The organism is Aeromonas sp. R2-3, from assembly GCF_040908375.1.
In the GTDB taxonomy this organism is placed as follows: Bacteria; Pseudomonadota; Gammaproteobacteria; order Enterobacterales; family Aeromonadaceae; genus Aeromonas; species Aeromonas veronii.
Genome location: NZ_JBFODP010000014.1, coordinates 1 through 56,913 on the forward strand (window position 1 = coordinate 1; position 56,913 = coordinate 56,913).

At 59.7% G+C, this 56,913-nt stretch carries 50 protein-coding genes, 1 tRNA gene and 1 riboswitch (1 of these 52 only partly in view); of the genes, 26 read left to right on the top strand and 25 right to left on the bottom strand.

Features of this window, described 5'->3' with window-relative positions:
* Positions 1 to 133 precede the first annotated feature (133 nt).
* From AB5Z02_RS03955 to hemB, 12 genes are all read left to right on the top strand, one after another.
* Positions 134 to 209: transfer RNA gene (locus AB5Z02_RS03955), tRNA-Thr, on the top strand.
* Between the two features lie 252 nt (positions 210 to 461).
* Positions 462 to 1,706, top strand: a complete 1,245-nt coding sequence (gene codB, locus AB5Z02_RS03960) for a cytosine permease (protein WP_139410868.1) — start codon at positions 462 to 464, stop codon at positions 1,704 to 1,706.
* Entirely contained in the window at positions 1,700 to 2,965 is a 1,266-nt protein-coding gene (locus AB5Z02_RS03965) for a cytosine deaminase (protein ID WP_005355869.1), read from the top strand. The genes codB and AB5Z02_RS03965 overlap by 7 nt, the downstream gene beginning before the upstream one ends.
* A 95-nt stretch (positions 2,966 to 3,060) precedes the next feature.
* Positions 3,061 to 3,438 carry a fluoride efflux transporter CrcB gene (gene crcB, locus AB5Z02_RS03970; protein WP_368215335.1) on the top strand — a complete coding sequence of 126 codons (378 nt, stop codon included), beginning with the start codon at positions 3,061 to 3,063 and terminating at the stop codon, positions 3,436 to 3,438.
* Positions 3,439 to 3,503: 65 nt separating this feature from the next.
* Positions 3,504 to 4,256: a bifunctional demethylmenaquinone methyltransferase/2-methoxy-6-polyprenyl-1,4-benzoquinol methylase UbiE gene (ubiE, locus tag AB5Z02_RS03975; RefSeq protein WP_368215337.1), complete on the top strand. Its 753-nt coding sequence runs from the start codon at positions 3,504 to 3,506 to the stop codon at positions 4,254 to 4,256.
* 8 nt (positions 4,257 to 4,264) lie between these two features.
* A complete protein-coding gene (locus AB5Z02_RS03980) occupies positions 4,265 to 4,873 on the top strand; it encodes an SCP2 domain-containing protein (RefSeq protein ID WP_005339380.1) in 609 nt (202 codons plus the stop codon).
* Positions 4,873 to 6,513 (top strand): ubiquinone biosynthesis regulatory protein kinase UbiB, encoded by a 1,641-nt coding sequence (gene ubiB / locus AB5Z02_RS03985; protein ID WP_005339383.1) that lies wholly within the window; start codon positions 4,873 to 4,875, stop codon positions 6,511 to 6,513. The genes AB5Z02_RS03980 and ubiB overlap by 1 nt, the downstream gene beginning before the upstream one ends.
* A 42-nt stretch (positions 6,514 to 6,555) precedes the next feature.
* A complete protein-coding gene (tatA, locus tag AB5Z02_RS03990; RefSeq protein ID WP_005339385.1) occupies positions 6,556 to 6,807 on the top strand; it encodes a Sec-independent protein translocase subunit TatA in 252 nt (83 codons plus the stop codon).
* A gap of 3 nt (positions 6,808 to 6,810) precedes the next feature.
* A complete protein-coding gene (tatB, locus tag AB5Z02_RS03995; protein ID WP_005342398.1) occupies positions 6,811 to 7,275 on the top strand; it encodes a Sec-independent protein translocase protein TatB in 465 nt (154 codons plus the stop codon).
* Positions 7,272 to 8,027, top strand: a complete 756-nt coding sequence (gene tatC, locus AB5Z02_RS04000; RefSeq protein ID WP_005342401.1) for a twin-arginine translocase subunit TatC — start codon at positions 7,272 to 7,274, stop codon at positions 8,025 to 8,027. Before tatB ends, tatC begins: the two co-directional genes overlap by 4 nt.
* Positions 8,028 to 8,215: 188 nt before the next feature.
* Complete coding sequence (locus AB5Z02_RS04005) at positions 8,216 to 9,001, top strand: TatD family hydrolase (protein ID WP_368215339.1); 786 nt, start codon at positions 8,216 to 8,218, stop codon at positions 8,999 to 9,001.
* Positions 9,002 to 9,004: 3 nt separating this feature from the next.
* A complete protein-coding gene (gene hemB, locus AB5Z02_RS04010) occupies positions 9,005 to 10,021 on the top strand; it encodes a porphobilinogen synthase (RefSeq protein ID WP_005357271.1) in 1,017 nt (338 codons plus the stop codon).
* Between the two features lie 83 nt (positions 10,022 to 10,104).
* On the opposite strand, the gene AB5Z02_RS04015 is transcribed toward hemB, so the two are convergent.
* Positions 10,105 to 13,611, bottom strand: coding sequence for a hypothetical protein (locus tag AB5Z02_RS04015; RefSeq protein ID WP_368215340.1), 3,507 nt, complete (start codon positions 13,609 to 13,611; stop codon positions 10,105 to 10,107).
* Positions 13,612 to 13,779: 168 nt separating this feature from the next.
* Positions 13,780 to 15,969, bottom strand: a complete 2,190-nt coding sequence (locus AB5Z02_RS04020) for an immunoglobulin-like domain-containing protein (protein ID WP_368215342.1) — start codon at positions 15,967 to 15,969, stop codon at positions 13,780 to 13,782.
* A gap of 54 nt (positions 15,970 to 16,023) precedes the next feature.
* A riboswitch (cyclic di-GMP riboswitch) is annotated at positions 16,024 to 16,109 on the bottom strand.
* Between the two features lie 424 nt (positions 16,110 to 16,533).
* Here AB5Z02_RS04020 and prlC point away from each other — a divergent pair.
* From prlC to AB5Z02_RS04035, 3 genes are all read left to right on the top strand, one after another.
* On the top strand, positions 16,534 to 18,576 hold the full coding sequence (gene prlC / locus AB5Z02_RS04025; protein WP_368215344.1) for an oligopeptidase A: 2,043 nt from the start codon (positions 16,534 to 16,536) through the stop codon (positions 18,574 to 18,576).
* A gap of 207 nt (positions 18,577 to 18,783) precedes the next feature.
* Entirely contained in the window at positions 18,784 to 21,333 is a 2,550-nt protein-coding gene (locus tag AB5Z02_RS04030; protein WP_368215346.1) for a putative bifunctional diguanylate cyclase/phosphodiesterase, read from the top strand.
* A gap of 63 nt (positions 21,334 to 21,396) precedes the next feature.
* Positions 21,397 to 22,149 (top strand): class I SAM-dependent methyltransferase, encoded by a 753-nt coding sequence (locus tag AB5Z02_RS04035; protein WP_368215368.1) that lies wholly within the window; start codon positions 21,397 to 21,399, stop codon positions 22,147 to 22,149.
* 70 nt (positions 22,150 to 22,219) lie between these two features.
* Here the strand turns inward: AB5Z02_RS04035 and AB5Z02_RS04040 are convergent, their stop codons facing one another.
* From AB5Z02_RS04040 to rhlB, 3 genes are read right to left on the bottom strand one after another with little or no spacing between them, the layout of a single operon-like run.
* Positions 22,220 to 22,474, bottom strand: coding sequence for a Rho-binding antiterminator (locus tag AB5Z02_RS04040; protein WP_236323264.1), 255 nt, complete (start codon positions 22,472 to 22,474; stop codon positions 22,220 to 22,222).
* Positions 22,475 to 22,504: 30 nt separating this feature from the next.
* Positions 22,505 to 23,995: a guanosine-5'-triphosphate,3'-diphosphate diphosphatase gene (gene gppA / locus AB5Z02_RS04045; RefSeq protein ID WP_005355894.1), complete on the bottom strand. Its 1,491-nt coding sequence runs from the start codon at positions 23,993 to 23,995 to the stop codon at positions 22,505 to 22,507.
* 11 nt (positions 23,996 to 24,006) lie between these two features.
* On the bottom strand, positions 24,007 to 25,296 hold the full coding sequence (gene rhlB, locus AB5Z02_RS04050) for an ATP-dependent RNA helicase RhlB (protein WP_005339414.1): 1,290 nt from the start codon (positions 25,294 to 25,296) through the stop codon (positions 24,007 to 24,009).
* A 113-nt stretch (positions 25,297 to 25,409) separates the two neighbouring features.
* On the opposite strand from rhlB, the gene trxA reads away from it, so the two are divergent.
* The 6 genes from trxA to AB5Z02_RS04080 all read left to right on the top strand — a co-directional run bounded on the left by trxA (position 25,410) and on the right by AB5Z02_RS04080 (position 31,888).
* Positions 25,410 to 25,736: a thioredoxin TrxA gene (gene trxA, locus AB5Z02_RS04055; RefSeq protein ID WP_005339416.1), complete on the top strand. Its 327-nt coding sequence runs from the start codon at positions 25,410 to 25,412 to the stop codon at positions 25,734 to 25,736.
* Between the two features lie 204 nt (positions 25,737 to 25,940).
* Positions 25,941 to 27,206, top strand: a complete 1,266-nt coding sequence (gene rho, locus AB5Z02_RS04060) for a transcription termination factor Rho (RefSeq protein ID WP_005339417.1) — start codon at positions 25,941 to 25,943, stop codon at positions 27,204 to 27,206.
* Positions 27,207 to 27,314: 108 nt separating this feature from the next.
* Positions 27,315 to 28,307 (top strand): hypothetical protein, encoded by a 993-nt coding sequence (locus tag AB5Z02_RS04065; protein ID WP_040069856.1) that lies wholly within the window; start codon positions 27,315 to 27,317, stop codon positions 28,305 to 28,307.
* A gap of 33 nt (positions 28,308 to 28,340) precedes the next feature.
* Positions 28,341 to 29,810 carry a 4-hydroxy-3-polyprenylbenzoate decarboxylase gene (gene ubiD, locus AB5Z02_RS04070; protein WP_005339421.1) on the top strand — a complete coding sequence of 490 codons (1,470 nt, stop codon included), beginning with the start codon at positions 28,341 to 28,343 and terminating at the stop codon, positions 29,808 to 29,810.
* A gap of 146 nt (positions 29,811 to 29,956) precedes the next feature.
* Positions 29,957 to 30,655, top strand: coding sequence for an NAD(P)H-flavin reductase (fre, locus tag AB5Z02_RS04075; RefSeq protein WP_040069858.1), 699 nt, complete (start codon positions 29,957 to 29,959; stop codon positions 30,653 to 30,655).
* Positions 30,656 to 30,874: 219 nt separating this feature from the next.
* Positions 30,875 to 31,888 carry a GGDEF domain-containing protein gene (locus tag AB5Z02_RS04080; RefSeq protein WP_368215349.1) on the top strand — a complete coding sequence of 338 codons (1,014 nt, stop codon included), beginning with the start codon at positions 30,875 to 30,877 and terminating at the stop codon, positions 31,886 to 31,888.
* A 54-nt stretch (positions 31,889 to 31,942) separates the two neighbouring features.
* Here AB5Z02_RS04080 and AB5Z02_RS04085 read toward each other — a convergent pair whose 3' ends face one another.
* From AB5Z02_RS04085 to AB5Z02_RS04120, 8 genes are all read right to left on the bottom strand, one after another.
* Complete coding sequence (locus AB5Z02_RS04085; protein ID WP_005339429.1) at positions 31,943 to 32,200, bottom strand: accessory factor UbiK family protein; 258 nt, start codon at positions 32,198 to 32,200, stop codon at positions 31,943 to 31,945.
* Between the two features lie 141 nt (positions 32,201 to 32,341).
* Complete coding sequence (glpG, locus tag AB5Z02_RS04090) at positions 32,342 to 33,175, bottom strand: rhomboid family intramembrane serine protease GlpG (protein ID WP_160881403.1); 834 nt, start codon at positions 33,173 to 33,175, stop codon at positions 32,342 to 32,344.
* Entirely contained in the window at positions 33,172 to 33,495 is a 324-nt protein-coding gene (gene glpE / locus AB5Z02_RS04095; RefSeq protein WP_005355913.1) for a thiosulfate sulfurtransferase GlpE, read from the bottom strand. Before glpE ends, glpG begins: the two co-directional genes overlap by 4 nt.
* Positions 33,496 to 33,617: 122 nt before the next feature.
* Positions 33,618 to 34,319, bottom strand: a complete 702-nt coding sequence (locus tag AB5Z02_RS04100; RefSeq protein ID WP_368215351.1) for an ABC transporter ATP-binding protein — start codon at positions 34,317 to 34,319, stop codon at positions 33,618 to 33,620.
* Positions 34,320 to 34,329: 10 nt separating this feature from the next.
* On the bottom strand, positions 34,330 to 35,103 hold the full coding sequence (livG, locus tag AB5Z02_RS04105) for a high-affinity branched-chain amino acid ABC transporter ATP-binding protein LivG (protein WP_216952428.1): 774 nt from the start codon (positions 35,101 to 35,103) through the stop codon (positions 34,330 to 34,332).
* A gap of 100 nt (positions 35,104 to 35,203) precedes the next feature.
* On the bottom strand, positions 35,204 to 36,472 hold the full coding sequence (locus AB5Z02_RS04110) for a high-affinity branched-chain amino acid ABC transporter permease LivM (RefSeq protein ID WP_216979827.1): 1,269 nt from the start codon (positions 36,470 to 36,472) through the stop codon (positions 35,204 to 35,206).
* Positions 36,472 to 37,398 carry a high-affinity branched-chain amino acid ABC transporter permease LivH gene (livH, locus tag AB5Z02_RS04115; RefSeq protein WP_005339439.1) on the bottom strand — a complete coding sequence of 309 codons (927 nt, stop codon included), beginning with the start codon at positions 37,396 to 37,398 and terminating at the stop codon, positions 36,472 to 36,474. The genes AB5Z02_RS04110 and livH overlap by 1 nt, the downstream gene beginning before the upstream one ends.
* 66 nt (positions 37,399 to 37,464) lie before the next feature.
* Complete coding sequence (locus AB5Z02_RS04120; protein WP_368215353.1) at positions 37,465 to 38,586, bottom strand: branched-chain amino acid ABC transporter substrate-binding protein; 1,122 nt, start codon at positions 38,584 to 38,586, stop codon at positions 37,465 to 37,467.
* Positions 38,587 to 39,020: 434 nt separating this feature from the next.
* Between AB5Z02_RS04120 and AB5Z02_RS04125 the strand changes: the two genes are divergently transcribed.
* Together AB5Z02_RS04125 and AB5Z02_RS04130 are read left to right on the top strand one after the other, a co-directional pair.
* Positions 39,021 to 40,025, top strand: a complete 1,005-nt coding sequence (locus AB5Z02_RS04125) for a substrate-binding domain-containing protein (protein ID WP_005355925.1) — start codon at positions 39,021 to 39,023, stop codon at positions 40,023 to 40,025.
* 251 nt (positions 40,026 to 40,276) lie between these two features.
* Positions 40,277 to 42,541 (top strand): methyl-accepting chemotaxis protein, encoded by a 2,265-nt coding sequence (locus AB5Z02_RS04130; protein ID WP_368215355.1) that lies wholly within the window; start codon positions 40,277 to 40,279, stop codon positions 42,539 to 42,541.
* A gap of 74 nt (positions 42,542 to 42,615) precedes the next feature.
* Here the strand turns inward: AB5Z02_RS04130 and AB5Z02_RS04135 are convergent, their stop codons facing one another.
* From AB5Z02_RS04135 to glyQ, 5 genes are all read right to left on the bottom strand, one after another.
* Entirely contained in the window at positions 42,616 to 43,110 is a 495-nt protein-coding gene (locus tag AB5Z02_RS04135; protein WP_040069868.1) for a DM13 domain-containing protein, read from the bottom strand.
* 113 nt (positions 43,111 to 43,223) lie between these two features.
* Positions 43,224 to 43,988 carry an EAL domain-containing protein gene (locus AB5Z02_RS04140; RefSeq protein ID WP_279489948.1) on the bottom strand — a complete coding sequence of 255 codons (765 nt, stop codon included), beginning with the start codon at positions 43,986 to 43,988 and terminating at the stop codon, positions 43,224 to 43,226.
* Between the two features lie 228 nt (positions 43,989 to 44,216).
* A complete protein-coding gene (locus AB5Z02_RS04145) occupies positions 44,217 to 44,918 on the bottom strand; it encodes a hypothetical protein (protein WP_216987794.1) in 702 nt (233 codons plus the stop codon).
* Between the two features lie 304 nt (positions 44,919 to 45,222).
* Positions 45,223 to 47,292 carry a glycine--tRNA ligase subunit beta gene (glyS, locus tag AB5Z02_RS04150; protein WP_368215357.1) on the bottom strand — a complete coding sequence of 690 codons (2,070 nt, stop codon included), beginning with the start codon at positions 47,290 to 47,292 and terminating at the stop codon, positions 45,223 to 45,225.
* A 9-nt stretch (positions 47,293 to 47,301) separates the two neighbouring features.
* Positions 47,302 to 48,231 (bottom strand): glycine--tRNA ligase subunit alpha, encoded by a 930-nt coding sequence (glyQ, locus tag AB5Z02_RS04155; RefSeq protein ID WP_010672400.1) that lies wholly within the window; start codon positions 48,229 to 48,231, stop codon positions 47,302 to 47,304.
* Positions 48,232 to 48,453: 222 nt separating this feature from the next.
* Here glyQ and AB5Z02_RS04160 point away from each other — a divergent pair, with 222 nt between their 5' ends.
* Both AB5Z02_RS04160 and AB5Z02_RS04165 read left to right on the top strand, forming a co-directional pair.
* On the top strand, positions 48,454 to 49,026 hold the full coding sequence (locus AB5Z02_RS04160) for a DNA-3-methyladenine glycosylase I (RefSeq protein WP_368215359.1): 573 nt from the start codon (positions 48,454 to 48,456) through the stop codon (positions 49,024 to 49,026).
* 129 nt (positions 49,027 to 49,155) lie between these two features.
* Positions 49,156 to 49,812 (top strand): OmpA family lipoprotein, encoded by a 657-nt coding sequence (locus AB5Z02_RS04165; protein ID WP_005339468.1) that lies wholly within the window; start codon positions 49,156 to 49,158, stop codon positions 49,810 to 49,812.
* 136 nt (positions 49,813 to 49,948) lie between these two features.
* On the opposite strand, the gene AB5Z02_RS04170 is transcribed toward AB5Z02_RS04165, so the two are convergent.
* Positions 49,949 to 50,296, bottom strand: coding sequence for a RidA family protein (locus AB5Z02_RS04170; RefSeq protein WP_021229265.1), 348 nt, complete (start codon positions 50,294 to 50,296; stop codon positions 49,949 to 49,951).
* Positions 50,297 to 50,317: 21 nt separating this feature from the next.
* Positions 50,318 to 50,563: a sulfurtransferase TusA gene (tusA, locus tag AB5Z02_RS04175; RefSeq protein WP_005339470.1), complete on the bottom strand. Its 246-nt coding sequence runs from the start codon at positions 50,561 to 50,563 to the stop codon at positions 50,318 to 50,320.
* A 169-nt stretch (positions 50,564 to 50,732) separates the two neighbouring features.
* On the opposite strand from tusA, the gene AB5Z02_RS04180 reads away from it, so the two are divergent.
* Positions 50,733 to 50,924, top strand: coding sequence for a hypothetical protein (locus tag AB5Z02_RS04180; RefSeq protein WP_368215361.1), 192 nt, complete (start codon positions 50,733 to 50,735; stop codon positions 50,922 to 50,924).
* Positions 50,925 to 50,999: 75 nt separating this feature from the next.
* Here the strand turns inward: AB5Z02_RS04180 and AB5Z02_RS04185 are convergent, their stop codons facing one another.
* The 5 genes from AB5Z02_RS04185 to fadB all read right to left on the bottom strand — a co-directional run.
* Positions 51,000 to 52,238 (bottom strand): ABC transporter substrate-binding protein, encoded by a 1,239-nt coding sequence (locus AB5Z02_RS04185; RefSeq protein WP_139405533.1) that lies wholly within the window; start codon positions 52,236 to 52,238, stop codon positions 51,000 to 51,002.
* A 4-nt stretch (positions 52,239 to 52,242) separates the two neighbouring features.
* The gene (locus AB5Z02_RS04190) at positions 52,243 to 53,688 is read right to left on the bottom strand and encodes an ATP-binding protein (RefSeq protein WP_201988112.1); all 1,446 of its coding nucleotides are present in this window, start codon (positions 53,686 to 53,688) and stop codon (positions 52,243 to 52,245) included.
* The gene (locus AB5Z02_RS04195; RefSeq protein WP_005339475.1) at positions 53,685 to 54,407 is read right to left on the bottom strand and encodes a response regulator; all 723 of its coding nucleotides are present in this window, start codon (positions 54,405 to 54,407) and stop codon (positions 53,685 to 53,687) included. Before AB5Z02_RS04195 ends, AB5Z02_RS04190 begins: the two co-directional genes overlap by 4 nt.
* 278 nt (positions 54,408 to 54,685) lie before the next feature.
* A complete protein-coding gene (gene fadA / locus AB5Z02_RS04200; protein WP_198868326.1) occupies positions 54,686 to 55,870 on the bottom strand; it encodes an acetyl-CoA C-acyltransferase FadA in 1,185 nt (394 codons plus the stop codon).
* Positions 55,871 to 56,913, bottom strand: the 3' end of a protein-coding gene (gene fadB / locus AB5Z02_RS04205; RefSeq protein WP_368215363.1) for a fatty acid oxidation complex subunit alpha FadB. Its footprint extends 1,105 nt past the window's final position; the window shows 1,043 of its 2,148 coding nt (coding positions 1,106-2,148); its start codon lies off the right edge, out of view; its stop codon occupies positions 55,871 to 55,873.

The window sequence follows — 56,913 nt, forward strand, 5'->3', positions numbered from 1 at the left end:
CTGATCCCATGCCGAACTCAGAAGTGAAACGCGGTAGCGCCGATGGTAGTGTGGCATTCGCCATGCGAGAGTAGGACACTGCCAGGCACCCAATTTCAAGATTACGCCCAGCGTGGTCTTTACCGGTTAGTGTGCTGATATGGCTCAGTCGGTAGAGCGCATCCTTGGTAAGGATGAGGTCCCCAGTTCGATTCTGGGTATCAGCACCATTAAATAGAAAGCCTCCCTGAAAAGGGAGGCTTTTTTGCATCTGTCATTTTTGTGATATCCCCTTACATTCCCTATTTCCGCAACCCCCTCTGCTTGCAGTCGACAAAGTTTATCTGCTGATTTGAGTCCTAATGTGTTACTCATTTGACTGCTATTGATGGTTTTATCCAGGTATTTAACCATGATTGATTGACGTAAAACGTTTTACATGTAAAATCCGGCGCGTTTTGCCTATTACGTGGAGAGAGAGCATGGCGCAGGATAACGAATACTGTTTGGGGGCGGTACCCGCCAAAGGGCGCAAAGGTGTGCTTTCGCTGATGCTGGTGATGCTCGGCCTGACCTTCTTCTCTGCCAGCATGTGGACCGGTGGTGCGCTGGGCACCGGGCTGGTGTTCGATGACTTCATCAAGGCGGTACTTATCGGCAACTTGTTGCTGGGGATCTATACCGCCTGTCTCGGTTATATCGGTGCCTCAACCGGCCTCTCTACCCATCTGCTGGCTCGTTACTCCTTTGGGGTGAAAGGTTCCTGGCTGCCATCCCTGCTGCTCGGCGGTACTCAGGTCGGCTGGTTTGGCGTTGGCGTGGCGATGTTTGCCCTGCCGGTGCAGAAGGCGACCGGCATAGATGTGAACTGGCTGATCGCCATTTCGGGCATGTTGATGACGGTGACCGTCTACTTCGGCATCTCCGCCCTGATGGTGCTGAGCTTTGTGGCCGTACCGGCCATTGCACTGCTTGGCGGCTACTCGGTCTGGCTGGCGGTGACCTCGACCGGTGGCATGGCTGCACTGCAGCAGGTACAACCAAGCAATCCCATCGAGTTCACCACGGCGTTGACCATGGTGGTTGGTTCCTTTATCAGTGCAGGAACCCTGACCGCCGACTTTGTTCGCTTTGGTCGCAAACCCTGGGGCGCCGTCATGATTACCATGGTGGCGTTTTTTTTGGGCAACACTCTGATGTTCGTCTTCGGCGCAGCCGGTGCGGCCGTGACCGGTCAGGCCGATATCTCGGAAGTGATGCTGATGCAGGGACTGCTGATCCCCGCCATTCTGGTGCTGGGCCTCAATATCTGGACCACCAACGACAACGCGCTCTATGCCTCCGGCCTCGGTTTTGCCAACATTACCGGCCTCAAGAGCAAGCCGCTCAGCGTGATCAACGGCCTCATCGGTACGGCTTGCGCCCTCTGGCTTTACAACAACTTTGTCGGCTGGCTGGCCTTTTTGAGTACGGCAATTCCGCCGATCGGTGGCATTATCATCATGGATTTCCTGCTCAATCGTGAGCGTTACCGTCAGTTTGCCGATCAGCAGTTCGAGACGGTGCGCTGGCAGGCACTGGTAGCAACGGCAGTCGGGGTAGCTGTCGGCAAGTGGCTGCCTGGCATAGTGCCACTCAACGCGGTATTGGGCGCCGCCTTCACCTATTTCATTCTGGTTCGCCTCACCCAGCGGCCGGTTCTGGTACAGGAAGCTAGCAAATGCTGATTCAACATATTCGTTTGGCCGATCGGGAAGGGTTGTGGCAGATCCGCTGTCAGGATGGGGTCATCACCGCAATCGAACCCCATGACGAGCATGCCGTCGCCGGTCGGGTGCTGGACGGGGAGGGCGGTCTGGCGATCGCCCCCTTTATCGAACCCCATATTCACCTCGATACCACCCAGACGGCTGGCGAGCCTAGCTGGAACCTCTCCGGCACCCTGTTCGAGGGGATCGAGCGCTGGGCCGAGCGCAAGGCGCTGCTGACCCATGAGGATGTGAAACAGCGTGCTATCCAGACGCTGAAGTGGCAGATCGCCAACGGCATCCAGTTTGTGCGTACTCACGTCGATGTCTCCGATCCCAATCTGGTCGCGCTCAAGGCGATGCTGGAAGTGCGGGAAGAGATGAAGGAGTGGGTGGAGCTGCAGATCGTCGCCTTCCCGCAGGAGGGGATCCTCTCCTACCCGAATGGCAAGGCATTGCTGGAGGAGGCGCTCAAGCTGGGGGCCGATGTGATCGGTGCTATTCCCCATTTCGAGTTTACCCGAGAATATGGGGTCGAAAGTCTGCACTACATCTTCGATCTTGCCGAGAAGTATCAGGTTCTGGTCGATGTGCACTGTGACGAAATCGATGACGAGCAGTCCCGTTTCATCGAGACGCTGGCGACCTTGGCCTACGAGCGGGGTATCGGTCATAGAGTCACCGCCAGCCACACCACCGCCATGCACTCCTACAACGGCGCTTATGCTTCCCGCCTGTTCCGGCTGCTGAAGATGGCGGACATCAACTTTGTGGCCAATCCGCTGGTGAATATTCACCTGCAGGGGCGGTTCGATACCTATCCCAAACGCCGCGGCATTACCCGGGTGAAGGAGATGCTGGAGGCGAACATCAATGTCTGCTTCGGTCACGACGACGTGTTCGATCCCTGGTATCCCATGGGCACCGCCAACATGTTGCAGGTGCTGCACATGGGGCTGCATGTCTGCCAGATCATGGGCTACGAGCAGATCAACGACGGTCTGAAGCTGATCAGCAGCCACAGCGCCCGCACCCTGAACGTGCAGGATCGTTATGGCATAGAGGTGGGCAAACCGGCCAACCTGTTGATCCTGCCTGCCGACAACGGCTTCGATGCGGTGCGCCGTCAAGTGCCGGTGCGTTACTCGATCCGCCACGGCAAGGTGATTGCCCAGACCCGCCCGGCCCAGACCGAAATCGTGCTGGGTCAGCCCGAGCCCATCGATTTTCGCCGCTGAGATTTCAATCAGGCTGGATGTCGATTAGTTCCGCCTCTGGGCACAAGGGCCGCCATTGCGACATAATGGCGGCCTGACCCTGAGGGAGTGACACCATGCAAACCTGGTTCTATGTTGCTGCAGGGGGTGCCATCGGCGCCTGCCTTCGTTTTGGGATTGCCGAACTGATGACCTTGCTGCTTGGGCGCCACTTTCCTTACGGGACTCTGGTGGTCAACGTGGTGGGCTCTTTCATCATGGGGGTGGCGTTCGCCCTCATCAGCCACGGTCATGTGGTAGAACACCCGATGAAGCCGCTGCTGATGGTGGGGATCCTCGGAGCCCTGACTACTTTCTCTTCCTTTGCCCTCGATACGGTAGTGCTGGCTCAACATGGGGCCTATCTGAAAGCGCTGCTCAATATCGGTCTCAATCTCTTCCTCTGTCTGGCCATGGTGGTGCTGGGCATGCAGTTGGTTGCGAGCCGGGTTTAAGGTGTCCGGACGCCAGTGGCTCTGGTAAACTGGCGGCCATTCTTTGCTCTATGGGTGTTTAAGGGATGTCAGAACAAGCAACGACAACGCATTTTGGCTTTAAAACCGTGGCCGCGACCGAGAAGGAAACTCTGGTAGCAGGTGTCTTCCATTCGGTGGCAGCCAAGTATGATCTGATGAACGATCTGATGTCGTTCGGCATCCACCGCCTGTGGAAGCGCTTCACCATCGACTGTTCCGGTGTGCGCAAGGGCCAGAAGGTGCTGGATCTGGCCGGTGGTACCGGTGACTTGACCGCCAAGTTCTCCCGCATCGTCGGCGAGACCGGTCAGGTGGTACTGGCGGATATCAACGACTCCATGCTGAAAGTGGGCCGCGACAAGCTGCGCAATCTGGGGGTCGCCAACAACGTCTCCTACGTGCAGGCCAATGCCGAGGCGCTCCCCTTCCCGGATAACCACTTCGACGTCATCACCATCGGTTTCGGCCTGCGCAACGTCACCGACAAGGACAAGGCGCTCGCCTCCATGTTCCGGGTGCTCAAGCCGGGTGGCCGTCTGCTGGTGCTGGAGTTCTCCAAGCCGGTCAGCGAAGTGATCGCCAAGTTCTATGATCTCTACTCCTTCAAATTGCTGCCGAAAATGGGCGAAATCGTCGCGAACGACAGTGAAAGCTACAAATATCTGGCAGAGTCCATCCGCATGCACCCGGATCAGCAAACCTTGGCTGGCATGATGGAAAATGTCGGGTTCGAGCAGGTGGAATACTTCAATCTGACTCAGGGTGTGGTCGCCCTGCACCGCGGTTACAAGTTTTAAGGTTGCCTATGCCGATGGATGCCATGGTCACCGCGGTGATCGAAACCAGCCTCAACCAGTTGCTGGCGCTGGACAAACAGAGCCCGGAGCGGCTGCGCAAACTGGTGGGCAAGGTGCTCAAGCTGGAGCTGCGTGAACTCAAGCCGCTCTGGTTCGTCTTCTCCGAGCGTCGGCTGGATGTGCTGGCCCAGCATGAAGGGGAGGCCGATGCGGTGCTCAGCCTGTCGCTGACCGCCCTCGGTCTGCTTAAAGACCCGTCCGCTCTGACCCGCTATATCCGCGAGGAGAAGCTGGATCTGAGCGGTGATCCCCAGCTGGTGCAGGCATTCAGCGTGCTGCTGGGTGAGCTGGATATCGACTGGGAGGAGGAGCTGTCGCGCTATACCGGCGACGTGCTGGCTCACACCCTGTTCAGCGGTGCCCGTCAGGCGCGTCGTCTGGTCGGCCGCGAGCTGTGCCGCACCCGCAGCCAGCTGGCGGAATATCTGACCGAAGAGGCCCGCCTCGCCCCCGGCCCGCTGGAAGTGGCGAGTTTCAACGATGACGTCGAGGTGCTGGCCCAGCAGCTCAAGGCCGTCGAACTGCGGCTGGCCCGCTTCGAACAGCAGGTGACCTGATGACCCCGAAGGAGTTCAAACGCCTCTATCGCATCATCACCATCCTGCTGGAGCAGGGCATCGACGAACTGGTGCCCGCCCGCTATCAACCCTGGCCGGGTCGTCTGGCCCGTCGCTCCCTGTTCTGGCTCAAGAACAAGCAACCGGATCTCAGCCGCGGTGCTCGCATTCGCCTCGCCTTCGAGGCTCTTGGCCCCATATTCATCAAGTTTGGCCAGATGCTCTCGACCCGCCGCGACCTGCTGCCGCCGGATATCGCCGAAGAGCTGGCCTTGCTGCAGGACAGGGTGCCTCCCTTCTGTGGTCAGGCGGCGCGCCAGCAGATCGAGCTGAGCCTGGGTTGTCCCATCGAAACCCTGTTTGACGACTTTGACGAGACGCCGCTGGCGTCGGCCTCCATCGCGCAGGTGCACACCGCCCGCCTGAAGGAGAGTGGCCGCGAGATCGTCATCAAGGTGATCCGCCCCGATATCGAGCCTGTCATCGAGGCCGATCTGCGGTTGATGCAGGCGCTGGCCCGTCTGGTTGCCCGTTTTGTGCCCCAGAGCGCGCGACTGCGCCCCATCGAGGTGGTGGAGGAGTATCGCAAGACCATCCTCGACGAGCTGAATTTGATGCGCGAAGCGGCCAACGCCATCCAGCTACGCCGCAACTTCACCGGCTCCGAAGCGCTCTATGTGCCTGAAATTATCACGGATCTCTGCCGCGAGCAGGTGCTGGTGATGGAGCGCATCTACGGTATTCCGGTCTCCGACATTCCAGCGCTGGAAGCCAACGGCACCAACATGAAGCTGCTGGCCGAGCGCGGGGTCGAGGTGTTCTTCACTCAGGTGTTCCGCGACAGCTTCTTCCATGCCGACATGCACCCGGGCAACATCTTTGTCTCTTACGAACATCCGGAAAACCCGCTCTGGATCGGCATCGACTGCGGCATCGTCGGTACCCTCAACCGGGAAGACAAGCGCTATCTGGCGGAGAACTTCCTCGCCTTCTTCAACCGTGACTATCGCCGCGTGGCGGAGCTGCACGTGGAGTCGGGTTGGGTACCGGCAGACACCAAGGTAGACGAGTTCGAGTTCGCCATTCGCACCGTGCTGGAGCCCATCTTCGAGAAGCCGCTTTCCGAGATTTCGTTCGGTCACGTGCTGCTCAACCTGTTCAACACCGCGCGTCGCTTCCATATGACGGTGCAGCCGCAGCTGGTGCTGCTGCAAAAGACCCTGCTCTATGTGGAAGGGTTGGGGCGTCAGCTCTACCCGCAGCTCGATTTGTGGCAGACCGCCAAGCCGTTCCTCGAGAACTGGATGCACGAACAGGTCGGGCCCAAGTCGGTATTGAACGCCATCAAGGAGAAGGCGCCATTCTGGGCGGAGAAGCTGCCGGAGCTGCCGGAGCTGGTCTATGAGACTCTGCGCCAGACCCGTCATCAGCAGCGTCATTTCGACCAGATGTTTGCCGAGTTCCGCCGTCACAGCCGTCGGCAGGGGCAGGCCCGCTACCTCTTAGGGGTTGGAGCCAGCCTGCTATTGGCGGGTGTATTCTTGCTGACCCAAAAACAACACATTGAGTGGGGACAAGCCAGTCTCGCCGGTGCAGCACTCTGCTGGCTGGTCGGCTGGTTGCGAACCCGTTCCCATTAATCAACAACCGCGCCGTCAGGCGCCTGTTCTGGAGAGAAAATCATGGGTGGTATCAGTATTTGGCAATTGTTGATCATTGCAGTCATCGTCGTGCTGCTGTTCGGTACCAAGAAACTGCGCGGCATTGGCGGTGATCTGGGCGCGGCGGTCAAAGGGTTCAAGAAAGCCCTCTCCGACGAGCCGGCTGATGCCAAGGCCGAGCAGAAAGATGCCGAGTTTCCCCCGAAACAGCTGAACGAAGCGGCCACTCAGAGCAGTGAGACCGCCAAGCAGAAAGACAAAGACCAGGCCTAAGCCATGTTCGATATCGGTTTTTGGGAGCTGGTCGTTATCGGTGTGGTAGCACTGGTGGTACTGGGGCCCGAGCGGCTGCCGGTTGCCATCCGCACGGCTACCCACTGGATCCGCCTCATTCGTTCGACCGCGAACTCGGTCAAGTCCGAGCTGGAGCAGGAGCTCAAGTTGCAAGAGCTGCATAACGACCTCAAGAAGGCCGAACAGTTGCAGATGAGCAATCTGAGCCCCGAGCTGCAGGAGTCCATCGAACAGCTCAAAGCGGCGGCCCAGTCGGTCAATCGCCCCTATCAGGTGGAGAACGAGATCCGTCCGCCGCGCCCCGAGCCGGTCGCCCAGGCTGAGCCTGCCACGCCGGTTGAGCCTGCGGTGCAGCTGAGCCACGACGTGCCGCCGGTCAACAGCCAGCGGGAGAGTGAGCCGGTGCCGGTCAGCGACTCCGCAGTAAAAGGGGAGGTGAAGCCATGAGTCAGGCCGAACAACCCCTGATCAGCCATCTGGTTGAGCTGAGAACCCGTTTGCTGCGCTCCATTACCGCCATCCTCGTGGTGTTTCTGGCGCTGATCTACTTCTCCAACAACATCTACGACTTCGTGGCCCAGCCGCTGCTCAGCCAGTTGCCGGAAGGGACCAGCATGATCGCGACGGATGTGGCGACCCCCTTCCTGACGCCGATCAAGCTGACGCTGGTGGTCTCCTTCTTCGTGGCGATCCCCTATCTGCTCTATCAGGCCTGGGCCTTTATCGCCCCCGGTCTGTACCAGCATGAACGGCGGCTGATCATGCCGTTGGTGGTCTCCAGCGCCCTACTGTTCTATGCGGGGATGGCGTTCGCCTACTACGTGGTGTTCCCGCTGGTGTTCGGTTTCTTCACCAGCACAGCACCCGCCGGGGTGACGGTGGCGACCGATATCGCCAGCTATCTGGACTTCGTACTGACCCTGTTCTTCGCGTTCGGGGTGGCGTTCGAAATTCCGGTGGCCACCATACTGCTCTGCTGGACTGGCGTGACCACACCGCAAAACCTGAAGGAGAAACGTCCCTACGTTGTCGTCGGGGTGTTTGTGGTCGGCATGCTGCTGACGCCGCCTGATGTCTTCTCCCAGACCCTGCTCGCCATTCCGATGTGGGCGCTGTGGGAGATAGGTCTGTTCTTCGCCCGCTTCTACGTGAAGAAAGAGGATGAAGAGCAACAGGAACAACCGGATGTGGAGAGTTGAGGCTCTGTTCGTCACCTGTTTGCCGGACGGCGAGAGGATGACGAAGTCCGCAGGAATAGCAGAACGAGGGGAGCTGAGGCTCCCTTCCTCTTTTCATGCTCCCGTTCGAGGCGTATGGTAAGACCCCATTCGGTAGATGGTTTTCAAATACCTGATATGTATTCCTTTTGTTCGGAACGTCTCATTCCATGATCGATATCGGTTTAAACCTGACCAGCAGCCAGTTCGTCGGTGAACAGCCTGAGCTGGTGGCCCGTGCCCGTGCCGCCGGAGTGGAGGCGCTGATCCTCACCGGTACCGCTCTGGACGGCAGCCGCGAGAGCGCAGAGTTGGCCGCCCGCTGGCCGGGCTACTGCTTCTCCACCGCCGGGGTGCATCCTCACGATGCCAAGAGTGTCGATGAGGCGACCCTGCCCGCCTTGCGTGAGCTGGCGGCGCTGCCGCAGGTGGTGGCTATTGGCGAGTGCGGCCTCGACTACAACCGCGACTTCTCCCCCCGCCCGGTGCAGGATGCGGTATTCGACGCCCAGCTGGCACTGGCTGCCGAACTCGGGATGCCAGTGTTTCTCCACTGCCGCGATGCCCACGCCCGTTTTATCGAGATCCTCCGTCCCTGGTTGCCGAAGCTGCCGGGAGCCGTGCTGCACTGCTTTACCGGCTCCGATGGGGAGCTGGACGAGTGTCTGGCGCTGGGGCTGCATATCGGGGTGACCGGCTGGCTCTGCGATGAGCGCCGTGGTCAGCTGCTGCGCGAACAGGTAGCGCGTATTCCGGCCGGTCGGCTGATGATCGAGACCGATGCCCCCTATCTGGTGCCGCGGGATCTGAAACCGCGCCCGAAACGCAACGAACCTGCTTTTTTGCCGCACATCGCCCAGGTGGTGGCGGTCTGTCGTGGTGAAGCGCCCGAGGCCTTGCTGGCCCACACCCGGGCCACCTCCGCCGCGTTCTTCCAACTTCCTCTCCAGGAGTGATTCATGGCTACAACTCTTCCGGGCGCCTTTCCGGGCCGCCGCCTGCGCCGTCTGCGCAAACATGATTTCAGCCGTCGTCTGGTGCGCGAGAACGTACTGACCGTCAACGATCTCATCTATCCGGTGTTTGTGCTGGAGGGGGAGAATCGCCGTGAAGCCGTTCCCTCCATGCCGGGGGTGGAGCGTCTCTCCATCGATCTGCTGCTGGAGGAAGCCGCCGAGCTGGTGGAGCTGGGCGTGCCTGCCATTGCCCTGTTCCCGGTGACTCCGCTGGAGAGCAAGAGCCTGATGGCGGAAGAGGCCTACAACCCGAACGGGCTGGCCCAGCGCACCGTGCGTGCCCTCAAGGCCCGCTTCCCGGAGCTCGGGGTCATCACCGATGTGGCACTCGATCCGTTCACCACCCACGGTCAGGACGGCATCATAGATGACGAAGGCTATGTGCTGAACGACATCACCACCGAGATCCTGATCAAGCAGGCGCTCTCCCATGCCGAAGCCGGGGTCGATATCGTCGCGCCGTCCGACATGATGGATGGTCGCATCGGCGCCATCCGCGCTGCGCTGGAAGAGAACGGCTTCATCAACACCCAGATCATGGCCTACTCCGCTAAGTACGCCTCCTGCTACTACGGCCCGTTCCGCGATGCGGTCGGCTCTGCCGGCAACCTCGGCAAGAGCAACAAGGCCACCTATCAGATGGACCCGGCCAACAGCAACGAAGCCCTGCACGAAGTGGCGCTGGATATTCAGGAAGGGGCCGACAGCGTGATGGTCAAGCCGGGTATGCCCTATCTGGACGTGGTTCGTCAGGTGAAGGATCAGTTCGGCGTGCCGACCTTCGCCTATCAGGTCAGCGGCGAGTACGCCATGCACATGGCGGCGATCCAGAACGGCTGGCTGAAAGAGAAGGAGACCATCATGGAGTCTCTACTCTGCTTCAAGCGGGCCGGGGCCGATGGCATCCTCACCTACTTCGCCAAGCGCGTAGCGCAGTGGCTGAAGGAAGATGCCCGTTAAGCCGGGTTGAAGAGATAAACGAGAGGGGGAGCCGATGGTTCCCCCTCTATCGTTATGGCTCTCTTTTGGTCACGAGCGGATGATTACAGCTTGGTCCAGGCATCGCTCCAGTGGCTGCCGGTACCCGGTTCATAGTGGCTGGTCGAGCCGCCACACCAGCCACTATAGGGCCAGGGTTTGCACTCGTAGTCGCCACCGGCATTGCTGACCCGTTCGCCACTCTGATAAGCGGTGCCCGCAACATAGGCCGGGTAGCTGCCGTTACCATCGTTACTGTCACCACCCGGAGCCTGTTCCACCAATGCCAGGGTGAAGCGGCGCTCGAAGCCCTGCTTGCTCCCCTCAGCCATGCCCGCCAGCAGCAGCTCGTAACTGCCGGCCGCTAGGCCCGACTGCGTCAGCTGCAGGGAACCCTGACCATCGATCAGAGCGCTGCCGGTGGCGACCGGATTGCCATCCTGCAACAGGGTCGCGGTGACGGTCACCGGGTTGGCGGTGGTCAGCGTCAGGCTGAAGTCGAGCGCGCCGTTAACGATGGAATATTCAGACGCCAGGTCGGTGACGGTGAAGTCACTGTTGCTACCGGTCGTGGGCAGGATGAAGTCCCCGCTCAGGTAGGTCAGACCGGTCCAGCCAGAGCTGGTCAGCCAGTGTTTGCCATTGGTCTGATAGACGTTGGGCAGCTGGGTGCACTGGTTGTTGTCATTGACGAAGCCGATACCGTAAAAGCCTGCCACATTCTTGTAGCAGAGCTGGCGACCATTCTGGTGCAGCACCGGCTGAGCCAGCTTGCCCTTGTGGTGGAGTGACAGCCAGTCAAACTGGTTGATGGCCGAGACCAGCGGCACAAACTGGCCATCTGGCTGACGATAACGGATCAGGGAGCCGGCATCACAGAGCAGACCCTCAGCCTGCTGTTCGACGTAGCCGTAGTACTGCTCGCCATCCTGGAAGGTGAACCGGCAGAGATTGCCTTTCTCCGACGCCTTGGGGATCCAGCCCATCAGCAGTCGCTCCTGATTGGTCAGGGCCGCCAGCTGCCCGGCACTGAAGTCGCTGCCGTTGGCTACCCAGCCTTGCGGCATGGTAGAGAATTGCATGAAGTAGTGGTCGGTATAGTACATGTGGCTGTCAGCGCGATGCTTGCGAGCCCCCTGGCTGACCGAGTTGTAGCGATAGATGTCGTTTTCCGGCTTGTGGAAGCCGTTGAGATCATCGTCCAGATAGGGCAGGTCGCCCTTGCGGATATGGTAGTTGGCCATGCCCGTCATCAGGGGATGCCAGCCGTGGCTGCCACGGGCAAACGCGCTCTCATGGCTGTAGGACTTCCCATCGAAGCCGTGGCCAAATTCGTGGGCAATGATGCCCCAGCTGCCGTAGTAGTGGCTGACAAAGTTAAAGGTATCGACCCCGGTGATGCCACCACTCCCCAGCCCGCCCCCCATGGCGGTGATCCCCAGGTTGAGATAGGGGCGCTTCATCAGGCTGTGGTAGTAGTAGTCATAATCGGCGGCCGTAAAGATCCCGTTCGGCACATAGCTGTTGCCGCCATTGCCGAACATCTCGTAGCCGTTCACCGCCTTGAAGTTGTACCAGACGTGTTTGAACTCCTCGGTCGAGACCATGTAGGCCAGGTTGGTGGCGATGATCAGCCACTCGCGGGCGTAGAGGGCATTGATGGGGCGCCAGGAGCCGCTGGTGTTGGTGGCGAAGCGCACGTTCCAGCTTGGCTTGAGGCGTGCCAGCTTCTGGGCAAACGGATCCGAGTTGGAGCTGAACCTGTGCTCGAACTGGGCAGGCAGATTGATGCTGTTGTCGAGCAGGTTGTTGAGATCAAACACTCCGTCGCGGCTGGCGCTGTTGAAGCGTCCCTGCTCGCCAAAGGCGCTCAGTGGCAGGGTGATTTGGGCATAGGCGGGCAGGCGATCGAGCTGGCCCAGGATCAGCCACTTGTTGATACCGTTCAGGCGTGACTCGATATTGATGTCATGCAGCTCTCTGGCGGCATAGTTGGTAATGCGCACTGTGTCGTTATCAAGCAGCTCGGTCTTGACCAGCGAATTGATGTTGACCGAACGCTGGGCGCGATCGATCAGCACCTCGTAGGGTTCGTCATTGCGCAGTATGTAGCTGACGGCGGCCGGCATCAGCTGATCGAAGATCAGCGGGCGAGCCGGCAACTGCTCGTCGGCCGTGAAGCTGATCTCCTTGCTCAGCAGCTGGTTGAAACCCAGGCCGCGCTCGTTGGCGGTGACAAGCGCCGAGCCCGCCAGCTGGAGATCTTTCAGCGCCGCCACGGGCTGCTGGTTGATCTCCCGAACAGTAAAGGTCGGGTTCTTGAACTGAAAGTCGTTGGCGATCAGGGTATCGGCATCATGCCACTCGATGCGGTCCTTGAAGTTCACCACCAGCCGATCGCCATCCATGTCGATTTTTTGCAGATTGCTGTCTGCGATTACCTGCTCAGGCGCCAGCGGGGTGTTGCTGGCGATGGCATCAGCCAGTTTGCGCAGGTCATAGATGTAGTAGTTTTTGCCGGCGGTGTGGGCCAGGAGATAGTCACCCACCTGATGGAGTTGCACCAGACGGTGGCTGTATTTTCCTTCAAAGGCGAGCCGACCGGCGATGGGGGTCTTGAAGCTGTTCTCCGGCGTCACATCCTGCTGGCGGTAGACCTTGATCTCGCTCAGCGCATCGGCCACCAGCACGTAATCCTGATTGGCAAAGACGGCCTGGGCGCGGTGCAGGCTGTTGCTGCCGGAATCCCGACCGGTTCCCAGGGTGGTGACATGGCGATGTTCATCGGCCAGATCGAAGATATCGACCCGGTGCGAGTAGCGCGAGACCACGTAGAGCAGGTTGTTGCGGACAAACAGTTCGCTGACCTGATTGTAGGCCGTGGCACTGCCGGTTTCGGTACCGCGGATCTCGCCAATCTGCTGGCGGCTCGGGATATCGATAATGGCCACATGGCCCGGATTGCCGTTCTGGCTGACATAGAGCCGATCCTGATAGCGCTCGACCGCCGTAATCAGGCTGGCGTCCAGCCCCAGCTGGTCGGCCGTCAGCTCCTCGCCTTTGTCCAGATATTGCAGCGAGGTGGCAAACGAGTTGACGCTGCAGGAGCTGGTCTCCATCACCACCCGGGTGCGTTCGCCATTCTGGATCTGGCCGTGGGGGAAGTACTCCAGCAGACAGCCGTTGCCGTAGTCATAGTTGCCAAAGCGCTTGTTGACCGCTACGACCCCACCGTCGTACCAGGTCAGCTCCCACTCCTCATCGAAGAAATCAAAGACGTTACGAATGGCTGTTTCGTCGAAAAAGTGGGGTTTGGGCAGATCGAACAGGATGTGGTTATCCGCTGTCAGCGGGTAGAGCAGGCCGTTGATGGCAAGGTGGCGCTTGCCATCCTTGATGATCACGTTCTGCTCGTCAGCCGCACTCTGATGCAGCGCGGCGAGACGCGCCGTCATCTGCTCGTAGTGCTCCTGATAGGTTTGTTTGAAATAGGCTTGTTCGCGCTCATCGGCCACGACATGGGCCGACAGCAGCAGTCCGAGCAGGGTGGCAAGCTTGGTGGTTCTTGGCATGGTGATTTCCTTATCTTGGTTGTTGTTGGACGTTTTTTGGTGCTTGGCAAGCATGTAAAAGAGAGGGGCTAACCCGTCCGGGTCAGTGCATCCTGCCCATCGGCAGCGTGGCCGACGGGCAGGATATGGGCGGGGGCCTGTCGGCCTCCGTTAGTGGTTGGGGCAAGGTCAGAGTTTGATCCAGGCATCGCTCCAGGCAGAGCCGGTACCCGGTGCATAGTGGCTGGTCGAGCCGCCACACCAGCCGCTGTAGGGCCAGGGTTTGCACTCGTAGTTGCCACCGGCATTGCTGACCCGATCACCGGCCTGATAGCCGGTGTTGGGGGCGTAGGCCGGGTAGTCACCTTCGCTACCGCCGTTGCTCTCTTCGGTCAGCGCAACCGGGAAGCGCTGTACCACCGGCTGCTTGCCATCTGCCAGACCGGTGATGACTACTTCGTAGCTGCCATCGGTCACATTGCTGCCCTGCAGTACCAGGGTGCTGGTGCCGTTCACCTGGCTGCTGGTGGTACCGTGGCTGTGGCTGCTCTGCTCCAGAGTCGCGGTGATCTGTACCGGGTTGGCGGTGGTCAGGTTGAAGCGGATGCTGACCTGACCGTTGACTATGGTGTACTCGCTCGCCATGGCGCTGACGGTGAAGTCGCTGCTGCCTTCGACGGGTGGCGTTGTGCCGCCGCAGTCGCTGTCGCCCTGTACGCGCCAGACGCCCCAGTCACCCGTGGTGCCCGGCTCTTCGTTCTGGGTCCACCAGCCGGCCAGCCAATTCTTGCCGTTGTGGCTGACGATGTCGCCGCCCACATAGACCTTCTTGGCATCCCAACTGTTTTCACAGACGGCGCCCTGCTCCCTGACGGTCACGTTGCGCTGCTGGGTTACCTGCTGACCGGCGCTGTCGCTCACCTGATAGGTGAGGGGGTAGCGGCCGACCTTGCTGCTGTCGACGTTGCCGCTGACCTTGATTTGGGCGGTCAGGTCGCCATCTTCTTCATCATGGGCGCTGACGCCGGTCATCGGATCGAAAGCGGTACCCAGTTCCAGCGTGGTGTCGGTGACACCGCTGAACACCGGCTTCATGCTGTAGACCTCGATGGTACGTACCTGCTCGGTGACGTTGTTGTCGCGATCGCTCACCTTGTAGGTGAGGGGGTAGAGGCCGATGCGCTGGCTATCTACCGAGCCTTCCACCTGGATCTGGCCAGTCAGGTCGCCATCTTCCTTGTCGTTGGCGCTGACACTGGCCAGCGGATCAAAGGCGGTACCCTGCTTGATGCGGGTATCACTCAGGCCGCTGAACACCGGCTTGCCGTTGTCGACTGGGGGCGTGATCTCCTGATCGTGGATGAAGGGGCCGTAGCTCTTGATGAAGGATTCGTTGTAGGACTGACCGGCGGCGTTGCGGCCCATGTCCCAGTTGATGGACCAGGTCATCACGCCGCGCAGTGGTTGCCCCTCGCTCTTCAGGCGGTTGAAGGCGTTGTAGAGCTTCTGCGGATCCTGCACATAGCCGGTGGCGGCGGCGTCGATGTTGGTCGGAATGCCGAACACCAGCTTGTCATGGGGGATCTTGTAGAAGCCGCGGGTACCGTTGCTCAGCGAATCCGCCATGTAGTAGATGAACTCTTCTTTCAGGGCATCGTTGTTCTGGGCAATCCAGCCGATACCATCGATGTAGATACCGTCGCCACCCTGGTTGTAGAACTGGGGGTTGATCCAGTCGTAGTAGCCTTCCAGATTGCGGATATAGGGGATGTAGGCGCCAGTCTGGGTCAGATACGGGAACTCCGGCGCCATGGTGATGAGGAAGTTTTTCCCCTGGGCGCGGTAGTGATCCTTGACCAGACGCAGGGCCGCCGGGATCACGGTCTGGTTGTCGGCGGCGGTGATGGCGGCCTGCTCCAGATCGATATCCAGCCCGTCGAAGCCATAGGTCTCCACCAGACGGATGATCTCGTCGGCAAAGGCCTGCTCCTGACCCTTGCGCAGCTCGATGTGCGCATCGGCACCGCCCAGCGCCAGCAGCACGGAACGGCCCTGACGGTTCAGCTCGGCAATCTGCTCGATAAACTGGCTTTCGCTCATGCCGATAGCCGGGTCGAGTTTGAAGGTGGGGATGGGATCGCTGCCATAGACCTTCATGAAGGAGACATCGACCACGTTGTATTGCGGGTTGACCTGATCGAGCTTGACGCAGGGGGCGATACCGCCCTTGTAGCCCGAGCCGTCACACCAGTTGTGCCAGTAGCCGACCACTACGCCGGACTGGGGGTTAACCATCGCCTGACCGGCACTGGCGGCATATGCCATGGGGGCGCCCATGCCGAGCAGACAGCCCAGCAGGGATAACTTCAATTTGTTCATCTTGATATCTCCATACAGTACAAACGGAGCGTCCAGCTATGGCCGAACGCTCCCGGGGGCAGCCCCGCTGTCATAGGTGTTTTCCCTTAGACCGGTGGCTTTGCGTCGCGCCCTTTCGGGTCACTTTGCCTTTTTCACCCGATTTCTGTGCAGCACAGAGAATCAAGTGACCTGAGTAACAGGCTGCTTATGATATGCACTTAAAAATAAATTAATCAACGTATGTGTATGATTTGTTTTGGTTATTAACTTGTTGATTGGTTATTTTCCAAGCATGGAAAGGGCCGGTGATAGGCCGCTGTAACCTACTCTTTTGTCGATTGGATTTGGTCTGCTCCCTTGTGGTTCGAGAGTTGAAAAAGCCGCAAAAAGAGCAAAAAAGTACCGATTATTCATGCTGTTGCCGTCCAGTATCTGGCAGAGAGGTGTTTGAGCTCACAAAGAGGGGAAAACAGTGCCGAGAGGTGGATTCCCGCTTGATTATTGCGTGGCTTGGCCACATGTTAGAAAGCCATACAGAGCTGCTAAAGCGGTCTGTTCAAGACCAAACAAGAGGTAACCGGGATGAATAACCCTTTGCTGACAATGGATTCTCTGCCCCCTTTCAGCCAGATCAAGCCGGAGCAGGTTCAGCCTGCCGTGATTCAGGCGATTGCTGACTGTAAGCAGAAGATCAGCGATGTGCTGGCCCAGCGTGATCCCCATACCTGGGATAGCCTGATTGCCCCGCTGGAAGAGGTAAATGACCGCCTGTCACGGATCTGGTCACCGGTCAGCCACCTCAACTCCGTACTCAATAGCGAAGCGCTGCGCGAGGCCCATGACGCCTGCTTGCCGCTGCTCTCCGAATTCCAGACCTATGTCGGTCAGCATGAAGGGCTCTATCAGGCCTATCTTTCCCTCTCCCAGAGCGATGATTTCCCGCTGCTGAGCGGTGCCCAGCGCAAGGAGATCCAGAATACCCTGCGTGACTTCCGCCTCTCCGGTATCGGTCTGCCTGCCGAGGCGCAGCAGCGTTACGGCGAGATTCAGGCCCGCCTCTCCGAGCTGGCCTCCCGTTTCAGCAACAACGTGCTGGATGCGACCCATGGCTGGCACAAGCTGGTGGCCGATGAAGCCGAATTGGCCGGTCTGCCCGACAGTGTGCGTGCCGCTGCCCGTCAGATGGCTGAACTTAAAGGCAAAGAGGGGTGGCTGTTCACGCTGGATATCCCCTCTTATCTGCCGGTGATGATGTATGCCGACAACCGCGAGCTGCGGGCCGAGATGTATGAGGCCTTCACCACCCGCGCCTCCGATCAGGGCCCCAATGCGGGCAAGTGGGACAACTCCGCCATCATGAGCGAGCTGCTCACCCTGCGCCGCGAACTGGCCCAGCTGCTGGGCTTTGCCAACTATGCCGAGCTCTCCTTGGCCACCAAGATGGCGGACAAGACCGAACAGGTGGTGAGCTTCCTCACCGATCTGGCGGCCAAATCCCTGCCACAAGGTAAGGCTGAGCTGGAGGAGATCCGCGCCTTCGCCGCCGAGCAGCATGGTCAGAGCGAGCTGGCAGCCTGGGATCTCGCTTACTACGCCGAGAAGCTCAAGCAGCACAAGTTCTCCATCTCCGATGAGCAGCTGCGCCCCTACTTCCCCGCCAGCAAGGTGGTGAAGGGGCTGTTCGAGGTGGTGAAGCGGGTGTTCGGCATGAAGGTGCGCGAGCGCCTCGGCATCGACACCTGGCACCCGGACGTGCGCTTCTACGATATCTTTGATGCCGACGACGAGCTGCGCGGCAGCTTCTACCTCGACCTCTACGCCCGCGAGCACAAGCAGGGCGGGGCCTGGATGGATGTCTGTCTGGGTCGTCGCTACCGTCAGGATGGCTCGCTGCAAAAGCCGGTGGCCTACCTGACTTGCAACTTCAACGGCCCGGTGGATGGCAAGCCTGCGCTGTTTACCCACAACGAAGTGGTCACCCTGTTCCATGAGTTTGGCCACGGCATTCACCACATGCTGACCCGCATCGACGTGGCCGGTGTCGCCGGTATCAACGGCGTGGCCTGGGATGCGGTGGAGCTGCCGAGCCAGTTCCTCGAGAACTGGTGCTGGGAGTCCGAGGCGCTGGCCTTTATCTCCGGCCACTACGAGACCGGCGAGCCGCTGCCTGCCGATCTGCTGGAGAAGATGCTGACCGCCCGCAACTTCCAGGCGGCGATGCAGATGCTGCGCCAGTTGGAGTTCGCCCTGTTCGACTTCCGCCTGCATCAGGAGTTTGACCCGGCCAACCCGGCGCAGCTCCCGGCGCTGCTGGATGAGGTGCGCAGTCAGGTAGCAGTGATGACGCCACCGGAGTTCAATCGCTTCCAGCACTGCTTCTCCCACATCTTCGCGGGCGGCTATGCGGCGGGCTACTACAGCTACAAGTGGGCCGAGGTGCTCTCTGCCGATGCCTTCTCCCGCTTCGAGGAGGAGGGGATCTTCAACCCGGCCACCGGCCAATCCTTCCTGAAGAATATTCTGGAGAAGGGAGGCTCGAAGGAGCCGATGGAGCTGTTCCGAGCCTTCCGTGGTCGTGAGCCCAAGGTGGATGCACTGTTGCGACACAGCGGGATCGCTGCCTGAGATTCCTGACCCGCCGCCTGTGTGAGCTTCAAGCAGGTACACTATTTTGCGGCATAGTGGGATCGAGTCGTGATTTCTGCGACAAAAAGGGACCTTTTGGTCCCTTTTTTCAAGGCTTTTTAATATCTTGCTGATTGCATATTTGCACTGCTCACAGCTCTTCAGTAGAGTCGTGTTCTAACCTTCAAGGAGAGAAAGCCACTTGCCATGAGGCGAGCACTCGATTCCGTCTATCAAATCATCTCAAGTCTGGCTCATTCGAGCGGCCAGGGATATTTCGATACCTTTGTGAGTGAAATCGCCGCTGCTGTGATGGCTGATGTCGTCCTGATCGCCAGCAGGGAATCAAATGCTACCTACCTGACGGTTCAGGCTGCCTACCCCTCCTCTCTTGACCCCGATACCCTGACACTGCCAATCACTGACTCTCCCGATGCCATTACCTGGCAGGAGGGGGAAGCCTGGTTCAGCGATCGTCTGTTGCAGCTGTTCCCCGCGATGCCGCTTGCCGATGCGTGGCAAGCCCAGGCCTACGCCGGGATCGCCCTCAAGGATGCGGATGGCGAGACCATAGGTATCTGCTGCCTGCTCTATCGTCAGCCGCAGGTCAATATGACCAAGGTGATGGGGCTGCTCCGGTTGCTGGGGCCGCTGGCCGGTCGTGAACTGGCGCTGATGCTGCAACGCCAGCTGCCGCAACTCTTGCCTGATACCCCCCATGTGCTGCAGAGCATGCTGTTTCAGGCCCCGGTGGGGATCGGCAAACTCGATCTCGCCGGCCACATTCTCTGGGCCAATCCGGCCATCGAGAAGATGCTGGGTTATCCCCTCGATGAGCTGCTTCATCGCTCCATCTCCGACATCAATCACCCGGAGGATTGGCAGCGCAGCCTTGAGTGCTACGAAGAGATCCGGCGCGGCGATCGCAGCAGTTTCACCCAGGAGAAGCGCTACTTCTGCAAGGGGGGCGAGATCCTGTGGGGGCGGGTAACTGTCACCCTGATCCGCGACGAGCAGCAGCAGCCGGATTACCTGATGGTGCTGCTGGAGAATATCGATCCCCTCAAGCGCCATGCGGAGCAGCTCAAGCTCTCCCACCGGGTCTACGACAACCTCTCCGAAGCGATTCTGGTGTGCGATGCCGACAGCCGCATCATCTCGGTCAACCCGGCCTTCGAGCAGATCACCGGCTACAGCAGCGACGAGGTGCGGGGCCAGCGTCCCAGCATGCTCAAGTCCGGGCTGCACGATCAGACCTTCTATGCCGACATGTACCATGCGCTGGAGCGGGTGGGGGTGTGGCGTGGCGAGGTGTGGAACAAGCGCAAGAACGGCAAGCTCTATCCGCAGCAGCTGATGATCAGCACCCTGCGCGAAGCCGGCAAAATCCAGCAATATATCGCCATTTTCAGCGATCTTTCCCAGACTAAGGTGGCCGAGCAGAAGATCGCGACCCAGGCCAACTACGACAACCTCACCAGCCTGCCCAACCGCTGGCTGTTTGGCCGCTGCCTCACCCGTTTCTGCGAGCGGGGCGAGCGCTTCGCGCTCATGGTGCTCGACCTCAACAACTTCAAGGCGGTCAATAACAGCATGGATCACCATGCTGGCGATGCCCTGCTGCGGGAGGTGTCGGATCGACTGGTGAGCCGGGTGCGCACCGAAGATTTGGTGGCCCGTATCGGTGGCGATGAGTTCGCGTTCCTGGTGCCCGGCATCGTCACCCGCCGTCAGGCCGAGGTGTTTGCCAAGCAGGTGATCGGCAGTTTCGCCCGCCCCTTTATGCTGGCCAACCAGCATCTCTATGTGACCGCGACCATCGGCATGACTCTCTGTCCGGTCGATGGCAGCGAGAGCGACGAGCTGCTGCGCAATGCCGAACAGGCGCTGTTTGCGGCCAAGCGGCAGGGAAGGTTGCTCGGTGCCTACTGCTCATCCATGCGGGAAGAGGTGCGCCAGCGCCACCAGATGCAGCAGGATTTGGCCGAAGCGATCAAGCTGGAGCAGCTGACCATGGCCTACCAGCCGATCTGGGACAATCGCAGCGGACGGGTCGCCAAGCTGGAGGCGCTGGTGCGCTGGTATCACCCCCACTGGGGGCAGGTATCCCCTGCCGAGTTTATTCCGCTGGCGGAAGAGGCGGGATTGATTCAGGGGCTGGGTGCGCTGGTATTGTGGCAATCGTGCCGGGATCTGGCGCGGTTGCAGCAATCCGGCTTCCCTGATCTGCAGATGTCGATCAACCGTTCCACCATGGAGTTCCAGACCATCGACCCCGAGGCGAGTGAGTGGCTCAAGGTGATCCAGCATTTCGGGCTCGATCCTGCCGACATCGTCATCGAAATCACCGAATCTCTGCTGATGGAGAGCAGCGATCAGCACAGGGTGCGGATCGATGCCCTGCGCGAGGCGGGCTGCAAGCTGGCCATCGACGATTTCGGTACCGGCTACTCGGCCCTCAACTATCTGCGCACCTTCCCGGTCGATCTGGTCAAGATCGACCGCTCCTTCGTGCGCCATATCCCCTTCAACGAGCAGGATAGGATGCTGCTCGACGGCATCATCAACATAGTGCACAACCTCGGTATGCAGGTGGTGATCGAGGGGGTTGAGACCCGCGAGCAGCTCAACTTCCTCTGCCAGAAAGGGTGCGCCTTCACTCAGGGTTATCTGCTCAGCCGCCCGCTGGCCTATGACGATCTCATTGATTACCTCGCTCTCAACCGTCAGGGGATGAACCTCACTGTCGTGAGCTGATCCACCGCTTCTGTTATCATGGCCGCTTCTGTACGTGCCATGAGTCTGTCTCCTATGCCCCATATTCAGGTTTTCAGTGAAGTCCCCGCCCGTGATGGCGAGCTCGACACCCTGCGTTTACGCCTTGCCGACGTGGAGTTTCTAGCTCCGTTTGCGCTGGTACTGACTGAAGAGAGACTGGAGCTGCGCAAGCTGGATGAGCCCAAGCTGGGTGCCGTCTATGTGGACTTCGTGGAAGGGGCGGTGGCACATCGCCGCAAGTTTGGCGGCGGTCGCGGTCAGTCTATCGCCAAGGCGGTGGGGCTCAAGTCGGGGGCGACTCCGACCGTGGTCGATGCCACGGCCGGGCTGGGACGCGATGCCTTCGTGCTCGCCTCCCTCGGTTGCAAGGTGACCCTGATCGAACGCAGCCCTGTGGTGGCCGCTCTGTTGCAGGACGGGCTGGCGCGGGCGGCACAGGATCCCGAGATTGGCCCCTGGGTCAGCGAGCGGATGCTCCTGCTGCAAGGCCCGGCGGTGGCCAACCTGCTGGCGCTGCCGGAGCGGCCAGAGGTGATCTACCTCGACCCCATGTTCCCGCACAAGCAGAAGTCGGCGCTGGTGAAAAAAGAGATGCGGGTGTTCCAGTCGCTGGTGGGTCCGGATCTCGATGCGGATGCCTTGTTGCCTGCCGCGCTCAAGATGGCTGAGAAGCGGGTTGTGGTGAAACGCCCCGACTACGCCGGCTGGCTCAATGAACAGAAGCCCAGCATGGCCATCGAGACCAAGAGCAACCGCTTCGATGTCTACGTGATGGCGGCGCTGGCGGCGGGTTAACGGCCGGTGTGAGCCGCAGATGCAAAAAGGAGGGCCAACATCATGTTGGCCCTCCTTTTTCGTAATAGATTCAGTTGGTTGGCGCGAAGCGGATCAGCTTCTCTTCCCCTTGCCAGTTCAGGCGCAGGGTCGCCAGTTCTGCCAGACTGAGCCGCTCGCCACTGTGCAGCAGCAGATACTCGACCCCTTCGCTGGCTTCGATAGTGCGGAGCTTGTCATCCCATTGGCGACCATCGCGGCTGGTGAGGGTCACCGGCAGTTGCCAGCTGGCAGCAATTTCGAGCCAGTCGTAGAGATCGCAGCTGATGGGTTGATAATCCGGCATGATCGGCTCCAAAACGGGCAGGTTGCTGAGTCAGGCTTCCTGTACGCGGGTCGGCCAGCCCATCTTCTGCTGGCGTTCCACTTCAAAGCGCAGCTCGCTTGCGCGCAGGTAGTGTTCATCCATCCAGCCCTTGGGCAGGGTCAGGGTCAGTGACTCCTCTTCTGCCTGCAGGGTGAAGCTGGGCACTGTGCCCTGGGTACGGCGCATGCAGAGGATCAGCGCGATGCGCAGGATACGGGCCAGCCGGATCGCCTGACGACCGGTGACGGCCCCCTGTTTCTCCAGTGGTTCCAGCTTGAATTCGTCCCGCTGGTTGAACAGCAGGGCCGACAACAGCTTCTTTTGCGCAGGGGTAAAGCCCGGCATGTCGATGTTGTCGATGATGTAGGCGGCGTGTTGCGGCGCCTTCTTGTACTCGATACAGAGGCCGATCTCGTGCAGCAGGGCGGCATAACGCAAGATCGGGCGACCGTAGCGTTTGGAGAGTCGCCAGGCCGGTTGCAGCTGGTTGAACGCCTCGACGGCGGTATCGCGCACCCGTTCGGCGTGCTCTTTATCCAGCTGATAGCGGCTGATCAGGCTGTCGGCGGTACGATCCCGGGCATCACAGTCGTGATTGTTGCCCAGCAGACCGTAGATCAGTCCTTCACGCAGGGCGCCCCCCGCGAGGGTCATGCTCTCGATATCGAGTGTTTCGAAGATGGCGATCAGGATGGCGAGGCCGGAGGGGAACACGGTCAGTCGCTCGGCCGCCAGCCCTTCCAGTTGCAGCCGGTCGAGCTTGCCGCAGGCGATGGCCTGACCCATCAACTCCTGCAACTTCGGCAGGGTGACCCGCTCGCTCTTCCCTTGCGCCAGCATGATCTCTTGCAGCGCCTGTACCGTGCCGGAGGCGCCGACGCAGGTGCGCCAGCCGAGGGCGCGGTAATCTTCCGCCACCTTTTCCAGCACCGCCTTGGCGGCGGCAATCGCCTGCTCGAAACGAGCTTCGGAGAGCTCACCATCACCAAAGTGATTGTTGAGCCAGGTGACGCAGCCCATGTGCAGGCTGTTGAGCAGTTTTGCTTCGCTATGTTCGCCGATCACCAGTTCGGTGCTGGCACCGCCGATGTCGATCACCAGCCGGTTGCCTTCCCCGGCGGAGGTCCAGGAGACCCCTTCATAGATGGTCTTGGCCTCTTCCTCGCCCGAGATGATCTCGATGCTGTGGTTGAGTACCCGTTCCGCTTCGCTGAGGAACTCGTCGACGTTGGTGGCAAGCCGCAAGGTTGCGGTGCCCACCACCCGGATGTTGTCGGCCGGAATGTCCTGCAACTGTTCGGAGAAGAGACGCAAACAGTCCCAGCCTCGCTCCATGGCGGCACGGCTGAGACGAAATTCCGGATCGAGCCCGGCTGCGAGGCGAACCTTGCGCTTGACCTTGGCGACGGTGCGCAGGGCACCGGCGACCTCGCGCACCACCAGCATATGAAAGCTGTTGGAGCCGAGGTCGATAGCGGCATAGAGAGGCGAGTTGTGCAACGGGCCTGTCCTTAGCTCTTGCGCGGCGGACGACGACGGTTGTTGCTGTTGCCACCGCCCTGACGATCCCGCATGTTGCGGTTCACCGGCTGACGGTTGCGGAACACCCGTTTCGGCGGGGTCACGTCATCCAGCAGCGCTTCACGGTCGTACTTGCTGACCGGAATGGCGTGGTGGATGTATTCCTCGATGGCCGGCAGGTTGAAGGCATAGTCTTCACAGGCCAGGCTGATGGAGTGACCGCTCTTGCCGGCACGACCGGTACGACCGATACGGTGTACATAGTCTTCGGCGTCGTCGGGCAGGTCATAGTTGAAGACGTGGGTCACGTCAGGGATGTGCAGACCACGGGCGGCCACGTCGGTGGCGACCAGAATATCGAGCGCACCCTTGGTGAAATCCTCGAGGATCTTCATCCGCTTTTTCTGCGGCACGTCACCGGTCAGCAGACCGACGCGGTGGCCGTCGTTTTCCAGCCAGGCATGGACGTCTTCACAGACGTGCTTGGTGTTGGCGAAGACGATGGCTTTTTCCGGCCACTCCTCTTCCATCAGGGAGAGCAGCAGCAACATCTTGTCTTCGTTGGAGGGGTAGAACAGCTCCTCCTTGATCCGCACGCCGGTCATCTGCTCCGGCTCTACCTGCACATGTTCCGGGTGGTTCATGTGTTCGTAGGCCAGCTCCTGCACACGCAGGGAGAGGGTGGCGGAGAACAGCATGCTCAGACGCTCGGTCGCGGGCGGCATGCGGCGGAACAGGAAGCGGATGTCCTTGATGAAGCCCAGATCGAACATGCGATCCGCTTCGTCCAGTACCACGACCTGAATGTTGCTCAGATCGATCACCTTGGACTTGAAGTAGTCGATGATGCGGCCAGTTGTGCCGATCAGGATGTCGACGCCCTGCTCCAGCACGGCCAGCTGCTTGTCGTAACCTTCGCCACCGTAGGCGAGGCCGAGTTTCAGGCCGGTAGAAGCGGCGATGCTGTCGGCATCGTTATAGATCTGTACTGCCAGTTCCCGGGTGGGTGCCATGATGATGGCTCTGGGTTGGTTAACCAGACGGGGCTTGGTCAGCGGGTGAGTCAGCAAATAGTTGAATGTCGCGGCCAGGAAGGCAATGGTCTTGCCGGTTCCTGTCTGGGCCTGACCGGCGAGGTCATGACCTTCTACCAGCAGTGGCAGAGACAGTGCCTGGATGGGCGTGCAATAGTGAAATCCCTTTGATTCCAGACCAGCCAGAACTTCGGGTTCGAGGCCCATTTGGGCGAATTTGTCGGTCGTTAAGTGTGTTTTGCTCATGGCGGTAGGTTATCAGGTTAGGCTTGCAATAATAAACAGGATCATTTCAAATAGGGCAACTATTGCCTTTGTTGATATGTCAATAAAGCCTTAATTACTGACTGGAGTTGGAGATGAGTGACAAGATTGTTCAGCTGAGCGATGCCAGCTTCGAGGCAGATGTAATCAAAGCCGATGGCGCCGTTCTGGTCGACTTCTGGGCCGAGTGGTGTGGTCCGTGCAAGATGATTGCCCCGATCCTGGAAGAAGTTGCCCAAGAGTACGAAGGTCGCGTGACCGTAGCCAAACTGAACATCGACCATAACTCTGATACTCCGCCCAAGTACGGCATTCGTGGTATCCCGACCCTCTTGCTGTTCAAGAATGGCGAAGTGGCAGCGACCAAGGTCGGTGCACTGTCCAAGACTCAGCTGAAAGAGTTCCTGGACGGCAACCTGTAATAATTAAAGAGGAGCGCATTGCAATAATGCGCTCCTTGTGTTTTATCACCTAGACGCTCATCCCGATTGGTGCTAGTTTATCGCTCGTTTGCTAACCTTTTTGCCTGACTCTTTGCTAACCACAGCCTGGCAATCAAATCCGATCAGCATCAATCCAGCAGACTGTCTCCTCATTTCAATCCTTGCTTACAGACTTTCACCACTATGAATCTGACTGAATTAAAGAACACTCCTGTGTCCGAGCTGGTCAAGCTTGGCGAATCCATGGGGTTGGAAAATCTGGCTCGGGCGCACAAGAAAGATATTATTTTTGCAATCCTCAAGGCGCACGCCAAGGGTGGTGAAGATATCTTTGGCGACGGTGTGCTGGAAATCCTGACCGATGGTTTCGGCTTCCTGCGCAGTGCAGACGGCTCCTATCTGGCAGGCCCTGACGATATCTACGTCTCCCCGAGCCAGATCCGTCGCTTCAACCTGCGTACCGGCGATACCATCTCCGGCAAGATCCGGCCACCGAAAGAGGGCGAACGCTACTTCGCACTGCTCAAGGTCAATGAGGTCAACTACGACCGCCCGGAAAACTCCCGCAACAAGATCCTGTTTGAAAACCTTACCCCCCTGCATGCCAACGAACGTCTGCGTATGGAACGGGGTAACGGCTCTACCGAAGATATCACCGCCCGTGTACTGGACCTGGCTTCCCCCATCGGTAAAGGCCAGCGTGGCCTGATCGTGGCGCCGCCCAAGGCCGGTAAGACCATGCTGCTGCAGAACATCGCCCAGAGCATCGCCTACAACCACCCGGACTGTGAACTGATAGTTCTGCTGATCGACGAGCGTCCGGAAGAGGTGACCGAGATGCAGCGGATGGTGAAAGGTGAAGTGATCGCTTCCACCTTTGACGAGCCGGCTTCCCGTCACGTTCAGGTTGCCGAAATGGTGATCGAGAAGGCCAAACGTCTGGTCGAACACAAGAAAGATGTGGTGATCCTGCTGGACTCCATCACCCGTCTGGCTCGTGCCTACAACACCGTTATCCCGTCATCCGGCAAGGTACTGACCGGTGGTGTGGATGCCAACGCCCTGCACCGTCCGAAGCGCTTCTTCGGCGCCGCGCGTAATGTTGAGGAGGGCGGCAGCCTGACCATCATCGCCACCGCGCTGATCGATACCGGTTCCAAAATGGACGAGGTTATCTACGAAGAGTTCAAGGGTACCGGCAACATGGAACTGCATCTCTCGCGCAAGATTGCCGAGAAGCGCGTCTACCCGGCCATCGACATCACCCGCTCAGGTACTCGTAAAGAAGAGCTGCTCACCTCAGGTGACGAGCTGCAGAAGATGTGGATCCTGCGCAAGATTGTCCACCCAATGGGCGAGATCGACGGTATCGAATTCCTCATCGACAAGCTGGCGATGACCAAGACCAACGACGAGTTCTTCGACGCCATGCGGCGCCAGCAGAAGTAAGTCCGGTCAGAAAATGACGAAACCGCGGCCCTGGTCGCGGTTTTTGTTTATCTGTTTTCCGGTCGCCCTAGTAGTATGAGATCCCGATGTCACATGGATGGAGACGTCATGAAGCCTGTTTTCTGGTTATTGCTGGGGTTGCTGAGTGCAATGCCAGCCTGCGCGCAGAGTGCACCGGTCGCGGTGACCGCCGAGACGTTGCAGACTCACCAGCGCTATCTGGCGGGCCGTCTGCAGGAGGGGCAATTTGCAGCCATCGACTCTCTGCTGGCGACCCTGAGTCGCGAGCGGCGGGAGTTCCTGCTGTTGCAGCTGCTGCGGGATATTCCCGCGACCACCCCTGCATCTCCTGCGTTGCAACAGTGGGTCGAGGCTCAGGCCGACAAGGCCCCCGAGTGGCTCATGGAGCAGCAGGTCGACGGTTTTCTGGTGCAGCAACCTGTCTATGATTTTGCCGCGCAGGCCCGTCAGCTGCTGGGGGAGTGGCAGCTGCAATCACTGATGCAGCGCTATCGGCAGCAGCTTGCCCAGGGCAGCTTCCAGCTAAAGTCCATCTACTACAGCAGTAACCCCGATCTCGCCATGCAGCAGCAAGCCCTGTTGCTGGCCCTCGACACCTTGCCGCAACCGATCTGGATGCGGGAGGCGCAAGCGCTGGCCAGCCAGAATATCTATCTGCCCGACAATCACCTGTTGTTCCATCTGTTGCAGCGCACCGGGGAACCGGCGCTCTATAGCATGCTGTGGCGGCGGCCGGCAGATCAGGATGCGCTGCGTGCACTCTCTACCATCAACCGCTTCCATCACGGCAGTGCTGCCAGCGATCTGCTGATTGCCGCCAGTGGCAACGAGGGGTTGAAGGGGGCCGCCCTGCGTCAGCTGAGCGCACTCTCCCCCTTGCCGCCGCAAGCCCAGAAATACCTGCTGGCGGAACTCTCCAACCGTCAATACGGGGCGCTGGTGGCCGGTCTGTTGATGGAGGTGGACGAGCCCCAGCTGCTCTCTGCACTGGCCAGACGCCTCGGCCAGCGTGACATGCCACCCATTGCACCGAGTCTGCTGCCCGATTCGGGTACACCCGATGGGCAGCCAGGGTTATAATGCGTGACCTCCTGAACCCGGTTGGGAACTTGCATGAAATACAAGGATTTGCGTGATTTCATCGCGCAGCTGGAACAAAACGGACAACTCAAGCGCATCACCCGCGAGATAGATCCCTATCTGGAGATGACCGAGATCAGCGACCGTACCCTGCGTGCGGGTGGCCCGGCTCTGCTGTTCGAAAATCCCAAAGGCTACACCATGCCGGTGCTGACCAACCTGTTCGGTACACCTGATCGGGTTGCCATGGGCATGGGCCAGCCCGATGTGGGCGCCTTGCGTCAGGTCGGGGTCTGGCTCTCCTATCTCAAGGAGCCCGAGCCGCCCAAGGGATTCAAGGAGCTGATGGAGAAGCTGCCGATCTTCAAGCAGGTGCTCAACATGCCGACCAAGCGCCTCTCTTCCGCCCCCTGCCAGCAGGTGGTGCAGGAGGGAGATGCGGTCGATCTCGACCAGATCCCGATCCAGCACTGCTGGCCCGGCGATGTGGCACCGCTGGTCACCTGGGGCCTCACCATCACCCGTGGCCCCTACAAGAAGCGGCAGAACCTCGGTATCTATCGCCAGCAGAAGATCGCCAAAAACAAGCTGATCATGCGCTGGCTGGATCACCGTGGCGGTGCCATCGATTTTCGCGAGTGGCAGGAGGCCCATCCCGGTGAGCGATTCCCGGTGGTGGTGGCACTCGGTGCCGATCCCGCGACCATTCTCGGCGCGGTGACGCCGGTGCCGGATACTCTCTCCGAATATGCCTTTGCCGGTCTGCTGCGCGGCAGCCGTACCGAAGTGATCAAGGCCATCAGCTGCGATTTGGAGGTGCCCGCCAGCGCCGAGATCGTGCTGGAAGGCTATCTGGAGCCGGGTGAGATGGCGCCGGAAGGCCCTTATGGCGACCACACCGGCTACTACAACGAGGTGGACGAGTTCCCGGTCTTCACCATCACCCACATCACCAAGCGGCGCGATGCCATCTATCACAGCACCTATACCGGCCGTCCGCCCGATGAACCGGCGGTACTGGGTCTGGCGCTGAACGAGGTGTTTGTGCCGCTGCTGCAGAAGCAGTTCCCCGAGATTGTGGACTTCTATCTGCCGCCGGAGGGGTGCTCCTACCGGATGGCGGTGGTGACTATCAAGAAACGCTACCCGGGCCACGCCAAGCGGGTGATGCTGGGGGTCTGGTCCTTCCTGCGCCAGTTCATGTACACCAAGTTCGTGGTGGTGTGTGACGACGACGTCAACGCCCGCGATTGGAAGGATGTGATCTGGGCCATCACCACCCGGATGGATCCGGCACGGGACACCACCTTGATCGAGCACACCCCGATCGACTATCTGGACTTCGCCTCGCCGGTCTCCGGCCTCGGCTCCAAGATGGGGCTGGATGCCACCAACAAGTGGCCGGGCGAGACCAATCGGGAGTGGGGTCAGCCCATAGTTCAGGATGAGGCGGTGAAGCAGAAGGTCGATGCCATCTGGGATGAGCTCAATATCCTCGGATGAGGCAAACATGACAGCTTTGCTGCAAAAAGTGATGCGATCCGCACTGATTTGAGTATTCTCGACTGACGGGGCCAGGGCTGCTGGTCGTCACTCCATAGTGAAACAATGAGCGAAGCGGGCCGAGCGAGCCCGCCACAAGGACAAGAATGCAACGTATCAAATGCCGCGTAGAGGAACTGCGCGAATATGTCGACACCATCTGGCATGTGGCCCTGACGCCGCAGCAAGCGATCAGCTTCAAGCCGGGCCAGTATCTGCTGGTGGTGATGAGCGATTCGGACAAGCGCCCCTTCTCCATCGCCAACTCGCCGACCCGTCCGGGCGTGCTGGAGCTGCAAATCGGTGCTACTCCCGAGAACGCCTACGCCGGTCAGGTGCTGGCCCGCATGCGCGAGCAGGGGGAGATCGAGGTTGAATTGCCGGCTGGCAAGGCGTTCCTGCGCGATGAATCCCCCCGTCCACTGATCCTGATGGCGGGCGGCACCGGTTTCTCTTACGCCCGCTCCATTCTGGAGTACCTGATCGACACGGGCTGCAAGCGTCCGGTGTTCTTCTACTGGGGTGTGCGTCAGGCTCACTGGCTCTATGAGCTGGAGCAGATGCAGCAGTGGGAGCGTGACTATGCACCGCTCACCTTTATTCCGGTGGTGCAGGAGCCTGAGGCTGACTGGACCGGCAAGAGCGGGCTGGTACACAAGGCGATCATGGATGATTTCGTCAGTCTCCACGACTACGACATCTATGTCGCCGGCCGTTTCGAGATGGCGGGTGCCGCGCGGGAGGAGTTCAAGATCCTTGGCGCCGAGCCGGAGCGCATCTTTGGTGACGCCTACGAATTTATCTGACGGGATCCCCGTCTGGATGACGCAGCCCCCGGTTTTGCCGGGGGCTTTTGTTTTTAGGGCTCCCGCAGTACCTGATCGTACCGAATGGTTGGATTATCGCGGAGTTATCCCATTATTTTTCAATATTTTGGCTATGAATGGCTACTAATCGAACGTAGCTGATGGCATCTTTGTGGGGGATTGACAAGAGCATCCATAGAGCAAGCACAAGGAGGCGCAGTGTTGAGTGAAGAGGGCAGGGCATCTGCGGAGGATGACAGGGGAGAGACTGGCTCTGTCGAGCGGGTCGCAACGCTGATCCCGTCCCCTCATGGCGGTGAAATGGCCCGTTTGCAGGCAGAGATCGCCGCTTTGAAGCATGAAAACGGCCTGTTGCAGGAGAAGCTCAATGCCGCCCTCGATGGCACCGGCATCTGTCTCTGGCAGGGCACCATTCCCACCGGCGAGCTGCGCGTCTTCAATCTGCAGAACTTTCAGGCCGGTGACATGGCCCCTCATTTCGATCAGTGGAGCGCCAAGCTCCATCCCGACGATCGCGCCCATGCCATGGGCAGCTACTTTGCCCACCTTGAGGGCAAAACTCCCTTCTATGAAGCCGAATACCGTACCATCAATCCGCAAGGCGAGGTTACCTGGCTGTGGGATAGGGGACGGGTCGTCGATCGGGATGGCGATGGCAAGCCGCTGCGGATCATGGGCTCCCATATCGATATCACCCAGCGCAAGGCTTATGAGCAGCGACTGGCGGAGCGTGCCAACAGCGACGCGCTGACCGGTTTGCTCAACCGGCAGGGGTTTGGCAAGGCGTTCGCCCAGCTGCAGCCGCAAGGAGCGGGGGCGCTGCTCTTTATCGATCTGGATGATTTCAAGGGGATCAATGACCAGCTGGGCCATGCCTGCGGCGATCTGGTGTTGCAGCAGATGGCGGACTGGCTGCGCCTTATTATGCCTGGCTCGGCGCTATGTGGCCGTTACGGCGGCGACGAGTTTGTGGTGCATCTGCACCGGGATGTGTCGAGCCATGGCCTGGCGCAACTGGCTGATGCCCTGATCAGCCGGATGCACGGCTATGTGCCCAAACTCGGTTGCCCGCAACGGGTGGGGCTGAGTATCGGTATCGCCCTGTGGGAGGAGGAGCCATTGAGCTTCCGGCAGGCATTGGAGGTTGCCGACCGTGCCATGTATGAGGCCAAGGCGCGCGGCAAGCGAGCCTGGTATCTGCTTCAGGTGTGATGGTTTTTACAGGTTCAATTCAAAGCAAAAACCCCAGCCGAGCTGGGGTTTTCATTATTCGCCTTTGGCGCCGAGCTGCTGCTCGAGCTGAGCCAGCTTGCTTTCGAGGGCGGCCAGTTTTTCACGGGTACGCAGCAGCACCTTGGTCTGCACGTCGAACTCTTCGCGGCTGACCAGATCCAGCTTGCCCAACTGGGCTTGCAGTACCTGACGCATCTTCTTCTCGGCCTCTTCACCCATGCTGCGAATGCCGGGCGGCAGGGAGTTGTGCACCTGCTTGGCGATCTCTTCCAGTTTCTTCGGGTCGATCATGATGTCCTCCTTAAGCGTTGGCGGACATTCTACCGACAATTCCCTCACTTTGCCGAGATCACGGCGGCTTTTTACCATTTGTGCTGGCAAGCAAACGCCGCCCTTCGGGGCGGCGTTCTCGTTTCTGCGGCTGCTGAAAAATCAGGTCGGCTGGTGGTTGCGATCCAGCCAGCCTTGCAGCAGGCCGACCAACAGACCGGTCAGGTGGGCGATATTGGCGGTGCTGGTTCCGAGCATGTCGAAGAAGCCGAGCACCATCCAGAACAACATAAAACCCATCAGTGCCGGTGGCAGAGTGAGGCCGCAGGCCGGTTGCAGCTTGCTGCGCAGCCAGCAGTAGCCGAGCAGGGCATAGACCACGCCGGAGAGGCCGCCAAACAGCGGGCCGCTGGCAAAGAACTCGGCGATATTGGGTAGGGCGGCGCCCACCAGCAGCAGGATTAGCAGCTTGCCGCTGCCGAGGCGCTGTTCGATCTGGCCGCCGAGATACCACCACCAGAGCAAGTTGAACACCAGATGGAGCACCGAGAAGTGGATCAGGGCGGGGGTGAAATAGCGCCACGCCTGCCAGTCGGTGAACTGGGCCAGCGTCGGGTGGAATGCCAGTTGATCAAAAATGGGCAGGCCGATGGCCTCGATGCCGTAGATGGCAAGACAGGCGATGATGACCACCAGCGTCAGTGGCCCTGCCTGATGGAGGAAGTCGGTGATGGGATCCGTCATCCCCTTGCTGTAGTCGATGCGGGCATCTGCGCGGCCGGATTGCCAGGAGGCCTCCATGTAGCGCGGGTGGCCCGGCTCGGCCAGAAAGCGCTTCACCTCCAGCTGGGCCTGAGCGAGGCGCTGCTCGTCCGCCAGCCAGATGGTGACCCCCAGCTCGGACTGGGTCAGCTCGCAGGAGATCCCCAGGGTAGCCAGATAGTCCACCAGCGCCTGTGCCATGCGGGCGTTGTCGAGCACCAGCAGCTGGATCATGCCTCGCCTGCCTCGATGGGAAACTCCCGGCGCCACGCTTCAAAGCCGCCATCCAGACTGTAGACCTCGTCATAACCCTGTTGCAGCAGGTATTGAGCCGCCCCCTGACTGCTGTTGCCGTGATAGCACATCACGATGACCGGGGTATCGAAATCCACTTCGTTCATAAAGCGCACCAGGGTGCCGTTGGTGAGGTGGAAGGCGCCGACCGCGTGGGCCGCTTCAAAGGATTGCGGGTCGCGAATATCCACCAGACGGGCTTCACCCGCGCTCAGTTTCTGGTGGGCATCATGGGCATTGATATGGGCAAACTGGTCCATCGGGATGTCCTGCGAATAGGTTGATTACGGGCCAGTGTACCGCAAGCTTGGGCGCAAACTAACCCCACAAAAGATAAGGGAGCCAGCGGCTCCCTTGTTGATATGGCATGCGGGTCAGTGGGTTAACCGCCCAGATAGGCCTGCCGTACCGCCGGGTTGGCCAGCAGGGCGGCTCCTGTGTCTTGCAGCACCACGTGGCCGTTCTCCAGCACATAGCCGCGGTCGGCCAGCTTGAGCGCCTGGTTGGCGTTCTGCTCCACCAGAAAGATGGTCATCCCCTTCTGCCGCAACTGTTCGATGGTGTCGAAGATCTGCTGGATGACGATGGGGGCCAGCCCCAGCGAGGGTTCATCCAGCAGCAGCAGGCGCGGTTTGCTCATCAGGGCGCGGCCAATGGCCAGCATCTGCTGCTCGCCGCCGGACATGGTGCCCGCCCGTTGTTGCAGGCGCTCATGCAGGCGCGGGAACAGGGTAAACACCTGATCCAGCAGGCCATGCTGCGCGGTTTTGTCGACGAAGAAGGCGCCCATCAGCAGGTTCTCCTCCACCGTCAGGCGGGCGAAGATGCGGCGCCCCTCCGGTACCACGGCGATATCCTTGCGCATGATGCGGGCGGTGGTGAGGGAGCTGATCTGTTCCCCCTCAAACCAGATGGAGCCACTGCTGGGCTTGGGTTCGCCGCAGAGGGTCATCAGCAGGGTAGTCTTGCCCGCGCCGTTGGCACCGATCAGGGTGACGATTTCCCCCTCTTTCACCTCGACGCTGACATCGTGCAGTGCCTGAATTTTGCCGTAGTGGGTCGATACGTTGCGAAGTTCTAACATCTTGTTTTCCTTACGACTCGCCCAGATAGGCCTTGATCACTGCCGGGTTGTTACGGATCTCATCCGGCTTGCCGTGGGCCAGCGGGGTGCCCTGGCTGACCACGAAGATACGGTTGGAGATGCCCATCACCAGCTTCATATCGTGTTCGATCAGCAGCACCGAGACCCCGAATTCGTCCCGCAGGCTCATGATGAGCTCGTCCAGCTCGTCGGTCTCCTTCGGGTTGAGACCGGCGGCCGGTTCGTCCAGCATCAGCAGCTCGGGACGGGTCGCCATGCAGCGGGCGATCTCGAGGCGGCGCTGCTGACCGTAGGCCAGATTACCGGCGGCGCGGTTGGCAAGATCCTTGAGGCCCACTTTATCCAGCCAGAAGGCGGCCCGCTCCAGCCCCTCCTGCTCCGCCCGGCGGAAGGCCGGAGTCTTGAACAGACCGGCGATAAAGCTGGTGTTGAGGTGCTGGTGCTGGGCAACCAGCAGGTTCTCCACCGCTGTCATCTCCTTGAACAGCCGCACGTGCTGGAAGGTACGCACAATCCCCTTGCGGGCGATGAGGTGGCCGGGCAGCCCCTGGATCTCCTCACCCTTGTAGCGGATGGTGCCGCCGCTCGGACAGTAGAAACCGGTCAGGCAGTTGAAGATGGTGGTCTTGCCCGCACCGTTGGGGCCGATGATGGAGATCACCTCGCCCTTGTCGATATCCAGTTTTACCCCGTTGACTGCCAGCAGGCCCCCGAAGCGCATCGACAAATCAGAGACTTCCAATAACTTTTGATTAGTACTCATTTTCTCAGCTCCCGTTTCAAGGTGGAGCGAGTCACTACCAGCCATTCAGCCACATAGCGCATCGACAGATCAGAGACATCTATGAACTTCTGATGAGTGCTCATTTCTTCAACTCCAGATGCGGACGGGTCATCGGCAGCAATCCCTGTGGCCGCCAGATCATCATGAACACCATCAAGAGGCCGAACATCAACATGCGGTACTCGTTGAATTCGCGGGCCAGCTCCGGCAGCACCGTCATCACGATGGCCGCCAGCACCACCCCGATCTGGGAGCCCATACCACCCAGCACCACAATCGCCAGCACAATGGCCGACTCGATAAAGACGAAGGATTCCGGGCTGATAAAGCCCTGCCGGGAGGCAAAGAAACTGCCCGCAAAACCGGCAAAGGTAGCGCCTATGGTGAAGGCGGTCAGCTTGATGATGGTGGGGTTGAGCCCCAGCGATTTGCAGGCGATCTCGTCTTCCCGCAGCGCTTCCCAGGCGCGGCCAAGGGGCATCCGCAGCAGGCGGTTGATGACAAACAGGGTCACCACCACCAGCACCAGCGCCATCAGGTAGAGGAAGATCACCTTGTGGTTGGCGTTGTAGGTAATGCCGAAGAAGTTGTGGAAGGTATCAAAGCCCCCATCCTTGACGGTGCGGTTGAACTCCAGCCCCCCCAGCGTCGGTTTGGGGATGCCGGATATGCCGTTCGGGCCGCCGGTCAGGGTGGTCATGTTGTTGAGCAGGATGCGGATGATCTCGCCAAAACCCAGGGTGACGATGGCCAGATAGTCCCCCCGCAGCCGCAGCACCGGGAAACCGAGCAGGAAGCCGAAGGTAGCGGCCATCAGCCCGGCGATGGGCAGGCACTCCCAGAAGCTCAGCCCGAAGTAGGTGTTGAGCAGGGCATAGCTGTAGGCACCGACCGCGTAGAAGCCGACATAGCCGAGATCGAGCAGACCGGCGAGGCCGACCACCACGTTCAGCCCCAGCCCCAGCATGATGTAAATCAGGGTGAGGGTGGCGAGATCGATGGCGCCGCGAGAAGCCATAAAGGGCCAGCTCACCGCGAACAGCAGTACCAGCACGGCGGTGAGGTTATAGAGCTTGGGTGCTTCTTCCGGGCTTGGCAGCACCAGCTTGGTGAAGCCGACCGAGAAGCCGCTGATGGAGGCCTGAAACAGCTTGGCGATCTGGCCGCGCAGCATCTGGAACCAGAAAACAATGGTGGCTCCCCCCAGCAGCCAGGCCAGCGACACATCGAGGCGGCTCACTACCTGCAGGCTGGCGCCATCGGTCTCCAGCTTGAAGCCGAGCAGCCAGAAGGAGAGCACCAGCAACACCAGGCTGGCGATACAGGCGTGGATAAATTGATGTTTCATCACACTTTCTCCACTTCCGGACGACCCAGAATGCCGGTCGGCATAAAGAGCAGCACAAAAATGAGCAGGGCAAACGCCATCACATCTTTGTACTCGGTGCTGAGATAACCGGCGGTGAGGGCTTCAACCACCCCGAGCAGCAGGCCGCCCAGTACGGCGCCCGGAATGCTGCCGATACCACCCAATACAGCGGCAGTGAAGGCCTTCAGACCGGCCATAAAGCCGAGGTAGGGGTTGATGACGCCGTAATACATGCCGAGCAGCACCCCGGCGACGGCGGCCAGCGCGGCCCCCAGCACGAAGGTGATGGAGATGACCACGTGGGTGTCGATGCCCAGCAGGTTGGCCATCTTGATATCTTCCGAGCAGGCGCGGCAGGCGCGCCCCATGCGGGAGCGGCCGATGAACTGGGTCAGCGCCAGCATGGTGATGAAAGTCACCACGAAGATGATCAGCTGCATATAGGAGAGGCTTGCCTGAAAACCATCCTCGCCGCCCAGGGTCCAGCCACCTGAGATCAGGCTGGGCATGGCGATATCCCGCGAGCCCTGCGCCATGCGCATCATGTTCTGCAAGAAGATCGACATGCCGATGGCGGAGATGAGGGGGATCAGCCGGTTGCCACCGCGCAGTGGTCGGTAGGCGACCCGCTCGATGCTCCAGCCATAGGTGCCGGTGATGATGATACTGACCAGGAAGGCGCCTCCCAGCAGTAGAAAGGTACTGTCGATGCCCATCATCATGAGCCCCGCCATCACCATAAAAGCGACATAGGAGCCGATCATGTACACCTCGCCGTGGGCGAAGTTGATCATGCCGATGATGCCATAGACCATGGTGTAGCCAATGGCGATCAACGCATAGGTGCTGCCTATGGTTAATCCGTTCAGCAGTTGCTGAACCAGATAGAGGAGGTGTTCGGACATACTGCGTTCCCTGTACTTGCCCGCAAAGAGAGGAGGGGGTGAGCGTACTCACCCCCGATCGGCAGATTATTTGACTTGGCTGGAAGTACCGTCAGCGTGCCACTGGAACACACCGAATTCGAAGCCTTTCAGGTCACCGTTCGGTGCCCAGGTCAGGGGGCCCATCACGGTATCGATCGCTGCGGCCTTGATGGCGGCGGCAACGGCGGCCGGGTCATCTTCACCCGCCTTGGCGATACCGGCGGCCAGGGTTTGCACCGCGGCATAGGTAGTCCAGACGAACGGGCCGGAGGAGTCCTGACCCTTGGCCTTGAACGCTGCCACCAGCGGGGCGTTGGCAGGCACCAGATCGTATTTGTTCGGCAGGGTCACCAGCAGGCCTTCGGAAGCCGGGCCGCCGATGGCGGAGATATCCTTGTTACCCACCCCTTCCGGGCCCATGAACTTGGCTTTCAGCCCCTTCTCGCCAGCCTGACGCAGGATCAAACCCAGCTCAGGGTGATAGCCGCCGTAGTAGACAAAATCGACGTTCTCTTTCTGCAGCTTGGCGATCAGGGCGGAGAAGTCCTTGTCACCGGCGGTGATCCCTTCAAAGGCCACCACTTTCACGCCAGCCTTGTCGAGCGCCGCTTTGACGCTGGAGGCGATCCCTTCACCGTACTGCTTCTTGTCGTGGATAACGGCGACGCGCTGGGGTTTGACCTGCTCGATGATGTACTTGGCGGCAGTCGGGCCCTGATCGCTATCCAGGCCGATGGTGCGCAGGGTCAGCTGGTAACCGCGCTCGGTGATCTTGGGGTTGGTGGAGGCGGGGGTGACCATCAGGATCCCCTCGTCTTCATAGATGTCCGAGGCGGGCAGGGTGTTGTCGGAGCAGAGGTGACCGACCACGAACTTGACGCCGTCGTTCACCACCTTGTTGGCAACGGCCACCGCCTGTTTGGGATCGCAGGCATCGTCATAGACGACTGCTTCGATCTGCTTGCCATTGATGCCGCCAGCCTTGTTGATCTGCTCTACCGCCATCTTGCCGCCGGTGAACTGCATGTCCCCGTACTGGGCAACCGGGCCGGTAACCGGGCCTGCGATACCTATCTTGATGGTGTCTGCCGCGTGGGCGATGGAGATCGATCCAAACAGAGCCAAAGAAACCGCTGCGCCAACTGTGATTTTGCTCAACTTATGCATTGATTCGTCCCTTAATCAGTGGATTGTTTCATTTCCGTGTGCCATTCCGGATCTACATCCCGTGCATCCGGCTATAGGTATGGTTCTATCATTCCTCACGGGGCAATAACAAGCTGTTAAAGATACTAACCAGAGGGGGTTGGATGGACGGATTTTGAAATAAATGACCTGTTATTTTCGGCTAATCAGAGCTTAATTTTGATTTGTTGACTTAACATCTTGGTAACGAGAGGCGATTCTGACAAACGCCAGAGGATTAATCTGGCGATATTTTACTCTGACAGCGCTCCCATTTTGACCAGAATCCATTTGCGCAAACAGAAATGAGCGCCTAAATTAGCCGGCATTGACAATTCCGTGGCAGAGCTCGTTAAAACCAAGCCTTTATTCGGGAAATCTGCTAATGTTCCGCCTTTGACAGTCAGGAGACAGAGATGGCCACTATCAAGGATGTCGCCTCGCGCGCAGGCGTATCCATCTCCACCGTCTCACATGTGCTCAACCACACTCGGCGGGTCAGCGAAGACGCGACCCAGAAAGTGATTGAGGCGGTGGCAGAACTCAACTACGCGCCCAACTCGGTAGCGCGCAGTCTTAAAATAAATTCGACCAAGACCATTGGTATGCTGGTGACCACCAGCGTAAACCCCTTCTTCGCAGAAGTGGTGCAAGGGGTTGAAGCGTACTGCTTCGAACAGGGCTACAGCCTGATCCTCTGCAACACCGAAAACCAGCCGCCTCGCCAACAGCATTACCTGAGAATGCTGATGGAAAAACGGGTGGATGGACTGCTGGTATTGGGTACCGATATCGACACCCCGTTGCGTGACATGCTGCGCATCCACAAGAACGTGCCGCAGGTGGTACTGGATTGGGGCACGGAGTGCGATTTCGCCAACGTCATCAACGACAACGCCCGCATCGGCGCCCGCATGGCTGTTCGCCATCTGCTGGAGCTGGGGCACCGCGACATCGTCTGCATCACTGGCCAGCTCTCCAAGCCGACCACCCAGCAGCGACTGGACGGGGTACGTGATGCGCTGGGCGAGCACGGTCTGACCCTCAAAGATGAGCAGGTCTTTGAAGGGGATTACGAGAGCCAGAGCGGCTTCGATGCCATGCAGCGCATCCTGGCCCTGCAGCCTCGTCCGACCGCGGTCTTTGCCTTCGACGATCCCATGGCGATCGGCGCGATTTGCGCTGCCTGGGAAGCCGGAGTCAAGGTGCCGGACGATATCTCCATCATCGGCTACGACGATGTGGAGATGGCGCGCTTCTCCAGTCCGCCGCTGACCACCATCCGTCACCCGAAGGCCGAACTGGGCCAGTTGGCGGTGAAGCATCTGGTCAGCCGGATCCGCAACAAGGAGCTGGAAGTGGAATCGATGACGGTACAGCCCGAGCTGATCGTCCGTCGCTCGGTCAAACCGTTGCGTTAATCCGCGCCCGTTGCCAACACGAAAAACCCCCTCTGTCACGAGGGGGTTTTTGTTTATGGGCGGTTTACTTTCAACCAGTGGCTCGCAGCGCCGATCTCGGCCTTGTGAGTGAATATTCCCCCCGTTTGAGCTGCCTCGCATTTTGCTTGTTAATCGTTTGATCAATATCAACAAAGGGTTAAGTTCTGATGGACTCCCGACTTAACCGTTCCATCCTGTAGGTTGGGTATGACTGTCAAGGATGGTGTCTTATGTTCCCCCCTCGCAAGCTGGGTCACCAGATCACGCTGCTGGCAATCGGCGGCATCGTATTGCTCGCCGTGGTGCTGCTTACCTTTAATCTGTTTGAAAATCGCCAGCGGGCGCTCGCGGCCGAGCAGGCTGCACTGCGGAGCCAGCTCCAGAATGTGGAAGCGGTGATCAAAAACACCAGCCATGAAACCGTGCTGGCGGCGACCCTGATCGCCCAGCGGCCGGATGCAGCAAAAGCGGTGGCCGACAAGGATTGGCAGACCCTCGCCAATCTGTTTGATCCGCTCTGGCCCGCCCTCAAGGCGCAGGGGATCCAGCAGTTTCACTTTCACATTCCCCCGGCTACTTCCCTTTATCGGGTACACAAGCCCGCAAATCATGGCGACGACCTCTCTACTACACGGTTGGCAGTGGTCGAGGTGAACCGCAATCATCAACCGGTCGGCGGGTTGGAGACCGGTCAGGGCGGCACCGGGATCCGCGGCGTAGTGCCGGTCACTTTCAATGGTCAGTCGGTCGGCTCGGTGGAGTTTGGCCGCGCCCTCGACACCTCGCTGTTTGCCGATCTGCTGGGCAAGGACAGTCGCCTTGCCATCTATCTGTTTGAACAGGGTAAGCCCGTTATGCTGACTGGTACCTCCATGCTTGGTGAGTCGGTGGACTGGTATCAGGAGGTATTGGCGGGAGAGAGCCGCTTCACCACCATCAAGCAGCAGGGGAGCGATTTTCTGGTGATGGCGGCACCGTTGCGCGACTTCTCCGGCAAGGCGGTCGGGGTGATCGAGTTGGCGCGTGATCACAGTGAGGTTGCAGCCGCGCTGGTACGCCAGAGCTGGCAGATGGTAATGATCGTGCTACTTGGCACCGCTCTGATTGCGGTGGCGCTGGTGCTGCTGCTGGCGCGTCTTAGCCGTCCACTGCTCGACAGCGTCAAGGCGCTGGAGGCGCTGGCCAATGGCTCCGGCGATCTCGGCAGCAAGCTGCCGGTGGCAGGGCCGGAGGAGATCCGTCGCCTCGGGTCGGCGTTCAATGGCTTTGTTGCCAAGATCCGCGACACCATCAGCCAGCTCACCGCCACCTTGGGCGAGCTGGCTGGCGAGAGTGAGCGGCTGTCGCGCAGTGCGGCCGGCAACCTTGGCAGCATGACGCGCCAGCAGGAGCAGACCACCCAGCTCGCCACCGCCATGACCGAGATGACCAGCACGGTACACGAGGTGGCCAACAACACGGCACAGGCGGCCGAAGCGGCCAACGAAGCGGACAATCAGGCGGTCACCGGTGATGAGGTGGTGCAGCAGAGCGTCAACATGATCGAACAGCTGGCGGAGGAGATCGCCAGCGCGGGCAACACGGTGAAAGAGGTTGCCAAGGCCAGCGAGCAGATTGGCTCTGTGCTGGCGGTGATCCAGTCCATCGCCGAGCAGACCAACCTGCTGGCCCTCAACGCTGCTATCGAGGCGGCCCGGGCCGGCGAACAGGGGCGTGGTTTTGCGGTGGTGGCCGACGAGGTGCGCTCGCTGGCCGGGCGCACCCAGCACTCCACCGCCGAGATCCGCGGCACCATCGAGCAGTTGCAACGGGCGGTGGGCAGCACGGTGACCATGATCGAACACAGCGTCTCGCGGGCGGGGGAGTCGGTGGAGCGGGCCAATCAGGCGGGAGAGGCCCTCGGCCGGATCAAGGGGGCGGTCAACAGCATCCGCGACATGAACACCCAGATCGCCGCCGCTTCGGAGGAGCAATCCTCGGTGAGCGACGAGATCACCCGCAATATTGTCAGCGTCCACGAGATCTCCCAGGCCACCACGCTGGTGGCGCGGGATACCGCCCATATCGCCAGCCATGTGGCGACCCTGGTGGACAAGCTGGGGGATCTGGCCGGGCAGTTCCAGGATGGTTCCAACGTGCGGATGGTGCTGAGTCGCGCCCGCGCCGCTCACATGGGCTGGAAGACCCGGGTGCGCGCCTATCTGGATGGGCAGGAGGGGTTGTCGCGCAGCGAGGCGGTCAGCGACAAGGAGTGCCGCCTTGGTCATTGGTACTTCAGCGAAGGGCAGGCATGCTGTGGCGATCAACCCGCCTTCAGGGCGATCGCCGCCCCGCATGCCAGATTGCATCAGGTGATCCAGCAGATTATCGAGCTGAAAAATCAGCACAAGCATGAAGAGGCAGAGGCGCTCTACCGCGAGATCGAGCAGAACTCAGAGCAGGTAGTGGGCTGCATTGATCAGCTGCTGCAGGAGATGACCAAGCCGGAGCGTTAATGACGAGCGGATCGGATAGCCAAAGGGCTGACAGTGATGTCAGCCCTTTTTCATGGTGCGGGTCAGGGGCGAGGTTACTGCTCCGGACGCAGATCCTGATAACGGGCGGCGGTGATGAACTGGCCGAAGGTTTCACACCAGACGATCACGCTGCTGTAGCGGGCCGGATCGATCGTGGCGGGCAGCGGCACGATAAAGTTGTCGAAGGTCTTCACCGGCCCGACTCGCACCATCTGATCCTTGAGGCGGGCAAAATCGGCTTCGGTCTCGACAAACTCGGGGGAGAGGTAGAGCTGGTAGTCCGGCCCGGGGGCCAGCTTGCCCATCAGACTGACGGCATCCGGCCCTATGCTCACCTTGCCTTCCCCCCAGTGCAGCCGATCGCTGTCTTTCAGATCCCGGCGAAAGGTGCCGTGGAATCTCGCTTGCTGCTGGCTGGCCGCTACCTGCTCGGTATCAGGGGCGGGTGGCGCGATCAGGATCGGCAGGGTGTAGACACCAGCGGCAAAGCCTGCCGCCGCGACCAGCAGATGGGTGCCCAGCAGCAGGGCCATGGTTTTGCGTTTCATGATATCTCGGTCGTTGATGAACAGGTGCCAGCATCATAGCAGTGGTGCTGGCTAAACCGCTTGTCATCCAGCGCTATGGAGCCGGATGTTTGCGCAGCCGCGGTTGATATGGCTTACAGGCTGGCGAAATCCACCTCGGGCAGGGTTTCGAAGCCGGGGCGGGCAAACAGATAGCCCTGCATCAGACTGACGCCCATCTCCTGCAGGCAGGCCATCTCTTCGCGGGTCTCGATCCCCTCCGCCAGCGGGGTGATCTTCAGCTCCGCAAACAGTGCCAGACAGTGGCGCACTATGGCTTGCCGGGTCGGGTCATGGTCGATGCCCCGCAGCAGGTGCATATCGAGCTTGACGATGTCGGGGCGAAAATCGGCCAGCAGGTTGAGGCCCGAGTAACCGGCGCCAAAGTCATCGATCGCCGTTTTGAAGCCGAGCGCCTGATAGTGATCGACGATACTGCGGAGATGCTGGCTATCCTGCACCTGCTCCACCTCGGTCAGCTCGAACATGATCTGCTCGATGGGAAAGAGATGCTCGCGGGCTGCCTGCAGGGTGGTGCGGATGCAGCGCTCCGGGCGGTAGACCGCATTGGGCAGAAAGTTGATGCTGAGCATGCCCCGCATATCGAGCCGGGCGGCCAGTGCGATGGCCTTGATCCGGCACAGCTGGTCGAAGCGGTAGCGATTGCCATCGTTGACCCGGGCAATCACGCTCTGCGCCGGCTCGTTGTTGAGCCCCCGCACCAGCGCCTCGTAGCCGAAGATGGTGCGCTGGCTGCAATCGATGATGGGCTGAAAGGCCATGGTGAAGTCGAAGTCGAGATCTGCTTTCTCCTGACACAGCTGGCAGATGGCGGGGGACGGGGCGGCAGGTATATCCATGACTCTCCTCTCGGGGCGTGGCGGCGCTGGGGACTGACTCAAATGATAACAGCTGATCACCCCCCTGTAGGTTCGATTAGCGCAGCGTAATCGGACGAACGAGAGGCTTTGATTACGGTTGTTGCCGTGAAACAGAGACGGCCAGCCGGAGGGGAAAATTCGGCTGGCCGTTATGGCGGGAGAATTGATTTACGCGAACGTCCGATTACGCCTGACGGCTAATCGAACCTACGAGCTAAATGGGCTTGGCGTGACGTTTATTCTCTCTACTAAGGAGAGAATATCATTAACTTTTATACTATATTCTCCACCAATGGATTTAAGAATTTCTACTGTTCGAGAAGTAGTAAAGTCAGATATGTAGCAAGGTTTCCCTAGGATATTATCCTCAATGGTTGTTTTAATTCTCTCCAATATTGGTGTTAGATCAAAGTTGTGTTCAGTTGAACCAAGAATATGGTTCATTTTAATACTGGCCTCCAGTGATTCCAACTGCGCCAGTAAAACGTTATTGTAAACCTTTTTTAAATCCCAAAGGCGTTCTTCTACAGAGCGAAGGTTTAGTTCTTGGGAGTATTCATTGTATTTAATTGTTTTGTTTTGCAGGGAGAGTTCGATTTTTATTTTTGATATTCCAGATTTTATTTCATTAAGTTCGCTGGAATAATCCTCAATTGAATTATAAATTTTATCTATTCTTTCATTGGTGCTTTTTAGTGAGGCTAAGAGGTTATCTACGTTTTTAGAGTTTTTTTCATCAACTATTCCTGCAATCTTTATTTCTGATTCAATGATAAGTCTGGATGTTTCGTTTAGTAGTGTTGATTTATCTTTTTCATGTATTTTAAAATTTGACCACCATCCGAAACCAAATAATAATGCTGATACTCCCAAAACAGCACCTATAGCCCAGTACACGGTGCTTAACAATGAGTCATGGTACTCTTTAATTATTTTGTTTTCAATTTTAAGCTCTTCAAATGCTTTTAGTTTATAAATTGTTTCATAATTAATAAGAGAGCCATTCTCTACGCTGCTCTGAGAGTTTTTTCTGCATGTGCATTTATCACAACAGAGAAAAACAATAAAAAAATGACAATGAAAAATTTATTCATGAAATTGCTCTCTTTGATTTTTATGAAATAAATGTCACATAATTTAAATATAAAAACTGTGAACCTAATCAAAACGGCGCCTCGCGGCGCCGTTTTTAATATCACTTACTCAACCCTAATCACTGCAGCAGCGAGATATCCGCGACTTGCAGGAACAGGTTGCGCAGGTTGTTCAGCAGCGCCAGACGGTTGGCCTTGAGGGCCTCGTCGTCGGCCATCACCATCACTTCGTTGAAGAAGGTGTCGACCGGCTCGCGCAGGGCGGCCAGACGGGTGAGGGCAGCCTGATAGTCACCGGCAGCGAACAGCGGGGCCAGTTCGGCTTGCAGTTCGGCAACCTGGGTGGCCAGCGCCTTCTCGGCAGCATCTTGCAGCAGTTCCGGTTTGACGGCAGTCGGCAGTTCGCCTTCGACCTTGGCCAGAATGTTGCTCACGCGCTTGTTGGCGGCAGCCAGTGCCAGGGCGGCATCCAGCGTGCGGAAGTGGCTGACGGCCTTGACGCGACGATCGAAGTCGAGCGGACGGGTCGGGCGGCGGGCCAGTACGGCCAGCACCACGTCGGCACCGATGCCTTCGTCCTGATAGGCGGCGCGGAAGCGACCCAGCATAAAGTCGACCACGTCGGTGACGACGGTTTTGTTGGTCAGCTTGTCGCCGTAGACGCGTACCGCTTCTTCAACCAGTTCAACCAGATCCAGATCCAGCTGCTTCTCGGTCATGATGCGCAGGGCACCGATGGCGGCGCGACGCAGGGCGAACGGGTCCTTGTCACCCTTGGGCAGCATGCCGATGCCGAAGATACCGGCCAGGGTGTCGAACTTGTCGGCCAGCGCGACGGCGCAGGCAACCAGACCGGACGGCAGGGCATCGCCGGCAAAGCGCGGCATGTACTGCTCGTTGAGGGCCACGGCAACCGCTTCGTCTTCGCCATCGTGACGGGCGTAGTGCATCCCCATGACACCCTGGGTGTCGGTGAACTCGCCGACCATGTTGGTCATCAGGTCACACTTGGAGAGCAGACCGGCACGCTTGGCCTGAGCCACGTCGGCACCGATACGCTCGGCGATAAAGCCGGCAACGGTCTCGATGCGCTCGACCTTGGCCTTGACGGTGCCCAGCTGTTGCTGGAACAGCACGGTTTCAAGGCGCGGCAGGCGGGAGGCCAGGGTCTGCTTGAGGTCGGTCTTGAAGAAGAACTCGGCGTCAGAGAGACGGGGGCGAACCACCTTCTCGTTGCCGCTGATGATCTGGCTCGGGTCTTTGGACTCGATGTTGGTGACGAAGATGAACTTCGGCAGCAGCTTGCCGTTCTTGTCGTAGACCGGGAAGTACTTCTGGTCACCCTTCATGGTGTGAACCAGCGCTTCAGCCGGAACGGCCAGGAACTTCTCTTCGAAGTTGGCAGTCAGCACCACAGGCCACTCGACCAGTGCGGTCACTTCTTCCAGCAGAGCGTCGTCCAGATCGGCCACGCCACCGAAGGCGGCTGCGGCCGCTTCGACGTCAGCCTTGATCTTGGCCTTGCGCGCCATAAAGTCGGCAATCACCATGCCGCGCGCCTGCAGGATCTGCGGGTACTGGCTGGCGTTGTCGATGGTGAATTCGCTCTCGCCCATAAAGCGGTGACCGCGAAGGGTGCGGGCAGAGTCGATACCCAGAATGTGGGCGGGCACCAGCTCGCCATCCAGCAGCAGGGTCACGGTGAAGACCGGACGCACGAACTGGATAGTCTTGTCGCCCCAGCGCATCATTTTCGGGATTGGCAGCTTGGCCAGTGCCTGGCTAACAAGCTCACCCAGCAGATCGACGGCCGGACGGCCTTCAACCTTGGCGGTGTGAACCAGCCACTCGCCCTTGTCAGTGACCAGACGCTCGGCCTGCTCAACGGTGATGCCGTTGCCACGGGCCCAGCCTTCGGCAGCCTTGGTCGGCTTGCCTTCGGCATCGAACGCCTGCGCCACGGCCGGGCCGCGCTTCTCGACGCTCTTGCTCGGCTGTTCGCCGGCCAGCTCGCTCACCTTCAGCGCCAGACGGCGCGGTGAGGCAAACCACTCGACGTCGCCAAAGGCCAGATCGGCCTTGGTCAGTTCGGCTTTGAAGTTGTCGGCAAAGGCTTCGGCCAGGGAGCGCAGGGCTTTGGGCGGCAGCTCAGCAGTACCGATCTCTACCAGAAATGTATGTTGTGCCATGTCCGTTCCTTAACCTTGCTTGTTCTCGTTGCTGCCACGTTGGCACATCGGGAAGCCCAGCGCTTCGCGGGAGGCGTAGTATGCCTCGGCCACGGCCTTGGTCAGGGTGCGAATGCGCAGGATGTAGCGCTGACGCTCGGTGACCGAGATGGCCTTGCGGGCATCCAGCAGGTTGAAGGAGTGAGCGGCTTTCAGGATGCGCTCGTAGGCAGGCAGCGGCAGCGGTTTTTCCAGTGCCAGCAGATTCTGGGCTTCCTTCTCGTACTGCTCGAAGCAGTGGAACAGGAACTCCACATCGGCGTGTTCGAAGTTGTAGGTGGATTGCTCCACTTCGTTCTGGTGGAACACGTCGCCGTAGGTGGTCTTGCCCAGCGGGCCGTCAGACCAGACCAGATCGTAGACGCTGTCCACGCCCTGAATGTACATGGCCAGACGCTCGAGACCGTAGGTGATCTCGCCGGTGACCGGCTTGCACTCGAGGCCGCCGACCTGCTGGAAGTAGGTGAACTGGGTCACTTCCATGCCGTTCAGCCACACTTCCCAACCCAGACCCCAGGCACCCAGAGTCGGGTTTTCCCAGTTGTCTTCCACGAAGCGGATGTCGTGGATCTCGGGATCCATACCCAGCTCTTTCAGGGAGCCCAGATAGAGTTCCTGAATGTTGTCGGGGGAAGGCTTGATGATCACCTGGAACTGGTAGTAGTGCTGCAGGCGGTTCGGGTTTTCACCGTAGCGGCCGTCAGTCGGACGGCGGGACGGTTGCACGTAAGCGCAGGCGATGGGCTCCGGGCCCAGGGCTCGCAGACAGGTCATGGGGTGGGAAGTACCGGCACCCACTTCCATATCCAGCGGCTGAATGATGGTACAGCCCTGGCGGGACCAATAGTCCTGCAGCTGCAGGATCAGGCCCTGAAAGGTTTTGACATCGAATTTTTGCATAATTTTTTTCGCGCGAAGTGAAAATCAGAGCAAGATTTGCTGAATGTGAACCGAGGGAGTATACCGTCTGGCATGGTCGGATAATAGGCGAAATTGCAGCGGATTCGCGGGATGGTGCTGCGCCCTGGCTGGTCGGGCGGGATGTCCGGTATATGATGTGAGCAGTGCCGCCTGCAGAGTGGGCAGGGTCGGGTAAACCGCTGAAATGACGAGGGAGAGGAAATGGAACTGCGCTGCGCCTGGGTGACCAAAGACCCGGAATACATTGAATACCATGACAAACAGTGGGGCAGGCCGGTCTATGACTCGCGCGAGCTGTTTGCCAAGCTTTGCCTCGACGGCCAGCAGGCGGGGCTGTCGTGGATCACCATCCTCAAGCGCACCGAGAGCTACTACCGCGCCTATGCCGACTTTGATCCGGTGCAGATTGCCCGCTTTGACGAGCAGGATGTAGAGCGGCTGATGCAGGACACCGGCATCATCCGCAACCGGCTCAAGGTGCAGTCGATCATCAGAAATGCCCGCGCCTATCTGGCGTTGCAGGAGCAGGGGATCGACTTCGCCGACTACCTGTGGGGCTTTGTTGGCGGTGCCCCCATCGTCAACCAGCGGCAGGGCAACGGCGATATTCCGGCGACCTCGCCGGAGTCGGATGCCATGTCGAAAGCGCTCAAGAAGCTCGGCTTCAACTTTGTCGGCAGCACCATCTGTTACGCCTTTATGCAGGCGGTGGGGATGGTGAACGATCATCTGGTCAGCTGTCCTTGCCACGCCGAGTGTCAGTTACCGTGCTGACCATCCGCCGATTGCCCAAAAAAACACCACTCTCGCCATCTGTTCAGGCTTGCGTCAGACAATGGCGTGCCAGCGCGTTACAATCCGGCCCCCGGCATGGTGCCGGATTGTTTTCACAGAGGTTTTTTCATGCGAGCCAAGATCCTGGTGCCTGCTCTGGCACTGACCGTTGCCCTGAGCGGCTGTACCACCAACCCCTACACCGGTGAATCCCAGACCTCCAAAGGTGCCTGGGGCGCGCTGGCTGGCGCCGCTGCCGGTGCGGCCGTAGGTGCGCTCTCTTCCAGCAAGGGTGACCGCAAGAAGGGCATCCTGACCGGCGTTGCTGCCGGCGCGGCCCTGGGTGGCGGTATCGGCTACTACATGGACGTGCAGGAAGCCAAGCTGCGCGAGAAGCTGCAGGGCACCGGCGTCAGCGTGACCCGCAATGGCAATGAGCTGATCCTCAACATGCCGAACAACGTGACCTTCGACAGCTCCAGCTCCCAGCTGAAAGCGGCCGGAGCCAACACCCTCTCCGGCGTGGCCATGGTGGTTGCCGAGTTCGACAAGACCCGCCTGAACGTGGTCGGTCACACCGACAGTACCGGTTCCCGCGATCTGAACATGAAGCTCTCCCGCGATCGTGCCGATGCCGTTGCCGCCCAGCTGATTGGTCAGGGCGTAGCAGGTAGCCGCATCTCCACCACCGGCGTGGGCCCGGATCAGCCGGTTGCTACCAACAGCACCGCCGCTGGCAAAGCCCAGAACCGCCGCGTGACCATTACCCTGACCCCGACCGCCTAAGTCGCTCAGGTCTTGGTAACGAAAAGGCCCCGCCAGTGATGGCGGGGCCTTTCTATTGGCGCCGTTGCGAGCAATGGCGCCTTGTTGCTTGCTCCCTTCTCCCCTCGTGGGAGAGGGGGGCGGGGATAAGCGCCTCTTAGACAGCTGCAGTCAGCTGCACTTCCACCTTGTAGCCTTCGTGGGCGAGGCGGGCCTGTACACAGGCTCTAACCGGTGCTGTGCCAGCCGGGATCCAGGCATCCCACTGCTCGTTGAAGGCCGCGATGTCACCAATGTCTTTGAGATAGATATTGGCCATCAGAATTTTGTCTACGCCGGAGCCGTTGGCTTCCAGCAGGCGTTGCAGGCTCGCCAGCACTTCGCGGGTCTGCTGGTGGATGTCGGCCTCTTCGCTGACGGGCACTTCCACCACGTAGAGGGTGCCATTGTGGATGACGACGTCAGACCAACGCTGGGTGGTGCCGATTCGGGTAATGGTTGTCATGGAGTGCTCCGGTACAGGGGCTTATTGACCCTTGCGGATCAGATAGCGGTAGGGGGCCTGCTCTGTCTCGCTGGCGACCAGGGTGTGATCCATAAAGCGGCAGAAACTGGGGATGTCGCGGGTGGTTGAAGGATCATCGGCGCTGACCAGCAGGGTCTCGCCATCCGCCATCAGCCGCACTTTCTTGCGAACCATCATAACGGGTTCCGGGCAACGAAGCCCGATTGCGTCCAACTCGTGGGTTGCGCCGCAGAATAAATCACTCATCTATTATCAACCTTCAACCTATTCGGCTGCCAATGATACTCAGGGCTAAAAAATAATCAAACAAACGCCCCATCAACCAGCATATGTAACCGAAATGTTATTCTGCCCTATCCAGCTTGCGCCGGACGAGTAATATAAAAATTGAACCATATTCAACAAGGAGGTGAATATGCAGGTCTCCTACGGCAGATTACAGGCCTATGCAGGCATGGGGTTCTTGTCCTTCGCCATGATAGTGATGGGCAGCCCGATCGGGAATACCGGTACCTGGTTCGGCTCCATGGTGATGGTCGGGTTGGGGCTCTGGATCGAGCTCAGCGATTACTATGACGAGGGTGAGGACGAGAACGATCAATCCTGAATCGGATGACGATTCAACAACAAAGGCGGAGCAATTCCGCCTTTGTCATTTCTGCCGTTTGGCAATGTACCCGGATCAGCGGGTCGAGCGCATGGCCCGCTCCAGATGCAGCGCCGTCTGCTCCGGGTTGGCCTTGGGGTCGTTGAAGAAGTTGCTCAGCACATCGAGGATTGCCTGCCGCATATTGGTCGGCGTCGCCATCCCTTCCGCCATGCTGGGCAGCAGGTTGTCCTGCTTTTCCGCCAGCAGGAAATCCTGATAGGAGCGGACGGCGCAGCGGTCGAATTTGCTCATGTCGGGATTGGTCAGCGCCGGGATCGACCCCTTCACCCGATTGAACTCTTCCTGGAATTGCGGCGTCATCAGCAGCTGAGCCAGATCCCCCTGCGCCTGCAGCTGGGCCGGATCCCGCTGTTTGAACATGGCGATGGAGTCGAGGTTGTAGCTGAACAGTCCTGCGCTGCCCGGGCTCGGCAGGCAGGCGATATCCTCACCCGGCCGGTAGTTGCCCGCGCTCAGTTCACCCTTCACCCAGTCCCCCATCACCTGCATGGCGGCGCCACCGCTCTCCAGCAGATTGGTGGCCTGATGCCACTTCAGACCAGCGTATTTTTGCGGCACGTAGGCGCGCAGCTGCTGGAAACGGGTCAACACCCGAACCATGTCGGGGCCGGTCAGGGTGGCGCTGTCCTGCTCGAGGAACGCCTTGCGATAGAATTCTTTTCCGCCCTCACCGAGTGCCACTGTTTCAAACAGTACCGCCAGCTGCCAGGGCTCGTTGCCGATGGCGAGCGGGGTGATGCCCCGTTTCTTAAGCTGATCGGCGACGGTGACAAACTGGGCCCAGCTGGTGGGCGGAGTCAGCTTGTTGCGCTCGAAGATCTTGCGGTTGAGCCACAGCCAGTTGACCCGGTGGATGCCGGTGGGCACCGCCATCAGGGCACCATTCTGGCTGAGGGTGGCACGCACCATGGGCGGCATCTGACTGTACCAGCCGAGGTGTTCGGCCATGGGGGTGAGATCGCGCAAAAAACCGAGCCCGGCCCACTCCTTGAGCTCGTAACCCTTGAGGTGGGCCGCTTCGGGCGGGTTGGCGGCCAATGCCCGGCTCTTCAATACCGTCATGGCACTCTTGCCGCCGCCGCCCTGCACTGCAAAGTCGTTCCACTGGTTGCCCTGTTTGGTCCACTCGGATTTGAGCACTTCGACCGCTTTCGCTTCGCCGCCGGACGTCCACCAGTGCAGCACTTCCACCTGGGAGGCGGCAACGGGAGCAGAGAGCAGGGCGATGACAGAAAAAGACAACCACTTCATAAGGTTACTGCCTTGGTAGGGAGAGCGTGGCCTGCAGGCCACCTTGCGGACGATTTTCCAGCACCAGATCGCCGCCGTGGGCGTGGGCTATGTTGCGGGCGATGCCAAGGCCGAGGCCGGTGCCGGCCTGATCCGTGCTGAGCCGGTAATAGGGTTCGAAAATGCGCTCGAACTGATCGTCCGGCAGGCCGGGGCCCTCATCCATGATAAAGAGGATCAGCATCTCCTCGTCATCCATGATGATGATGCGCACCCGCTGGCCATATTTGATGCCGTTGTCCACCAGATTGCCGATGCAGCGCTTGAGCGCCAGCAGCTTGCCGCGATAGGGCCACTTGCAGTGCCCTTCGATGGTCAGCCGCTCGTCGTGCAGGTTCATCGACTCCGCCATCTGCTCAAGCAGGGCGTTGATGTCGATCTCCTCGATATTCTCGTGAATGTCGGTCTCTTTGACCGTCTGCAGCGCCCCTTTCACCATCAGCTCCAGCTCGTCGAGATCCTTGTTGAACTTGGCGATTTGCACCTCGTCGTCGAGCAGTTCGACCCGTAGTCGCAGTCGGGTGATGGGGGTCTTGAGGTCGTGGGAAATCGAGCTGAACAGCCGCTCTCTATCGTCGATATAGCGACGAATACGGTGCTGCATGATGTTGAAGGCGCGGGTCGCCGCCACGATTTCCGATGCACCTTCCTCCTTGAGCGAAGGCTGATCGATATCCTTGCCGAGATTGACCGCCGCCTTGGCGAGACGGCGCAGCGGGCGGGTCTGCCAGCGCACCAGCATAAAGGTGAAGAAGCAGAGGAACACCGTCATCAGGGCGATGAAACGCACCTGGTTGCTCGGCATGACGGTGTCATCCAAGGTCATGTAGGGAGCGGGCAGCAGGGCCGCCAGATAGAGCCACTCCCCCTTTTCGATCTCGATCTGGGTCACCAGCACCGGCGGGTTGATGGGCTCGAGCGACAGGGTGTAGCGCGCCCAGGAGGAGGGAAGGTCCGCCAGCAGGGTGTCGTTGTTGAATACGTGGAGATCTTCGGGCCGCGAGAAATCCACCTTGATCGCCATGGCATCGGAGAGCTTGCGGGTCAGCACTCCCTGCACCTCCTCCAGCACCTGCGTCTTGCGTTCGCTGTCGGGGATGGCGTTGATGTGGATCTCCTCTTCGTTCAGCGAGACGAAGAAGCGGCTGCCCCCCATGTTGCGCAGCTGATCGAGAGCGATATGGCGATATTGCAGCGGCAGGGATTTGAAGAAGTTGACGGTGGAGGCGGCAGACATGGCGAGGTTGCGGGTGGTGCTGAGCATCCCCTCCAGCTCCCGCTTCTGGATCTGCTGCATCCAGATGCCGGTCAGAATGGTCTGGGAGAGCAAGATGGCCAGCAGCAGCAGCAGGATCATCCGCGACAGCAGAGAGCGGGGCACCAGCGCCCCCCAGGACCATTTGTTGCTCATGGCAGTTCGTGCACCTCGGCGATCAGCATGTAGCCGCTACCGCGGATGGTTTTGATGATGCGCGGGCTCTTGCCATTGTCGCCCAGCTTCTGGCGCAGGCGGCTGATCTGCACGTCGATGCCGCGCTCCATCGGCAGGCTTTCGCGGCCGCGGGTGGCATCGGAGATGGTGTCGCGATCCAGCACCACGCCGGGCTGTTGCAGGAACATGCCGAGCAGCATGGCGTCGCTGCCGGAGAGATCCAGCAGGCTGCCATCATCATGGGTCAGCTGGTGGCTCAGGGTGTCGAGGGTCCACTCGGCAAAACGCAGGCGGCGGCTTGGCTCTTTCTCTTTTTCCGGCTGGCGGAATTCGGCGCGGCGCAGCAGCGCCTTGATGCGGGCCTGCAGTTCACGGGGGCTGAACGGCTTGGCGATATAGTCGTCGGCACCAAGTTCCAGACCGATCACCCGATCCGCTTCGTCGGAGGCGGCGGTCAGCATGATGATGGGCACCTGGGAGTCACGACGGATCTGCTGGCAGAGGGTAAAGCCATCCTCGCCGGGCATCATGATGTCCAGAATAATCAGGTCCGGGCTGTGCTGGGCGAGTTGCTGACGCATCTCGTTGCCCTCCGCCGCCGTCAATACCTGAAAGCCCGCCCGGGTCAGGTACTCATTGAGCAGCTCGCGGATCTCTTGGTCGTCATCGACGATCAGCAGTTGTTTGCTCATTGACATATGTATGTGCATCCACCCATTTTTTTGTGCAGATTGAACCTGTCGGGGGAGTAAAAAGCAAGCAAGCCCCCTATCTAATGTGAGGTTTAAGGCAATAACAGCCTATTGATAAGATTAAAACGAAAAAAGGCCGACCCAAACGGGACGGCCAACAGACAGCTTCTGACCACTGACGAGCACCCCGTGTGGCGATCGTCACAGACTTGAAAAGGGGCCAGTCAGACTGGCCCCGAAAAGGGACAACTCTCAGTAGTGCATCCCGTCGATCCGGCTGGTTATCACACCCGTTCAAACACGGTGGCGATGCCCTGACCCAGACCGATACACATGGTGGCAACCCCCAGGGTGGCATCCTTCTCCTCCATCAGATTGATGAGGGTGGTGGAGATGCGGGCGCCGGAGCAGCCGAGGGGGTGGCCCAGCGCAATGGCGCCGCCGTTCAGGTTCACCTTCTCGTCCACCAGGTCCTGCAGACCCAGATCCTTCACGCAGGGCAGGGACTGGGCGGCAAACGCCTCGTTCAGCTCGAACAGGTCGATATCACCAACAGTCAGACCGGCACGCTTGAGCGCCTTCTGGGTCGCCGGCACCGGGCCGTAACCCATGATGGCGGCGTCACAGCCGGCGATGGCCATGGCACGTACCTTGGCGCGCGGTGTGAGGCCGAGGGCCTTGGCGCGATCCGCGCTCATCACCAGCATGGCGGCGGCGCCATCGGATAGGGCCGAGGAGCTGCCGGCGGTGACGGTGCCGTTGACCGGATCAAACACCGGGCGCAGCTGGCTCAGGGTTTCGACCGTGGTCTCCGGGCGGATCACCTCGTCGTAGTCGTAGAAGAAGCGGGCGCCGCTGGCGTCATGGCCTTCCAGCCCGACGATCTCCTTGGCAAAACGTCCTTCCACGGTTGCCGCGTGGGCGCGGCGGTGGGAGCGGGCGGCAAACTCGTCCTGCTGCTGGCGGCTGATGCCGTGCAGCTTGCCGAGCATCTCGGCGGTCAGTCCCATCATGCCGGAGGCTTTCGCCACCGACTTGGCCATGCCGGGGTGGAAGTCGACGCCGTGGCTCATCGGCACGTGACCCATGTGCTCGACGCCGCCGATGATGAAGATATCCCCGTCACCCACCTGAATGGCGCGGGAGGCGTCGTGCAGTGCCTGCATGGAGGAGCCGCACAGGCGGTTGACGGTCACCGCCCCCACCTGCTTCGGAATGCCGGCCAGCAGCGCGGCGTTGCGGGCGATGTTGAAGCCCTGCTCCAGGGTCTGCTGTACGCAGCCCCAGTAGATATCCTCGATCTCGTTCGGGTCGAGGTTGGGGTTGCGCAGCAGGATGGATTTCATCAGGTGCGCGGACAGATCTTCTGCACGCACGTTGCGGAAGGCGCCGCCCTTGGACCGGCCCATCGGGGTCCGGATACAGTCGACAATGACTACGTCTTTCATGAATGGATCTCCTTTCCGCAATCAGTAGAAGGTTTTGCCCTGGGCGGCCATCTCGCGTAAGCGGTCGCTGACGCGGTAGAGCGGGCCCAAGTCGGCATACTGGTCGGCCATGGCCACGTAGCGATCCAGACCGATAGTGTCCAGATAACGGAACACGCCGCCGCGGAAGGGAGGGAAGCCCAGACCGTAGACCAGTGCGATGTCGGCTTCGGCTGGCGTGGCGACTATGCCCTCTTCCAGACAGAGCACCACCTCGTTGATCATCGGGATCATCATGCGGGCAATGATGGCGTCCTTGTCGAAATCCTGTTTCGGCTTGGCAATGGGGGCCAGCAGCTCGTAGCTAGCTGCGTCAGCCACCTTCTTCGGCTTGCCCTTCTTGTCCTGCTCGTAGGCGTAGAAGCCCTTGCCGTTCTTCTGACCGAAGCGGTTCACTTCGTACATCACGTCGATGGCGGTGCGACCTTCCTTGCTCATGCGCGCCGGGAAGCCCTGCGCCATCACGTCACCGGCATGGTGACCGGTGTCGATGCCGACCACGTCCAGCAGGTAGGCGGGGCCCATGGGCCAGCCGAACTCTTTCTCCATCACCTTGTCGACGGCGGCGAAGTCGGCGCCATCGGCGACCAGCTTGTTGAAGCCGAAGAAGTAGGGGAACAGCACGCGGTTGACGAAGAAGCCAGGGCAGTCGTTGACCACCACCGGGGACTTGCCCATGGCGGCGGCATAGGCCACCACGCGGTTGATGGTTTCATCGGAGGTTTGCTCGCCGCGGATGATCTCCACCAGTGGCATGCGGTGCACCGGGTTGAAGAAGTGCATGCCGCAGAAGTTCTGCGGGCGCTTCAGCCCCTTGGCCAGCAGGGAGATGGGAATGGTGGAGGTGTTGCTGGCGAGCACGGCGTCTTCGCCGATGATTCCTTCCACTTCGCCCAGTACGGTGGCTTTCACCTTGGGATTCTCGACCACGGCTTCGACCACCACGTCCACGCCTTTGACGTTGTCATAGCTGAGGGTCGGGGTAATGGCAGAGAGCACCTGACCCATCTTGATGCCGTCGATGC

What these genes read in the sequence shown, in the direction of transcription:
- ubiB (WP_005339383.1), top strand. Translation starts at nt 4,873, where the DNA reads ATGACCCCGAAGGAGTTCAAACGCCTCTATCGCATCATCACCATCCTG.
- glpG (WP_160881403.1), bottom strand. Translation starts at nt 33,175, where the DNA reads ATGATCCAGCTGCTGGTGCTCGACAACGCCCGCATGGCACAGGCGCTG.
- AB5Z02_RS04110 (WP_216979827.1), bottom strand. Translation starts at nt 36,472, where the DNA reads ATGAAACATCAATTTATCCACGCCTGTATCGCCAGCCTGGTGTTGCTG.
- AB5Z02_RS04120 (WP_368215353.1), bottom strand. Translation starts at nt 38,586, where the DNA reads ATGCATAAGTTGAGCAAAATCACAGTTGGCGCAGCGGTTTCTTTGGCT.
- prlC (WP_368215344.1), top strand. Translation starts at nt 16,534, where the DNA reads ATGAATAACCCTTTGCTGACAATGGATTCTCTGCCCCCTTTCAGCCAG.
- AB5Z02_RS04040 (WP_236323264.1), bottom strand. Translation starts at nt 22,474, where the DNA reads ATGCCGGATTATCAACCCATCAGCTGCGATCTCTACGACTGGCTCGAA.
- AB5Z02_RS04125 (WP_005355925.1), top strand. Translation starts at nt 39,021, where the DNA reads ATGGCCACTATCAAGGATGTCGCCTCGCGCGCAGGCGTATCCATCTCC.
- crcB (WP_368215335.1), top strand. Translation starts at nt 3,061, where the DNA reads ATGCAAACCTGGTTCTATGTTGCTGCAGGGGGTGCCATCGGCGCCTGC.
- livG (WP_216952428.1), bottom strand. Translation starts at nt 35,103, where the DNA reads ATGAGTACTAATCAAAAGTTATTGGAAGTCTCTGATTTGTCGATGCGC.
- AB5Z02_RS04170 (WP_021229265.1), bottom strand. Translation starts at nt 50,296, where the DNA reads ATGACAACCATTACCCGAATCGGCACCACCCAGCGTTGGTCTGACGTC.
- tatA (WP_005339385.1), top strand. Translation starts at nt 6,556, where the DNA reads ATGGGTGGTATCAGTATTTGGCAATTGTTGATCATTGCAGTCATCGTC.
- AB5Z02_RS04005 (WP_368215339.1), top strand. Translation starts at nt 8,216, where the DNA reads ATGATCGATATCGGTTTAAACCTGACCAGCAGCCAGTTCGTCGGTGAA.
- AB5Z02_RS04165 (WP_005339468.1), top strand. Translation starts at nt 49,156, where the DNA reads ATGCGAGCCAAGATCCTGGTGCCTGCTCTGGCACTGACCGTTGCCCTG.
- AB5Z02_RS03980 (WP_005339380.1), top strand. Translation starts at nt 4,265, where the DNA reads ATGCCGATGGATGCCATGGTCACCGCGGTGATCGAAACCAGCCTCAAC.
- AB5Z02_RS04140 (WP_279489948.1), bottom strand. Translation starts at nt 43,988, where the DNA reads ATGGATATACCTGCCGCCCCGTCCCCCGCCATCTGCCAGCTGTGTCAG.
- livH (WP_005339439.1), bottom strand. Translation starts at nt 37,398, where the DNA reads ATGTCCGAACACCTCCTCTATCTGGTTCAGCAACTGCTGAACGGATTA.
- AB5Z02_RS04135 (WP_040069868.1), bottom strand. Translation starts at nt 43,110, where the DNA reads ATGAAACGCAAAACCATGGCCCTGCTGCTGGGCACCCATCTGCTGGTC.
- AB5Z02_RS04130 (WP_368215355.1), top strand. Translation starts at nt 40,277, where the DNA reads ATGTTCCCCCCTCGCAAGCTGGGTCACCAGATCACGCTGCTGGCAATC.
- tatC (WP_005342401.1), top strand. Translation starts at nt 7,272, where the DNA reads ATGAGTCAGGCCGAACAACCCCTGATCAGCCATCTGGTTGAGCTGAGA.
- AB5Z02_RS04160 (WP_368215359.1), top strand. Translation starts at nt 48,454, where the DNA reads ATGGAACTGCGCTGCGCCTGGGTGACCAAAGACCCGGAATACATTGAA.
- glpE (WP_005355913.1), bottom strand. Translation starts at nt 33,495, where the DNA reads ATGGACCAGTTTGCCCATATCAATGCCCATGATGCCCACCAGAAACTG.
- rhlB (WP_005339414.1), bottom strand. Translation starts at nt 25,296, where the DNA reads ATGAGCAAAACACACTTAACGACCGACAAATTCGCCCAAATGGGCCTC.
- tatB (WP_005342398.1), top strand. Translation starts at nt 6,811, where the DNA reads ATGTTCGATATCGGTTTTTGGGAGCTGGTCGTTATCGGTGTGGTAGCA.
- hemB (WP_005357271.1), top strand. Translation starts at nt 9,005, where the DNA reads ATGGCTACAACTCTTCCGGGCGCCTTTCCGGGCCGCCGCCTGCGCCGT.
- tusA (WP_005339470.1), bottom strand. Translation starts at nt 50,563, where the DNA reads ATGAGTGATTTATTCTGCGGCGCAACCCACGAGTTGGACGCAATCGGG.
- fre (WP_040069858.1), top strand. Translation starts at nt 29,957, where the DNA reads ATGCAACGTATCAAATGCCGCGTAGAGGAACTGCGCGAATATGTCGAC.
- codB (WP_139410868.1), top strand. Translation starts at nt 462, where the DNA reads ATGGCGCAGGATAACGAATACTGTTTGGGGGCGGTACCCGCCAAAGGG.
- glyS (WP_368215357.1), bottom strand. Translation starts at nt 47,292, where the DNA reads ATGGCACAACATACATTTCTGGTAGAGATCGGTACTGCTGAGCTGCCG.
- AB5Z02_RS03965 (WP_005355869.1), top strand. Translation starts at nt 1,700, where the DNA reads ATGCTGATTCAACATATTCGTTTGGCCGATCGGGAAGGGTTGTGGCAG.
- AB5Z02_RS04180 (WP_368215361.1), top strand. Translation starts at nt 50,733, where the DNA reads ATGCAGGTCTCCTACGGCAGATTACAGGCCTATGCAGGCATGGGGTTC.
- glyQ (WP_010672400.1), bottom strand. Translation starts at nt 48,231, where the DNA reads ATGCAAAAATTCGATGTCAAAACCTTTCAGGGCCTGATCCTGCAGCTG.
- AB5Z02_RS04020 (WP_368215342.1), bottom strand. Translation starts at nt 15,969, where the DNA reads ATGAACAAATTGAAGTTATCCCTGCTGGGCTGTCTGCTCGGCATGGGC.
- AB5Z02_RS04015 (WP_368215340.1), bottom strand. Translation starts at nt 13,611, where the DNA reads ATGCCAAGAACCACCAAGCTTGCCACCCTGCTCGGACTGCTGCTGTCG.
- AB5Z02_RS04065 (WP_040069856.1), top strand. Translation starts at nt 27,315, where the DNA reads ATGAAGCCTGTTTTCTGGTTATTGCTGGGGTTGCTGAGTGCAATGCCA.
- AB5Z02_RS04185 (WP_139405533.1), bottom strand. Translation starts at nt 52,238, where the DNA reads ATGAAGTGGTTGTCTTTTTCTGTCATCGCCCTGCTCTCTGCTCCCGTT.
- AB5Z02_RS04100 (WP_368215351.1), bottom strand. Translation starts at nt 34,319, where the DNA reads ATGTTAGAACTTCGCAACGTATCGACCCACTACGGCAAAATTCAGGCA.
- AB5Z02_RS04190 (WP_201988112.1), bottom strand. Translation starts at nt 53,688, where the DNA reads ATGAGCAACAAATGGTCCTGGGGGGCGCTGGTGCCCCGCTCTCTGCTG.
- AB5Z02_RS04085 (WP_005339429.1), bottom strand. Translation starts at nt 32,200, where the DNA reads ATGATCGACCCGAAGAAACTGGAAGAGATCGCCAAGCAGGTGCACAAC.
- ubiD (WP_005339421.1), top strand. Translation starts at nt 28,341, where the DNA reads ATGAAATACAAGGATTTGCGTGATTTCATCGCGCAGCTGGAACAAAAC.
- ubiE (WP_368215337.1), top strand. Translation starts at nt 3,504, where the DNA reads ATGTCAGAACAAGCAACGACAACGCATTTTGGCTTTAAAACCGTGGCC.
- AB5Z02_RS04030 (WP_368215346.1), top strand. Translation starts at nt 18,784, where the DNA reads ATGAGGCGAGCACTCGATTCCGTCTATCAAATCATCTCAAGTCTGGCT.
- AB5Z02_RS04195 (WP_005339475.1), bottom strand. Translation starts at nt 54,407, where the DNA reads ATGTCAATGAGCAAACAACTGCTGATCGTCGATGACGACCAAGAGATC.
- trxA (WP_005339416.1), top strand. Translation starts at nt 25,410, where the DNA reads ATGAGTGACAAGATTGTTCAGCTGAGCGATGCCAGCTTCGAGGCAGAT.
- rho (WP_005339417.1), top strand. Translation starts at nt 25,941, where the DNA reads ATGAATCTGACTGAATTAAAGAACACTCCTGTGTCCGAGCTGGTCAAG.